Raw genomic sequence first — 56,162 nt, 5'->3', positions numbered from 1 at the left:
CCTGTGAGGGTTCGGGTGATGCGTGACGGATTGGCTTCGCCTGATCCGTTACACCTTTTTGGTCATTATTGTCTTTAGCTTGCTCTTTGGGCATGCTTCTTGCGGACCTCCTTCTCGCTGGTGCGCAGGACGGTTTTGATGAGTTCGTCGCCGTCCCAGATCTGCAGGGTTTTGCCATCGAGGTGGATATCGACATGGCGGCCGGCACGATGTTTACCGCAGCTGATCTCTTGCCAGGCAACAGAGATGATGCCGTTGCCAGCAATCTTGCGAGAAACCCAGTCGCTACCGGAGCGTTCCTGCAGCAGGGCCGAGTCATCAACTGGTCGCCCAGCATCGGCGGTGAACCGGCTTGCTGGGGTGTTCATATCCAGAGCCGAATGCGGCCGCTGCCGGTTATAGGTATCCACCCAGGCGTCCAGTTCGCGTTGAGCTGAGGCCAGGTCAGTGAACACGCGCCCGGTAAGGAACTCTTGTCGCAGCGTGCGATGGAACCGCTCAATCTTGCCCGTGGTCGTAGGGCTTCGCGGAGCAGTGAGCAAATGATCGATGCCATTCTCCCGACAGATCCGATCAAACAGCACCTCCACATCCTTGGGACCAAAGCGGCCCGTGAACACTTTGCCGTTGTCGGTCAGGATCTCTTGGGGAACACCATGGGCGCGCATCGCTTCAGCCAAATGCCCACACACCGCCCGGGACATAGCTCGCAGCATCAACCCCGCGCACACCATGAACCTGGAGTGATCATCGATCCCGGTCAACACCTTGGCCTCCCGGCCATCAGCCAACACCACCCCACCGACCACATCCATCTGCCACAACTCCATCGCCCCGCCGCGCTCCCACCGCTTGAACTTGCGATCCCGCTTACGCCGCGCATTGGGATCAATGAGATTAGCCCGCTTCAGCAACCGATACACCCCAGAGCGGCTCGGCAGCGGTTCCACCGCAGCCCGCGTGGCCTCATGGACCAGCCGGCGAGGACCCCAATCAGGGTTGCGGCGGCGAGCTTCCAACACCCACACCTCAACAGCGGGATCCATCTGATGCGCGCACCGCGGGGGTCGATGCGACCGATCCGCCAAGCCCACTAGACCCTGCGCTTCATACCAGCGCAGCCATCGATGCACTGCCTGCCGCGACACATCAAAGCGACGCGCCACCTCGACAACAGGAACACCATCACGAATGACCGCCAAAACGGCCTGATACCTCTGCTCCACAGCACTCAACTCCACCAACATCGAAGGAGTGTCACGGATCAGGCGAAACCACCGTCACCCATCAGGCGAAACCATGTCACCTGACAGCCGGAGCCAAAACGTCACGCATCAGGCGAAACCAAACATAGCTGTTGTGGCCCCGGGCAGAATCGAACTGCCGACAAATGGTTTAGGAAACCACTGCTCTATCCCCTGAGCTACGGAGCCGTACTGGTTGATGAGATTACCGACGCGCACAAAGTGGCAATCTCACAGGTGTGGGTAGACCCTAAGCGTGATCGAAAGATCCGCGGGCTGGGAACTGACTTCCATTGACCGTCATTAGGCTGTTCGAGCACTTACGAACGGGGAGTCCAAGTGTCTGCTGAAATCTGGGACCAGTGGAACGAGCATGGGGCTTCGCGGTACCCCCATGAGAAAGTCGTCCAGTTCGTGCTTGGAAATTTCACAATCCCCGTTGCTCCCGGCACGTGGGCTCTGGACCTCGGCTGTGGCAGCGGTGCGGATGTGCGCTTTCTCATTGAGTGTGGCTTCAATGTCACCGCGATCGACGGCTCGGCGATCGGCATCGCCAACACGCAGACATTAGTGGCCGATTTGCAGGGCACCTTGGATATTCAACAGGTTCGACTGTCGCAGTTTGAAGTGCCTGCCAAGAGCTATGCGTGTGCAATCTCAGTGGGTGTGTTGGATGCCGCGGGGATCGACGAAGCTCGCCATGCAGTCCCGCGCCTGGTGGACGCCTTGAAGCCGGGCGGCAAGGCGCTACTGGTATTTGCAGGCGAGGGAGACTTCCGCATTGCGGCTCTCCCAGAACTTCATCTCCACGGATACAGCCGCAGAGAGGTGGAGAGCCTGATCGTCCTTGAATACGGTGCGGGCGTGTGGATAGACAGTTACGTGACTACCTACCAGCACAATGCGATACGGCAGATCGATTGGCTCGTGACTCTTTCAAAGAGATAGTTTGGAATCTACTTCAGCCGGAGTAGCAATTCGTAGTAGTTCGTCGATTGACTCCAGCAAGCGACTGCGAAGAACCTGAGCTTCGATGCTCAATCCGCGTTGCCTTGCAACGTATTGGCTTCGTCCCGCCGGCGTCTCCATGGCGATTGGCTCGAATCCCAGACTGCGCAGGTCGTAGGGCGAGGCTTGCATGTCCAGGATCCGCGCATTGCGAGCAAGCTCGAAACATTCAGCAGCCAATTCGCTTGATAGGTACGGCCCTGCCCACATTGCGTATTTGTAGAGATCCATTGCGGCATGGACGCATCCGGGCTGTTCGAACTCTGGTTGGCTGGCACGCGTAAGTAGATGCTCGTTGAGTGGCACTGCCTCTGCGGTGAAGAAGCGGAAGGCATCCAGGTGGGTACAGCGCAGGCCAACTTCGCTCACTGCGCGCTCGATCTCAGCTGGTTCAAGTCTGAGTGGGTACTCCGTGTGCCGCACATCGGTGGCTTGGCTGCGAAACACCATGGCCCATTCGTGCATGCCGAAGCAGTTGAATTGCGGGGCGCGACCGAGTGTGTTGCGCAGAAGAGTCGCCGCGAGTTGCAGCCGACTTGCTCGCTTCTCTAGGCCCGCGATGCCAACGGTGACACCGGCATCAACCCGGACGTAGTCGACGTGTCTCTTCAAGAATTCGTCGTCACGCTCAACGATTGAGCCCCAACCGGCATGCCAAGTCGTGAGCTTGGCGATCTTTCACCCATGGCAGTGTGCGTTCGGCATGCGCCCGCTCGCGTGCGCGTGCTTCCTCGATCTCCACTGCCCTGACGCTACGCCGTACTCTTGAGGCATGAGCAACGACCCAGAGCAAGCAAAGGCCAAGCAGGCCAAGGCTCTTGAGGTTGACCTGCTGCCCGATGTGACTTCCGACGAATTGCGTGAGCCAGAGTCTCGCGATGATTGGCTACGCGGCGAGGTTCCACCGCATCACGGCGATTAGTTTTCGCCTTGCTCTTTGAGCAGTGCGCTCTGCTCCTGGAGTAGATCCCGAATCTCCTGCAAGACCTTGATGTCGTCCGGCGTCACCACTTCTTCGTCTCCTGCAGTGCGCTTTCGGAAAGTGTTCATGGGCACGACGAAGACGAAATACACCACCACCAGAGTGATGAAGAAGGTGATGAGGCTGTTGATCAGCAAGGAGAAATCGATCACTTGATCGCGGATGGTCAGGGTACCTGCGTTGAAGCCACCGCCGAGGAAAATACCGACGATCGGATTGATGAGAGCCTTCGTGAAGGCTCCAACAAGAGTGGAGAAGGCAGCACCGATGACGAATGCGACTGCCAGATCAATGACATTGCCGCGCATGATGAAGGTCTTGAATCCTTGAAGCATGAAGTTCCCTTCAGGTGATCTTGGACTGCATCACCAGCGTAAGGGAAGCGGCGGCTCCGGCTGACGCGACAGACAGCGCGTCGTTCTTCCGCACAGCGACGACCAACATCTGTGCTTCGCTCACACTGAAAGTGGAACCACCGGATCCTTTCGACAACACCCGTGCATGTTCGGCGATCACTACAGCTGGGGCGATGTCAGAAAGTTCAACGAGATCAACGACATCACCGGGATCGACACCGCCTGCGAGTTTGGCGTCGGCTAGCAGAATTGGCACCGCAACTTCGCCGCTTGCGAGTTGCTGCGAGGGCCGCGAATCGATTGCCGCGGCATCTGTTGGATCGGCCGTGTCGACCAGGACACTGAGAATCAGAAGAGTTGCCAGGCCAGCGCAGATCGCCGCGAGGAATCTGCGCCGGCGCGCAATGAACACGCGGATCTGGCTGAGCAGTGGCGGCGAAAGAAGCATCCCTCGAGGGTAGGGAGAAGGATCAGTTCAGCGGAAACGGTTGTCCACAGGTCAGTCAGATGACGAGCTGGAACTGCTTGAAGCGGCGGGCGCGCTCTTGGCGGGTGCTGATGCCGGCGTAGAAGGCGTGGATTCGCTACTTGTGGTTTTCGGAGCCGCGCTCGTGTCTGAGGAACTGCGTGAGTCATTGCGGTAGAAGCCAGAGCCCTTGAACATCACTCCAACGTTGTTGAAGAGCTTGCGAAGAGTGGCCTCGCCACAGTCCGGGCACACTGTGAGAGTCGAATCAGACATCTTCTGCACGATCTCGTGGGCTGACCCGCAAGTCGAGCACGAATATTCGTACGTTGGCACTGGTCCTCCGGCACTGCTGGCACTCGCTGAATTTGAGTGCTAATTGTGCCTCCCATGCTGAGCAGCGGCAACTTCAGGTGGCAACGCCCTCTATGGTCGCGTTGTGTTCCGAGGATTCCAAGCGCGAGTGATCCTGGTGATCTCCTTGGGCGGCGTACTTGGTTCGGTCGCGCGGTACAGCGTCGCGCAGTTGATGGATCACAGCCGACTCACTGATCTGGCGGCCACTTTGACCGTCAATGTTCTCGGAGCATTCGCCATTGGCTTGGCCTATCCGTGGATTCGCAGCCGAAGTGGCTCGCTGCTGTGGCAGCCGTTCATCATCACCGGAATCCTGGGCGGCTTCACCACCTTTTCGACTCTCGCGGCTGACGTAGTGGTGCAAGACGATGAGCCCTTGCTTGTGGTCGGCTACCTCGCCTGCACCTTGCTCATCGGGCTGCTGGCTGTGCCGCTGGGTCGGCGCCTATTCGATTTGTTGAGGCCGTTGCCATGACACTGGCGATGATCGGATGGCTTGCTCTGGGTGCTGGAGTGGGAGCCCCGGCTCGTTTTCTGACGGATCGGGCGGTTACGAGTGTTTCCTTGGAAAGCCCAATCCCACTCGGGCTGTTGGTGGTCAACGTGCTGGGCTCGGCCCTGTTGGGGGTGATTGTCGGTCTGGACAACGCCACTCTGCTCGTGCTCGCGGGCAGCGGATTCTGTGGTGCCTTCACGACTTTTTCTGGCTTCTCTTGGGAGAGCAGCGGCTTGTGGGCTGAGCATCGCGGTCTTTTCTGGGTCTTCGCCTCTTCGATGGTGATTTTGTGTGTGGGGTCCTTCTGGCTCACGTGGACTTTGACGATCCGCCTCTTGTAATCCAGCGGACCCCTTGTTCAGTGGCAACAACGTCGACCGCAACATCATGGGATTCTGCGGGCACGTTCACGCCGTCCTCATCTGCGAACATCACGGCCATGAGCAATGGAATCTCCTCGAGTGCGGCCAGTGCCCGGTCATAGAAGCCGCCACCTTGGCCAAGGCGAGCTCCCGCGGTGGAGACGGCAAGGGCTGGCATCAGCACGAGATCAACCGTTTCCAGCGAGACGACCTCACCACCGAGGACTTCGCGAATCCCAAACGAACCGGACACGTACTTGCTTGTGGCATCACTGTGAACCCACTCGAGATCGGTTCCACGCACTCGAGGAGTGAGCACTGTGATGCCGGCATTCCAAAGTTGATGCAGCAGTGGCTGGGTTGTTGGTTCGGTAGCCCAGGAGAAGTAGCAGGCAACGCTCGCTGACCCTCGTTCGCGAACGATAGGCAGGACGTGGCTCGCGATGGAATCACCGGCAACTTGCCGTTCCTGGACCGAACGCGCAGCACGGCTCGCTCGCACCTGGGCACGCAATTCTGATTTTGAATACGACTCCGGAGCCCGATTCGCCGCCACGGAACCATCGTGCCGCATGGAGTGCGGCTAGTGTCGTGGATATGGATCAGGTGGTGCGCAAGGCAGTCGTGCCCGCTGCGGGATTGGGCACGCGATTCCTGCCCGCAACCAAGGCGACCCCGAAGGAAATGTTGCCTGTCGTGGACAAGCCAGCGATCCAATATGTAGTGGAAGAAGCAGTAGCTGCCGGCCTCACGGACCTGCTGTTCATCACCGGGCGCAGCAAGCGCCCACTCGAGGATCACTTCGACCGCAATTTCGAACTCGAGGCTTCCTTGGGCCGAAAGGACGATCTTGAGCGATTGGCTCTCGTCACCGAGCCCACAGATCTTGCGCGCATTCATTACGTGCGGCAAGGCGATCCACTGGGATTGGGTCACGCCGTACTGACAGCTGAGGATCACATTGGCGATGAGCCCTTCGCGGTGATGCTGGGTGATGACCTGATTGATCCACGTGATCCCATCCTGCCGCGCATGATGGAAGCTCGAAATCGTTTCGGTGGCTCGGTTGTCTGCTTGATGGAAGTGCCCCAGCAGGCGATCTCCCTCTATGGCTGCGCTGCGGTTGAGGGTGAGCCAGTTGATGGGCTGGTGCGAGTGACGGATCTAGTTGAGAAGCCAGCGGCATCATCAGCGCCAAGTTCATATGCCGTGATCGGCCGGTACCTGCTGGATCCAGCTGTATTCGACGTCTTGAAGCAGACTGCGCCTGACCATGGTGGTGAGATCCAACTGACCGATGCCCTGCGCGTACTGGCGACACTGCCGGCAGACCAAGGCGGCGGAGTCCATGGCGTGATTTTCAGCGGGCGTCGGTACGACACCGGCGATCGCCTCTCCTACCTGCAGGCAAATGTGGTGTTGGCGTCCGAACGCGAGGATCTCGGTCCTGATTTTCGCGACTGGCTCCGCGACTTTGTCGCCTCCTGGTCGTGAACTGGGAATCGACCCTGGCTGAGGGTCGCGTGGGGCTTCGTCCGATCAAGCTTCGAGACGGGCGCGTCTGGCGGCAGGTACGCAGCCGAAATATCGACTGGCTAGAGGAGTGGGAAGCGACCGTCCCCATCGAGGGACTGGAGTCGGGCGAGATACCGGCGAGTTTTGGGATGATGGTTCGCTCCATGCACCGCAACGCCCGCGCTGGTCGCATCATCCCGTGGGTGGTCACGTACGACGGCAAGTTTGTTGGGCAATTGACCGTCGGAGGCATCGCCTACGGCTCACTTCGCTCGGCCTACATCGGATATTGGATTGACAAGGAAGTCGCCGGGAAGGGCATCATGCCAACAGCCGTAGCCATGGCCCTGGACTACTGCCTCACTGATTTGCATCTGCACAGGGTGGAAATTCACATCCGTCCGGAGAACGTCGCATCGAGACGCGTTGTGGAAAAACTTGGCATTCCAGAAGAGGGTTTGCGTCGCTCCTATTTGCATATTGCAGGTGATTGGCGCGATCACATTTGCTACGCAGTGGTCGAGGGCGATCGCCCCGAAGGCCTGCTGGCTGGCTGGCGGGCGACCAACGCGAAGTGACGTATACACCGAATTACGCGACACGCAAAATTTGTCAACCTCGCTTACGCGGCGTCAGCGACTTTGGGGTTTAGCGTTCGCAAGGTGACGGGCTTGATCTACCTGGTGATCATTGCCTTATGGGCTGCCGTACTCATCCCGATGTGGCTTAAGCGTCACGATCAGGTCAGCGAAGTTCGCTCAACTACGCGCTTCAGTACCGCGATGCGCTCGCTTGGAAATCAGCGTTCGGGAGAGAACATGCCCAACCCACAGCACATTCGTCAGCACAACGGCAATTCCGCGCATGAGCGCGCGACCCAGCGTCGAACCATGGTGCTAGGCGCTCTCACGATCGTGCTCGCAGTGACCTTGGTTGCGGCCTTCGCCTCAATCGCCCCAAAGTGGCTGCCAATAATCTCGGCCGGGCTGGTGACGGCATTCCTGGTCGCAACGCTGCTCACCGCGCCAGCACGCAAGCATTCGCAGCGCACGCTCCAGGCGCCTGTTCGGGCTCAACAGCCCCGTCGCGCAGCGGCTCCAGTCGCGGTTCCAGCTATGGCGGCCGAGGATGACTGGGAGAACTGGAACGCTTGGGACGATGAGAACTCGTGGGAGGCAGTGCCATCGACCCTGCCCACGTATGTCAATTCACCGCGCGCTTCGGTGATTCCCCGACCCATTGACCGAGCCCGTCCCGATGAGTGGAACGGCGAGGCAATGGTGGAGGCCGCTGCCACCATGCGCCGCCATCAAGAGGCCGCGGCGGCCGCACCAGCTCATGTCGATTACCACAACGAGACCGCTGAGATGCCTGCAGTTCGCACTGCAAACGCCTGAATCCTGCACTGATACTGTTCACCCCGCTTCAGGGGCTGTGGCGCAGTTGGTAGCGCGTCTCGTTCGCAATGAGAAGGCCAGGGGTTCGAATCCCCTCAGCTCCACTGGATGATCTACAACAAGGGTTGACGAAAGTGCCATTCAGAACCTGTGGGTGGCATATTTCGTGTGCTTTGGGAGCCGGCAATCAACGGGCATTGCCGTTGACTACCTTCGAGCGCCGATACCATGAACCATGGTGGCAGTGCTTGTCTGGGCGATTGTCGCGGTTGTATGCGTTGTCCTCGAAGTCCTGATCACGGACCTGTCATTTCTTATTTTGGGCGTTGCCGCCGCAGGCGCGGGGGTGTCATCCCTTGTTGGCGCACCCGTGTGGATGCAGATCATTGTCTTCGCGGTTCTTGCGTTCGTGGGTCTTTTCGGCGTACGGCCGCCAGTCCTGCGCCGTCTGGGACTGGCCAAGGAATTCAAAACCAACGTCGACGCGCTTCCTGGTTCACGCGCACGCACTCTGGACGTCATCACCGTTGAGTCTGGCTTGATACGGCTCAACGGCCAGTCATGGTCGGCACGGGTAGACCGTGACGGACCCCTCACCGACCCAATCCCCACCGATGTTGATGTGATGGTCACGCGCATCGATGGTGCCACTGCGCTTGTCCAGCCGTACCACAACTCATAGGAGAAACCCTCGTGGATTCCGTTCCCGCGTTCAGCGCTCTCTTCGGCATACTGTTCGCTCTATTCGTTCTGATCATCGTGTTTCGCTCGATCCGCATTGTTGGACAAGGCGAAACCTTCGTAGTGGAGCGCCTGGGTCGATACAACCGAACCATGACCCCAGGCCTGTCACTCTTGATTCCATTCGTGGATCGCGTGCACCAAAAGATCGACATGCGCGAGCAAGTCGTGTCCTTCCCGCCGCAGCCTGTCATTACCCAGGACAACCTCGTGGTCTCAATTGACAGTGTCATCTACTTCACCGTCACAGATTCGCAAAGGGCGGCATACGAGATGGCAAACCCGCTCATGGGAATCGAGCAACTCACCGTGACAACGCTGCGCAACGTCATCGGGTCCTTGGACTTAGAAGCCACGTTGACCTCGCGCGATGAGATCAACAGTCGGCTTCGCGCTGTGTTGGACGAGGCCACCGGGCAGTGGGGTATCCGCGTAAATCGGGTGGAACTCAAAGCGATTGACCCGCCAGCGTCTGTGCAAGAAGCCATGGAAAAGCAAATGCGCGCCGAACGTGAACGCCGGGCGGTGATCTTGACAGCCGAAGGAGAAAAGGGCTCGGCAATTCTGAGCGCTGAAGGCGCACAGCAGGCCGCAGTCTTGCGTGCAGAAGGTGACAAGCAGGCCGCGATCTTGCGAGCAGAAGGAGAAGCCCAAGCGCTCAACACGGTGGTCCAAATGATTCACGAATCCGGTGTAGATCAGACGGTGTTGGCCTACCAATATCTGAAAACACTCCCCGCGATCGCCAACGGCTCAGCCAGTAAAGTCTGGGTGATACCCGCAGAACTGTCCAAGGCGGTCGGACTGCTTGGCGAAGCGTTCGCTCCGCACAAGGATGTCCCCCCGAACCCGGCTCGCGGCTAGATCCAACTGGGCATCCACATTCGCTGCTGCCATTCGTTGTACGGCAGCAGTTCGCCCGTCCAAACTGGGTAGAGCCACCAGGCCACCACGACGACGGCTCCTACGAGCACGACGAGCGCGATCATCCCGCGCTTACGTCGCAGCGCGCTTGCTGTCTCGGGCCCGAGTAGCGCAGCCGCCGACATTGCAAGCGCAATGGCAATGAACGGAGTGAAGACCACGGTGTAGAACGTGAAAACCGTGCGATTGAGGTAGAGCATCCATGGCAGCCAACCAGCGGCGATGCCCACAAGCACTGCAGCTGAGCGCCAATCGCGTTTGCCGAGCCAACGCCAGAGTTGGTGGAACGTAGCGAGAATTGCGGCCCACCAGATCACCGGATTGCCAAGGGCCAGTACTTCGGCAGCGCAGTTGTCTGTGGGGCAGCCTTGAGTGCCGTCCGTGACGTTGTTCCAATAGAAGGAAGTGGGTCTGGCTTGCAGCAGCCATCCCCATGGGTTGCTGGCATACGCGTGTTCAGTTGTCAGTCCGACATGGAAGTTCCACATCTCGGAGTGGTAGTGCAGGAGTGAGCTCAACGCAGCGATGACGCCAGTGCCAGCTGTCCAATTGCGGTCGTAGCCGTCATCGCTGATGAACCAACCGATCCAGGAGCTCAGATAGGTCGCCACAATGATGGTGCCCGACACAATCACTGTGACGGGAAGGTCTCGGGCGAGCGTTGCGCGCCAAGGGCGCTCGACCCCGATTGCACGGCGAGCGGAGATGTCCCAAACCAGTGACATCAGGATGAATGCGAAGGCGAACCAGATGCCAGACCACTTCACACTGCAGCCGAGTCCGAGCGCAAACGCAGCTGCCCAACGCCAAGGACGTCTGCCGAGTTTTGGACCCCAAGTGCTTGCTGTCAATCCCTCCTGACTGATCATGCTTGCAAGCCGACCGCGCACATGATCGCGGTCGATTAGCAAACAGCCGAAGGCGATGAGCACAAAGAAGCCGAGCATGATGTCGAGCAGCCCGGTGCGGCTCATCACAATGTGCATACCATCGAGCGCCACAAAGAGTCCGGCCAACAAGCCAACCAGATTGGATCGGGTGAGCCTTCGCGCAATGCGTGCGGTCAGAAGGACCGAGATGATGCCAACGATGGCCACGGAAATGCGCCAACCCGTTGGCGTGGCTCCAAGGGTGAGCTCCCCCAGACCGATGATCCATTTGCCCAGTGGTGGATGGACGACGAATGCGACTGATCCATTGAAGATGTCGACCGTGTGCCAGTTGCCGTCAGAATTGAGCAGAATCTTGTCGGAGTCCGAAACCGTTGCCCGCTCCACTCCAAAGCGCAGCAGGGCGAGAGCGTCCTTGGGGTAGTAAGTCTCGTCAAAGATCACTGCGTGCGGTTGACCTAGGTTCCAGAGCCGTAGAACGGCACCGATGGCGGTGACAAGGAGCGCGCTTAGCCATCCTGAGGACTGTGGCATCGGAGGTACGAGTCGCTTCGCAATCGAGGCGGTATCCCTGGCCACAAGCACCTGGTCATCGTAGGTGGATGGGAAGATGCAGCGTGGCTGAGGCAGATGAGAGTCCAAACGATGGGCACGGGAACGCGATCGGCCGGATAGTTCTTGCGGCCACACCGCTTGGCAATGTCGGTGATGCTTCGGCTCGTCTGATTGCGCTGCTCGAAACCGCCGATGTCATTGCCGCAGAGGACACACGACGGCTCCGAAGGCTCGCTGATGGCCTGGGAGTCACACTTGGCGGTCGCGTGGTGTCCTACTACGACGCCAATGAAAAGCAGCGAGCAGTGGAGTTAGTCGATGCCGCGCTTGCGGGTGCGGTGGTGCTCGTCGTCACCGATGCCGGCATGCCCTCGGTGAGCGATCCGGGCTATCGCGTGGTTGCCGAGGCTGTTTCCAGAGGGGTGCCCATCACCGCTGCTCCTGGCCCATCGGCGGTATTGATGGCGCTGGCCGTATCGGGGCTGCCTGTGGATCGCTTCTGCTTCGAGGGCTTCCTGCCGCGCAAGTCCGGTGAGCGGCAGGCGCGCATTCATGGGCTCACTTCAGAGGCGCGAACGATGGTGTTTTTCGAAGCGCCCCATCGGCTCGAAGCGATGCTCGCAGCGCTCGCGACCGGCCTTGGCCCTGATAGATCAGCGGCCGTATGCCGGGAACTCACCAAGACCTATGAAGAGGTGATCCGCGGGAGTTTGGAATCTCTGGCTAATTGGGCAGCCGAAGGTGTGCGCGGGGAATGCACTGTGGTGGTTTCGGGCGCATCGGCCGATGAACTGCGCGCTGCCCGCGGTCTAGTCACCCCGGGAGAGTGGGTTGTCGAGGTGCACCGACGCGAGGGTCTGGGCACTGATCGCAAATCGGCCATTGCTGAGGTGGCTCGCGAGGTCGGAGTCGCACGCCGAGAGGTCTATGACGCAGTCATCCAATCGAAGGCCGCCCAACCGTAGGATCGCGCCATGGCTTCGTTGGACCCCTCGGCTCGCTTCTATGTGACTACGCCGATCTATTACGTCAACGATGCCCCGCACATCGGCCACGCCTACACGACCACAGCAGGTGATTTCCTGACTCGCTGGCATCGCCAAAGGGGCGAGGATGTCTGGTACCTCACGGGCGTCGACGAGCACGGGACCAAGGTTCAGCGGGCTGCTGATTCCGGCGGAGTCACCCCGCACCAGTGGGTGGATCGCTTGGTGGAGTCCGAATGGCTCCCAGTGTTGAAAACCGTGGACGCGGCAAACGATGACTTCATTCGTACGACTGAGCATCGGCATTTGGTCTCAGTTCAGAAGTTCTGGGAAGCGGTTCGCGACAACGGATTCGTCTACGCGGCGCCATACGAAGGTCCGTATTGCGTTGGTTGTGAAGAGTTCAAATTTGCCGCCGATCTCGTTCCTGGCACTGGAGAGTATGAAGGCGAGCAGGTCTGCCCGATTCATGGTCGCCCAGTTGAGCATGTGATCGAGGACAACTGGTTCTTCAAGTTGTCAGCATTCGGCGAGCGACTGATCGCGCATTACGAAGCGCATCCTGAAGCTGTTCAGCCGCCGAGCGCATATAACGAGGTGATGAGCTTCCTTCGCGGTGGCTTGGTCGACATCTCGATGTCTCGTTCGAGTGTGAGTTGGGGCGTTCCGTTGCCATGGGACACCAAGCAGGTGGTCTACGTCTGGTTTGACGCGCTGGTGAACTACTTGACGGCAGTGGGTTATGGCGAGGATGCAGATTCTGAGGCGGGCGAGCAGTTCGCGAGGACCTGGCCTGCCGATGTGCATCTCGTCGGCAAGGACATCCTGCGTTTTCATGCAATCTACTGGCCCGCCATGCTGATGGCCGCTGATCTTCCCTTGCCCAAGCAGGTGTTCGCCCATGGCTGGCTGCTCGTGGGTGGCGAGAAGATGTCCAAGAGCAAGCTCACTGGCATTGCACCCTCGCAGATCATTGATCACTTCGGTTCCGATGCTTTCCGGTACTACTTCATGCGTTCGATCCAGTTCGGCCAGGACGGCTCCTTCTCATGGGAGGAGATGAGCGCGCGCTACACCGCTGAATTGGCCAACGGACTGGGCAATCTCGCTTCGCGCGGGACCGCAATGGTGAATCGCTATTGCGAAGGACTGCTCCCAGCAGCGGGTGAGCAAGGCGTGGCAGAGCAGGCGTTGAGTGATCACCTTGCGCGCGTTGTCGATGAGGCCGATGCGGCCATGGATCTGCTGGATTTCTCAGCAGCCATTGTTGCGATCAAAGGCTTTGTTGATGCAGTGAACATGTACGTGACTGAGCAAGAGCCTTGGGTTCTAGCGAAGGATGAATCACAGTTGGCTCGTCTGCACACTGTGCTCTATGCCATTTGTGAATCGCTGCGGGCGATGGCTGTGCTCTATTACCCGTTGATGCCCAAGGCGATGGACGATCTGTGGTCACAAGTTGGCGCAGAGGCGACCCTCGGTGCTATTGGCGAACAACGCATTGGTGATGTCGCGCGCTGGGGTCAGCTGGTTGAGGGCACGCTGATCACCAAGGGCGCGGGCTTGTTCCCAAGGCTGGAGGAGGTTGGCGAATGACGGTCGCCCCTCCCGAACAACTCGCGGTGCCCGTCATTGATACCCACTGCCACCTTGATATTCACGATCGGCATCTGCATGGTGGCGAATTTCCAGATCCAGATTCGCTCATCGATTTGGCCACATCGGTTGGGGTGACACGAATCGTCCAGATCGGTTGCGATCTTGAATCGGCGCGACTTTCCATCGCCCTTGCGCACACTCGTCCGTCGCTTGTTGTTGGGGTTGGCCTGCACCCGAACGAAGCTCCGCGCATATTTGTTAACGAAGGGCGCGAGGCTCTTGAAGCCGCGTATGTCGCGATCGAGGAGATGGCCGCTGACGAAGTTGTGCGTGCTGTGGGTGAAACAGGGCTTGACTACTTTCGTACCGAAGAAGCACTGCGCGCAATCCAGCAAGAGTCATTCCGCAGGCACATCAGCATCGCCAAGAAACTCAACAAGACCTTGGTCATTCATGATCGCGAATCACATGAGGATGTGATCGACATTCTCATGGGTGAGGGTGCACCCGAGCGGGTTGTCTTCCATTGTTTCAGTGGTGATGCGGCTATGGCGCGCCTGTGTGCAGGGCAGGGTTGGTTCATTTCATTTGCGGGCGTTGTCACCTTCAAGCCAGCTCAGGATTTGCGCGATGCTGCTGCAATCGTGCCCAATGAATTGATTCTGGTTGAAACGGACGCTCCCTATCTGACGCCGGTTCCTCATCGTGGCAAGCCGAATGCCTCCTATCTCATGCCACACACGGTGCGCACTCTGGCTCAGGTGCGCGGAACTGACGAAGCTGCCCTTGGTGCCTTGCTGTGGGCAAACGCCCAGCGCGCATTCGGAACCTGGTGACCGAACTCCTTGGTGCCCGCGAGATCCGAGCGCTGGCGGTGAGATTGGATCTTCGTCCGACCAAGAGGCGCGGCCAGAACTTCGTCATTGATCCCAATACCGTGCAACGCATTGTGCGCTTGGCCGAGTTGGCGCAGGGCTGCTCGGTGCTTGAGATCGGACCAGGGCTCGGCAGTTTGACCCTCGCACTCCTGCAGGCGGGTCATCCTGTCGTGGCAGTCGAAATCGAATCGGTACTGGCTACGCAACTCCCACTCACAGCAGCCGAACACCTGCCTGAGCGAGCAGCGGATCTGCGCGTGATCGAAGCAGATGCTCTGCATGTCACTGAGCTCCCAGTGTCGGTGCAGGCACTTGTAGCAAATCTTCCGTACAACATCTCAGTTCCAGTCCTGTTGCACTATCTCCAGCATTTTCCTGATATCGAACGAATGTTGGTGATGGTCCAAAAGGAGGTTGCTGATCGACTCGCAGCCGGCCCGGGCTCGCGGGTGTATGGAGCTCCGAGCGTGAAGGCTCGTTGGTTTGGCTCCCTTGAACTTGTTGGAACCGTTGGTCGCACTGTGTTCTGGCCGGAGCCCAACATCGATTCAGGGCTGGTTCGGCTTGTGCGCACCGCGCCTCCGCCCTGTGCGGTATCCCGCAAGGAAGTGTTCGCAGTCGTGGATGCAGCATTTGGGCAACGTCGTAAGTCATTGCGTGGAGCGCTGGCGCAATTTGCTGGCTCGCCAGATCTCGCGGAGTCAGCGCTGCGGGCCGCTCAGATTGATCCGGCTGCGCGTGGCGAGACTCTTGATGTCGTGCAGTTCGCCCGACTTGCGGAGTGCCTACTCCGCGGGTGAGTTCAGAATGAACATCAGCAGGACTTAGCCTTCAAGGCATGGCCGGTAACAAGGTGAGCGTCAGCGTTCCCGCAAAGGTCAATCTCCAACTCTGTGTTGGTCCTCGACGAGCCGATGGCTTTCATGAGCTTGCGACGGTCTTCCATGCTGTTGGGCTGCACGATGAAGTCTCTGTTCGCTCCAGCGCTGCAGGCAGCGGTATTGCCATTTCTTGCGCGGGCGAGGGCAATGCCGAGGTTCCCCTGGATTCGAGCAACCTGGCATGGCGGGCTGCAGAACTGCTTGCAGAGTTCGCGCGGCTTGCACCCGATGTAGAGATCACAATCAACAAGAACATCCCAGTGGCTGGTGGCATGGCCGGTGGCAGTGCTGATGCGGCGGCCACGCTGTTGGCTTGCGATGCTCTCTGGAAATTGGATTCCCCGCGATCAGTGCTCGACAATCTGTGTGCCGAGCTTGGCTCAGACGTCACCTTTGCCCTGCATGGCGGCACTGCAATTGGAACTGGCAGGGGAGAGCAGCTGACCGGGGTGCTCGCGCAGGGAACCTTCCATTGGGTCTTTGCGCTGTCTGGCGAGGGGCTTTCGACTGCGGCCGTCTATGAAGAATGCGATCGGCTCCGGGTGGGCGAAGAAGTACCGTCACCATCCGTATCGGAGTCACTGATGCACGCACTTCGCGCTGGCGATCCGGTACTGCTCGGCAAATCCCTTCAGAATGATCTTCAGCCCGCTGCGTTTTCCTTGCGGCCTGCGCTAAGGCGAGTCATCGAAGCCGGGGAGGAAGCAGGGGCCCTTGGCGGCATCGTTTCGGGCAGCGGCCCAACATGCGCATTTCTGGCCCGAACCGCAGAACAAGCCCTCGACATTGCTGTCAGCCTGACCTCTACCGGCCTCGTGCGTTCAGTGAAGAGAACTTCAGGGCCGGTGCCAGGCGCGCGAATCAGTTAGCGGGACTTGCTGATCAACTTGGGCTTGGGCTCCATATTTCCCAAGCCATTCCAGGCGAGGTTGACGACATTGGCAACCATCTCGTCCTTCTTTGGCTTGCGCTCATCGAGCCACCACTGACCAGTGAGCGCAACCATGCCGACGAGCATTTGCGAATACATCGGGGCGAGTTTGGTGTTGATCTTGTGCGCCTTGAACTGCGCTGCAAGCAGATCTTGTACGTGCGCGGCGATGTCGCTGATGACACTGGCGAAGGAAGGGGAGTGCTGCAGACCGACGAGTTGGCTGTCAGGCTCGCGCATCGTGGGGGCATCGCGCACCAGAATGCGGAAGCCGTCGGGGTCGGCCTCGATGTAGTCGAACAGCGCCATTGCTGCACGCTCGAGCAGGATGCGCGCGTTCATCGGGGTGTCATCGGTGGGGTTGAGCGCTTCGCTGATGGTCAGCAGCAGGTCGTTCATCTCGCGGTCAACGATCACTGCGTAGAGGCCTTCCTTGCCACCGAAATGCTCATAGACCACTGGCTTTGAAACATCTGCCTTGGCCGCAATCTCCTCAACACTGACTGACTCGAAGCCCTTGGCCGCGAACAGCCGACGAGCAATGGCGATCAATTGTTCGCGACGTTCATTGCCCGTCATGCGCACGCGCTCGCGAGGCGCAAGTGGACGGGGCTGATGCAGTTCGGAGACGGAGTCGAGGAGGATGTCAGGTATTGCCATGCCTATGCCGGCTTCTGGTACCCGCGGATTCGGTGTGCCAAGGCCGGGTCAACCAGCTTGGCCTCGAGTCGCTCGGGCTTGGGCCAGCGGACGTCGCTGGCCAGATGGAGTCGCTCCATCGTACGGATGAAGATGGCAGCGAGATCGATCTGTCCCTTGAGCACTCCGTGACGGGCGGAGGTGGGCTCGGCGTGGTGCAGGCTGTGCCAGGACTCGCCGCAGGACGGAATCGCCAGCCACCACACGTTGGTCGAGAGGTCACGGGACTTGAAGTGGTGCTTGCCCCAGATGTGGCAGGCCGAGTTGATCCCCCATGTCACGTGATGGACGAAGGCGACGCGTACGAGCCCGGCCCAGAAGAAGGCGGTGATGGCTCCGGCCCATGACCAAGTGATCAGACCGCCGAGGACAGCGGGCAGCAACAGGGATCCGGCTACGAGCGCGGGGTACCACTTGGTGAGCAGCTCAAGGTCGGGGTCGTTCTGGATGTCGGGTGAGTATTGGGCAACAGGAGTCTGCTCCTTGTCGAACAACCAGCCGACGTGCGAGTGCCAGAAGCCCTTGAGCAGCGAGCCGCGGACGTCGCCCTCGAGCCACGGCGAGTGCGGGTCGCCCGGTATATCGGAGTACTTGTGATGCTTGCGGTGATCGGCAACCCACTGCGAGATGGAACCCTCGAGCGCGAAGGAGCCCATGATCGCAAGCATGAACTTGATGCCGCGACCGGCCTTGAACGACCCGTGGGTGAAGAAGCGGTGGTAGCCAACAGTGATGCCCAGGCCGGTGATGGCCCAGAATAGAATGAACAGCGCAATGTCGACCCACGAGAGCCAGCCGCCCCAGGCCACGGGAATGGCGGCCAGCACGGCCAGGAATGGCACGGCGAGGAAGACGCCGATGGTGATGCGCATCGAGAGGCCTTGCGACTGCATCAGTTCGTCAGGGCCCTCCAAGGGAGCGGAGTCAATTGGGTCTGCGGACGGTGAAACCATCATTTGCGAGCTCCTTAGCTCGAGGCGGGTCGCAAGTCAGAAGACCTACGGTTGCGTAAGTTACGGTAGCGTAACCACGGCGCGGCTGCAAGCCAACGACACGCCCTTATCGTGTGACGCTGATCATTCCCGGGTCGTCTAGCGGCAGGACAGCGGACTTTGAATCCGTCAACGGTGGTTCGATCCCACCCCCGGGAGCTTCAGTGCCGCTCAGCCCAGCCGGACTCGTAGATCAGTTGATGATGTCTCCATGCTCATCATCGCGGATAGCAGCCAGCCGATCGCGCCAGGCCCGGAGAGCCTGGGGACTTAGCCTCGTCCAGTCGGTCACTTCGTACAGGATTTTGATCGGTTCGGTGCTTCGGTAGGAGCGGGTTGGGTTGCCAGGGAACTTCTTGTCGGTCACGTTTGGGTCGTCTTCAAATGAGCCCGTTGGCTCAACGACGTACACACGCGGAGCCGCCTCGCCTGCCGCGAGCTCCGCGGCAAGTCCTGCCCCATCACGCAGCGCTGAGAAGTAGATGTGGTTCATCACGATTTCGGGCCGGTAGTTCGACCGGAAGCCGGCTGTGAGGAGATCGCCCTGACGCAGTTCGGCCTTCGTGCCATGGAAGAACGGGCCCTCATCCAGCACTTCACTCACAGCGAAAGCATATGAGGACAAGACTTGCAGGCCCTAAGGTCGGATGATCCCCGGGCTGGACTGAACGTTGACGCTGTCCGCAGTGATTCGATCTGCGCACCGGGGGCTCGACGCCTATGGGAGGAACGCAGTGGATCAGCTAGATCGGGTCGTAGATGTGGCTGGAGCGCCAATTCGCTACAGCGTCAGCGGCCAGGGCACAACAACGATCGCGTTGACTCATGGCTTCCGGGCCCATCATCTGTGGTGGGCGGCCGTGGAGCCCTTGCTGGCCAAGAAGTATCAGGTGGTGCAACTGGACATCAGCGGCAGCGGCGACAGCGGCCACCGTGAGCGATACAGCATCGAAACCTGGGGGCAAGAGGTCAACGCCGTTCTCGCCGACGCTGGAATTGAGCGAGCCATGCTCGTGGGCCACAGTCTGGGCGGCACTTCAGTGGTGATGGCTGCCACCCAAGAGCCAGATCGAGCTATTGGAGTCATCCTGTTCGACACCTTCATTGAGGGGGAGGGGCGATTTCGCCCGATTGGAGCTGCTGCTTCAGCCCCTGTGCGGGTCTACCCAAGCCGTGAAGACGGCGAGGCTCGTTTCCGCTTGATGCCGACCCAAGAAGACGTCGATCCTGAGATTCTGGCTCGAATTGCTGCCTATGGGGTCAAGGAGATACCTGAGGGTTGGACCTGGAAATTCGATCAGATCGTCGCTCCGGTGATCGACGAAGAGCTGTTCAACGCCAGCATTGCCGGCCTCACGGTTCCCTTTCACTATGTTCACGCCGGCCAAAGCGCCGTGGTCAAGCCTGAAGTGGTGCCCTTCCTTCTCGGCTTCGCACCTGATGGCTCGGAGTACACCTTGGTGCCGGGCGCGCATCACCATGTGCCGCTGTCGCACCCGGAGATCTGCGCCCAAATCATCGAGGAATACGCGACTTTATGGACGGCTACTGCGTGAATCGCAGGCAACCTGTTCGGACACCAATCGAGCAGATACGCTCCTGAGTCGTGACACGTCCCGCAGCAGTGGTCATCCTCGCCGCAGGCGAGGGCAAGCGCATGCGTTCGGCCACTCCCAAAGTTCTTCACCAGGTCGCCGGGCGTTCACTGCTTGGCCACGTGCTTGAAGCCGCGGCAGCTCTGGACCCTGAACATGTAGTGGTCGTCGTTGGTAATGGCCGTGAGGCTGTGGTCGCGCACGTAGAAGAAATCGCACCGTGGGCCTTGACAGTGGTGCAGGAAACTCAACAAGGCACCGGCCATGCTGTTCGCATTGCCTTGGGTGAACTCGAACAGCGCGGCATCAGTCTTGGCGATGCACCAGTGGTCGTACTCACTGGCGATACGCCATTGCTCACGGGATTGACTCTTCAGACGCTGATGGTCACGCATCTGGAGTCGGCCGCCCACGCCACGGTGCTTACCGCTCGTCTCACTGACCCTGCGGGCTATGGCCGAGTGATTCGCGATGAGGCACAGACGGTTCTGCGCATCGTTGAGCACAACGATGCCTCAGAAACTGATCTCGAAGTCGATGAAGTCAATTCCGGCATGTATTGCTTCGCAACGGCTGATCTCGTTCGCTTGCTTGCCAAGGTCACTACCAACAATACGCAAGGCGAGGAGTACCTGACGGACGTCATCGGCTTGCTGCGCGATGAAGATGCGTTTGTCGCAGCGTCCCTCTGTGCGACGCCAAGTGAGATCCTGGGCGTGAACGACCGCTATCAGTTGGCTCAGGCTGCGGCAGTCATGCGCGATCGCATCAACGAGCAGTGGATGCGTGCCGGCGTTGCGATCCTGGACAGTGCGACAACCTGGCTTGACGTCGATGTCGAGTTGGAGCCCGATGTCACGATTCTGCCGAACACCACCATGACCGGACCGACCTCGGTTGCACGTGGGGCTCGCATTGGGCCCGGCACCACTCTCGCCTCTTGCGAGATTGGCGAGAACACCTACGTCATCCACACCTGGGCGCAACTGGCCGTCATCGGCGCAGATTCGGCTGTCGGTCCGTACACCTATTTGCGTCCTGGGACCGTGATGGGCAATCACACCAAGGCTGGCGCCTTTGTCGAGATCAAGAACACCAATGTCGGCGATGACTCAAAGGTGCCGCACCTCAGTTATGTCGGCGATGGAGATATCGGTGTTGGTTCCAACATCGGCGCCTCCACCGTGTTCGTCAATTACGACGGCGTTGCAAAGCACCGCACTGTCATTGGTGATCACGTTCGCATCGGAAGCGACACCATGCTCGTTGCTCCCGTGAGTGTGGGCGACGGCGCGTACACGGCCGCTGGCTCAGTCATCACCGAGGATGTGCCACCAGGAGCAATTGCCATTGCTCGTGGGCAGCAACGCAATGTTCTGGACTGGGTCCTTCGCCGCCGCCCAGGTTCTCCCGCGGCCAAGGCAGCTGAGGCTGCGCAAAGAAATCAGGAGGAAGCGTGACCCTGCAAGTGGTTCCCAACCAAAAGCGCATGGTGCTACTCGCAGGACGTTCACACCCTGAGTTGGCCGAGGAGGTAGCCAAGAATCTCGGCATCCCATTGGGGCGCACCTTGGCCTATGACTTCGCCAACGGTGAGATCTTCGTGCGCTTCCAGGAGTCAGTGCGCGGCTGCGACGCCTTCATCATGCAGAGCCACACTGAGCCGATCAACAAGTGGATCATGGAACAACTGATCATGGTCGACGCATTGAAGCGAGCGTCGGCAAAGCGCATCACGGTCATCATGCCGTTCTACGGCTATGCCCGGCAGGACAAGAAGCATCGTGGCCGCGAGCCCATCTCTGCTCGCCTGATCGCCGATCTGTTCAAGACTGCTGGCGCCGACCGCTTGATGACCGTTGATCTGCACACCTCGCAGATTCAGGGCTTCTTCGATGGACCCGTCGACCATCTCTTCTCGTTGCCGCTGCTGGCTCGACATGTCCGTGAGCGCTTGGACAACTCAAGCATCACGGTTGTCTCGCCAGATGCCGGACGAGTTCGCGTGGCCGAGCGCTGGACCGATGTGTTGGGTGCTCCACTTGCAATCATCCACAAGCGCCGCGATCCGGATGTGCCCAACCAGGTCAAGGTCCTCGAAGTGGTCGGTGACGTTCGCGATCGCCTCTGTGTCGTGGTTGACGACATGATCGATACCGGTGGCACGATCGTGAAGGCCGCTGAAACTCTCTTCGAGTACGGAGCCAAGGAAGTCATCGTGGCCGCCACTCACGCGATTCTCAGTGACCCGGCACGCGAGCGCCTCCAGAACTCGGCGATCTCAGAGGTGGTGGTGACCAACACCCTGCCGATTGCCGAGGAGAAGATGTTCCCTAAGCTCACGGTCCTTTCGATCGCGCCGATCTTGTCTCAGGCGATTACCGAGGTGTTCACCGACGGCTCAGTCACGAGCATGTTTGAGGACAGCCCGGATTCGGAAACTGTCTCCTCGCACTGATACGATCTTGCCTCTCCTCGGCGAGGGTGCCAAACAGCACCGTGATCGACGAAGGTCAGCGCCCAATAGCGCTCTGCCGAGGCGCACTGACCACCGATCGAGGAGTTTCACGTGTTACAGGTAGACATCACCGCCCAGTCCCGTTCAGATTTCGGTAAGGGTGCTGCGCGCCGTCTGCGTCGTGAAGGCTTGGTTCCTGCCGTGCTCTACGGCCAGGGTTCAGAGCTCGTGCACATCGCACTTCCCAACCACGATCTTGATCTTGCTCTGCGCAAGTCGCACGTGGTGTTCTCGCTGCATTTTGATGGCAAGACCATCATCGCCAAGCCCCGCGATATTCAGCGCGAGCCAGTGAAGCGCTACATCGAGCATGTTGATCTCATCATCATCACCGCATCTGAGGCACAGGCTCGCAATGACGAGGCCGTGGCAGATATCGCCGCCGCTGTTGCTGCGGCACAAGCTGCCGAAGAGGCAATCAGCATCGCTGCTGCCGCTGGCGAGTTCGACGAGCCTGTAGCTGAAGAGGCGACCCCAGCGGAGTAGTCGATGACCTGGATGATTGTCGGGCTCGGCAATCCTGGTCCGGAGTATGCGAACACCCGGCATAACGCTGGCGTCTTCGTCGTTGATGAACTCGCAGTTCGAATGCGAGGCATCTTGGGTCGACATAAGCGAGCAATGGCCGCGGTTCTTGAAGCTCGAGTAGGTAGTCCCGGATCTGATGAACGGGTAGTGCTCGTCGAGCCTTGGTCGTTCATGAATGCATCAGGCGGCCCAGTGAAGGCGCTCATGAGTTTCTACGACATTGATATCGAGCACCTCGTCGTTGTACATGACGAACTTGATCTGCCGTTTGGCACTGTGCGGGTGAAACTGGGTGGCGGCGACGGCGGGCACAATGGACTCAAGAGTCTGCGCAGTTCGCTTGGATCAGGTGAGTTTGCTCGAGTTCGCTTTGGGATCGGTCGTCCTTCGGGTCGGCAGGATCCGGCTGAGTTCGTGCTCAAGCCTTTCGCGGGAACCGAGCGCGAGGAGATTCCGGAAATTGTGAGCCGTTGTGCAGATGCGGTGGAGACACTGGTGTTGCGAGGCGTGGACCACGCGCAGAATCAATTCAATGGAGGACGAGATGACCAAGCTCAGTGACGCGGAGCTCTCCTCGCTCATCGCGCAGCAAGCGGGTCAGGTGCTCCTTCAACTGCGTGACTCCTTTGGCACCCTTGATCCAAGCGACAAGGAGCAGGCCGACTCGCTGCGCAAGCAAGGCGATCGCGTCGCCCATGAGTTGCTCGCCGCCGCTCTGGGAGAGCATCGCCCGCAGGATGCCTTGCTGAGTGAAGAGGGCGCGGACAACGCCGACAGGCTCGATGCCACCAGACTCTGGATCGTTGATCCACTTGACGGTACTTGGGAGTACGGACAGGGCCGCAAGGATTTTGCGGTGCATGTTGCGCTGTGGGAGCCAGCCGAAAAGCGGCTTTCGGCGTGCACTGTTGATCTGCCGGCACAGGGAATCTGCCGTTCAATGCTGGATGTCGTGCCAACAGAACCGGTGTTCCCGACCGATCGCCCAGTTCGCGTCGTCGCCTCACGCACTCGACCGCCGGCCAATCTCGGTCTGACTCTGGCCAGCCTTGGGGGAAGGCTTGCGGCCGCCGGCTTGAACCAGCACGGAGTCGAGCTGCTCGATGTTGGCTCAGTTGGTGCGAAGGTGAACGAGCTGGTCTCTGGCCGGGCCGAGATCTACGTGCACGACACCGGTTTCTACGAGTGGGATGTTGCGGCCCCGTACGGAATCGCCAAGCACTACGGCTTCGTGCCCTCACACACCAATGGCGATGAGATCGAGTTCAATCACATGCCACCCTGGGTACCCAACCTGCTCGTGTCGCACCCAGTGATCGTTGACTACGTTCGCGATGTGCTCGCGGAGGCTGCACGCGAGTGAGCCTGAGCGGATTACTCCAGACGCTTGCGCGAGCCGATTCCTTTCGTGCCGTCCGCGAGCAGGCCTTTGCCGGCGGACGCATTGCTTCGCCACGCGCGGTCCAACCGATTCTTGCGGCACTCCTCGCCGCTCCAAGACCCGTTGGTGCACAACGTCGATTGCTCGTGGTCACGGCGACCGGTCAAGAGGCCGAAGATCTTGCGGCAACGGTGCGGGGATTGGTGCCAGGCCTGGAGATCGCTGTGCTGCCTTCGTGGGAGACCCTCCCTCATGAGCGGATGTCGCCTTCTTCGGACACCATCGGTCGTCGAGTAGCCATACTTCGCCGCCTTGCTCATCCAGATGATTCTGATCCGCTCTTGCGTTCTATCGACGTTGTGGTGGCATCAGTGCGGGCAGTTGTGCAGCCGATCGCTGGCGGCCTTGGAGATGTCGAGCCAGTGCGACTTCGAGTGGGCGACGAGTACGACCTTTTCGCACTAGTGCAGCGGCTGGTTGAACTCGGCTATGAGCGCATGGATCTCGTGGAGAGGCGTGGTCAGATCGCGGTGCGCGGAGGCATCCTCGATGTATTCCCACCGAACTCTGAACATCCACTTCGTGTTGAGTTCTGGGGGGATGCTGTTGAAGAGATCAGGTCCTTCACCGTCACTGACCAGCGCTCGCTGGACAACGCTCCCGATGGCTTGTTCGCACCGCCGGTGCGCGAACTTCTCCTCACTGATGCGGTGCGGGCGCGAGCAGCAAAACTTGCGCAGGACAATTCTTCGATCCACGACATCTGCGCACAACTGGCTGAAGGCGTGACCATGGATGGCATGGAGGCGCTGATTCCAGTGCTCACGGAAAAAGTTGAGCCGCTGATCTCCTTCCTGCCCGATTCGACCTCCGTCGTGCTCATTGATCCAGAACGAGTGCGCACCCGCGCTCACGATCTGGTGCGCACGGCTGATGAATTTCTCGCGGCGTCCTGGCATAACGCCACAGTCGGCAATAAAGCGCCGATTGATCTTTCGGGATCGAACTTCTTCTCCCTTGATGAAGTACGAGATCAGGCGCTGCGTCGCGAATTGCCCTGGTGTGAACTCACCCCCTTGTTCATGGATGAGTCCCTTGATCTTGACGCCGGCCTGTCCGTCGCGGCTTCAGGCATTGAGATCTATCGCGGCGAAGTGACCAGGGCCATTGAAGACATGCGCAAGTGGACGACTTCTGGTCAGGCAGTTGTGCTGGTGAGTGAGGGACACGGATCGGCGGAAAGGCTCGCTGAATCCCTGGCCACCGAAGGCGTCGCATGCGTGTTCGCCGAGTCACTCCTTGACAGCCCCTCACCCTTGATCGTGACGGTCACGGTCGGCTCCTTGGAGCATGGCTTTGTCGCGCCTGAGAGCTCGCTGATTGTGATCACGGAGCGCGACCTCGTGGGCCAGCGAGCCTCCACAAAGGACATGCGCAAGCTCCCATCGCGGCGACGTCGAGCAATCGATCCGCTGACTTTGGTTGCTGGCGATTTTGTGGTGCATGAACAGCATGGTGTTGGCCGCTATGTCGAAATGATGCAGCGCGAAGTTGGCGGAGCCACGCGCGAGTACCTCGTGCTGGAATACGCGGCAAGCAAGCGCGGTCAACCTGCTGATCGATTGTTCGTTCCAACAGATCAACTCGATGGCGTGACGAAATATGTTGGCGGCGAGATGCCAAGTGTCCATCGACTCGGCGGCGCTGATTGGCAGAAGACCAAAGGCCGAGCGCGCAAGGCAGTCAAAGAGATCGCTGGCGAATTGATTCGCCTCTACGCCTCACGCCAAGCCTCTGTTGGCTACGCGTATGGCCCAGATACACCTTGGCAGCGCGAGTTGGAAGATGCCTTCGCCTATGTCGAGACTCCCGATCAGTTGATGTGCATCGACGAGGTCAAGCAGGACATGGAACGAGCGGTGCCCATGGATCGTTTGATCTGTGGCGACGTTGGCTACGGCAAGACCGAGATTGCCGTTCGCGCAGCATTCAAGGCCGTGCAAGACGGCAAGCAAGTCGCCGTGCTTGTTCCCACCACCTTGCTCGTTCAACAGCATGTGTCCACCTTCGGCGAGCGCTACGGCTCCTTTCCGATCAAGGTTGGCGCACTTTCGCGCTTCAACACTGACAAGGAAGCCAAAGCGGTGCTCGCCGGAGTCGCCGATGGAACTGTTGATGTCGTGATCGGCACGCATCGCCTGCTTACTCCTGATGTGCGCTTCAAGGATCTTGGCCTAGTGATTCTCGACGAAGAACAACGATTTGGCGTCGAGCACAAAGAGCATCTCAAGGCTCTGCGTTCCAATGTCGATGTGCTCGCCATGTCGGCCACCCCAATTCCGCGAACTCTCGAGATGGCGGTGACCGGAATTCGCGAGATGTCCGTCATCCAGACCCCGCCCGAAGAGCGTCACCCGGTTCTCACCTTTGTCGGGCCCTATGACGAAAAGCAGATCTCGGCAGCAATTCGCCGTGAGCTGCTTCGCGATGGTCAGGTGTTCTTCGTGCACAACCGGGTGGATTCAATCGAACGGGTAGCCAGCCGGCTTCGCGATCTCATTCCGGAAGCGCGTATTGCCATCGCGCACGGTCAGATGGGCGAGCAGGCCTTGGAAAGCGTGATTGTTGATTTCTGGGAGCGATCGGTCGATGTGCTTGTCTGCACGACGATCGTCGAATCTGGTATTGACATCGCCAATGCCAATACCTTGATTGTGGACCGCGCCGACATGTTCGGACTTTCGCAGCTCCATCAACTTCGTGGTCGCGTTGGTCGCGGTCGCGAACGTGCGTACGCGTATTTCCTGTACAACCCGGAAAAGCCGATGACCGAAACCGCACACGAGCGACTGGCGACCATTGCCCAACACACTGATCTCGGCTCGGGCATGCAGATCGCTTTGAAGGATCTTGAGATTCGCGGGGCCGGAAACCTGCTCGGAGGTGAGCAGAGCGGGCACATCGCAGATGTCGGCTTCGATCTCTATGTACGTCTGGTCGGTGAAGCACTGGCTGAGTACAAGGGGGAGTCTGCTGTGGAGCATGCCGAGATGCGCGTCGAGCTTCCGCTTGAGGCCCACATCCCTCATGACTACATCGGGCACGAGCGCCTTCGGCTGGAGGCTTACAAGCGGCTTGCTGACGCCATGAGCAATGAGGCTGTTGACGAGGTGTTTGCCGAGCTCACTGACCGCTATGGCCCGGTGCCAGCGCCAGTTGAGACTCTGTTGGCGGTCGCCAGGCTCCGGGTGCTTGCCCGCAGAGCCGGCTTGACCGAAATCGTGGCCCAGGGCAATGGTGTCCGGTTCCAACCAGTGGAACTCCCAGAGTCCGCCCAGATGCGGCTGACCCGCCTGTACCCGAACACTCTTATCAAGGGTGCGGTCAATACGATCGTGGTGCCGAGGCCGAAGACCGCCCATGTGGGTGGACAAGCGGTGCGAGGTACCGACCTGCTTGATTGGGTGGCGGAGTTCATTCGCGCTACGTTGCCCTTGACCCTCGAATCAACGGAGATTTCCAGATGACCATCTCTCGTCGCCGAGCACTGATCCCCGCGGCAATCCTGGCTCTCGGACTCATCATCTCGGGCTGTTCGAGTACGTCGAATGGTGCCGACGCTGCAGTCGTCGGGGAAACGCACATCACCAACGAGCAATTGGATTCGATCACCACTGCTGTGCTAGTGGCCCAAGGCAAGCCGGTAAATACTTCCGATTCGCCACTTGTGACGCAAACGTTGAACTGGCTGATCGTGATGGACCTGCTCGAGCAGATTGCCGTTGACAACAGCATCGTGCTCACCCAAGGCGAGATTGATCGAGAGCGTGAGGGCGAGCTCAAGGCAGCGGGCAGCGAGGCCGAATTGACGGATGCCTACCTCAAGCAACTGGTGCCAACGCAACAGATCGATGAACGTATTCGCTTTGCATTGCTTGCTCAGAAAATCGCGGCTGCCATCGCACCCGGACAGAGCAGCGATGCAGCAACGACGGCATTGATCACCACTGTCACCGCCAAGAGCAATGCCTTGGATCCACAGGTGAATCCGCGTTATGGAACTTGGGATTCGACCAATCTGCAGATCGGCAGCTCAACCTCAGGCTTGTCGACTCCTGCGCCGACGGCGACGCCCGCGGGCGCAACCGCCCAGTAATTTCCACATTCTCGCGGACGGGGGACGGCTTGTGACGACGCAAAGTCAGTTGCTCGAGCTCGTTGCAATCATGGATCGACTGCGTTCACCGGGCGGCTGCCCGTGGGATGCCGAGCAAACCCATGAGTCGCTGTTGGAGTATCTCGTGGAGGAGACCTACGAGACCGTCGAGGCCATCGAACTGCAGGACCGCTCGGGATTGCGGGAAGAGTTGGGCGATCTCTTGCTGCAAGTGGTCTTCCACGCACGCATAGCGCAGGAACATCCCACTGATCCTTGGACCATCGAGGAAGTTGCCGGTGGCATCGTCGACAAGTTGATTCGTCGTCACCCACACGTATTTCTTGAAGGCGATCAACCGGATGCCAACCTGAATTGGCATGAGCGTAAGGCAGCTGAGAAAGGTCGCGAATCGGTGACCGATGGCATTCCCCAGCAGTTGCCAGCTCTGTTGCTGGCTGGCAAGGTCATCTCTCGAAGCAAGGGCTTGGCGTCATCCATCACCCCGACCCCACAGCGCGAGCGGGCTGAGGACCTCGCGCAGAGTCTGCATTCTGAGGAAGAGCTGGGCGATCTCTTGCTCGAACTCACGGCACTTGCGCGTGCTCGCGGTTGGGATGGTGAATCCGGATTGCGCGGCGCTGTTCGCCGCAGAGTGTCGGACGTGCGCGCCTTGGAGGGTTTAGCTACGTGAAAGATGCCCTTGATCATGTAGCCCGGGCCGCCATGGCAGCGATGCTTCGCGCAGAGCCGATTCGGGCTACGGGCATGGGCGAACACGCCCACGACGGACAGTTGCCGGACTATTCATCGGCAGCCCGCGCGGCGTTGTCTGAGTTGCTTGCTGAGTATTTGTCCGAGCTGGATGCGATTGATGACCTTGAGTTGGACCATGCCGACAACGTTGATCTGGAAATCATGCGTGCTGCGATCTTGCGCTCGATCTTCGAGGCTCGCGAGGTCAAATCCACCACCTGGAATCCGATGGTCTGGAATCCGGGCTCAGGTCTGCACTTGTTGTTGGCGCGCGAGTTCGCTCCACTCGAAGTGCGATTGACTTCGGCTCGCTCGCGGCTCGCGCAAATTCCGCGCTTCCTTGAAGATGCTCGGAGAGAACTTGGTGAAATGCCACGGATCCATGTCGAGACGGCGATTGGGCAATTTCAAGGCACATTGAATTTGGTTGAGAGCGAATTGGCAGAGCAATTGGGCAGGGATTGTGCCGAAGTCGTCGAGGCCTTGCTTGCCTTACAGGGCTTCATCGATTGGCTCACCACGCAACTGCCGATCGCCCAGCGCGATCCACGACTTGGCACACACGTCTACGCCGCTCTGCTGTGGCACAGCCTTGATGATGCAACCCAGCCCACCGCGCTTCTCGAACGAGCCAACGAGCACCTTGAGCTCGTTGAAGCGAAATTGGTAACAGCTGCGGCTGAGTATCTCGGCCAACCAGCAACCACGCCCGGGCTTGTCGCCATCGCCTTGGCCAATATCGCGGATCGATATCCCGTCACAAACGAGCAAGTGTTGACACAAGTCTCAACAGCCCTCGATCGCACTGTCGCCTTTCTTGGCGTCGTTCCGCTTGTGGATATACCTGAGACTGATGTCAAAGTCATTGAGATGCCCGAGATTCATCGTGGTGTCGCCGTGGCCTATTGCGACTCACCAGGACCACTTGAAACGACGCAGTTGCCAACATTCGTAGCAGTCGCGCCCGCGCCCTCGGATTGGACAGTTGATCGGGTCGTCTCCTTCTATCGGGAGTACAACGGAGTCCAGCTGCATGACCTCACTGTGCATGAGGCCTTTCCAGGACACGTGCTGCAACTTGCCCACTCACGCGTGGCCGAGCGCAATGCGCGCATCCGAGCATTCGGACGCAGTAGCGTGTTCATTGAAGGCTGGGCGGTGTACGCCGAGGAATTGATGATCGATTCCGGCTACAGCCCATCGGATGATCCGAAATCTGCTCAAGCATTGCGCTTGCAGCAGTTGAAGATGCAGGCCCGCATGACGATCAACGCCATTCTCGATGTGCGAGTGCATACCCGCGATATCGAAGAGCAGGAAGCGCTTGATCTCATGATGAATCGCGGCTTCCAGGAAGAAGGAGAGGCTGTCGGCAAATGGCGCCGGGCGCTCCTCACCGCCGGTCAACTGCCGACCTACTTCGTCGGCTACTTCGCGGTGCGCGAACTAGCCGCCGATCTTCGCGTGATGCATCCGGATTGGACCGATTGTCAGATTCACAATCTGTTGCTGAGCTACGGATCACCCGCACCCAGGCACGTCCGGTCCTTGCTCGGGCTTTGAGACCGACTCCGCGAGTTCTTGCGCGAGAGTGCTGCTACGCGGAATTCACTTGCTGAAGTTGAATGACCTTGTCCGAACTGCCATTCAGATTCTCGCGGGCCCACGATGCAACGAAGGATTCTTGCGCGAACAGAATCACCTGGCGACTTGAAGAGACTTTCTTCAACAGTTCGAGAATCTGAAAGGTGCGGATCTCGTCAGCTTGGACGGTGACATCGTCCAGAATGAGCGGGCAGGCTTCGTTCGTAGTAGTGAGGTGTTGAGCAAGAGCCATGCGCAGCAGGAGATACACCTGCTCAGCTGTTCCAACCGAAAGGCGGTCAGCTGTTCGCCATTGGCCTCCGCCTCCTCGAATCTGCACCTGCAGAGATGCCGGATCAACGATGGCATCGTCGTAGCGTCCACCGGTAACGGATGGGAGCCATTCCTTCAAAGTCGCCATCAGGATAGGAGCGATATTTCGATGCACTCGGTCTTGTGCCTGTTGCAGAAATCTCATGGTGGTCTCCAGCGTGGCGGAGAGTTCATTTACCCGAGATAGTTCCGATTGGGCGGACTCAATAACGTCTTCGCACTCGGCAAGGCTGCGAACGCGGACCGAGCGCTCTTGGCGCACAGCTTCTGCGCGACTGGCAGCTTCTGAAGAATCCCCTAGGTCAAGGCGTGCGGCTTCAAGTCGATTGCGAACCTCCTGAAGGTGCGATTCGGCACCTTCGAGTTCTGAACCATCGACAAGGCCCGCATTTTCCGCACGAGCCAAGTCTTCGACTTCAGCAAGCTTCTGTCCCAACTTCAGTCGAAGATGGGTGGCCTTGTGTGCCAATGCTTCGAGTTCTTCTTGCGCCGTGGAACGGGTTGATTCAAATTGCTCGAAGGTGACTCCGGCCAACATCGTTTCGAGTTCAGTCCATTCTGCTTGCGCTCGCTCGACTGACTCTGTCTCAGTAGCGCGAGATTGCATCCAATTTTGCAGATCCGGAATCGTGTTGGCTGCCACAGTCGCCGCAGGAAGCGCTTCATCTGAGATTCGCCCGAGGCCGGCCTGATCGGCCGCAGTCAGAACGGCTCTTGCTGCTTCTTCGCGCAATTGAGAAGACCTTTGGGTGTCAGCTTCGGCCAGCATTCGAGTCTGTAAGCGTTGTTCAAGAACTTCACGCTGTGCAGCCAAGCGCGCTTGTTCGTCGCGTAGGAAACAGCTGTCCTCGTACTCGCGAAAGTAAAATTCAACGTTCTGTCCGGAATCATCGGGGATTTCGAGGCCTCTCACGCGCAGAGAGTCAAGGAGCCGAGATTCAGCAACCGCCGCAGCAGTAGCCGCAAGTTCTTGCTCATGCGCCCAGTCGGCGGCAGCTTGTAACTGTGCCCTGGTCTTCTCAACTTGAGCGGCCAATTCGCGCACTCGATTCGAATCAAAGGGCAGTCGGCGAATCGAGCACTCACCATGCACATCCGAAGCCGTCGATTCTGCCCGGGCATTGGCACTGAGTGCGCTGCGATGTCTTTCTTCGGCGGCGATGGCAACTCGTTCGGCTTCAGTGGCCCGCTGCCACTCTTCTTCGGAAGACTTGCTTGAGTCGTCAGTTCGGCTTGGTGTCCCCTTGGTCAGAAACGTGCTGGTGGCAATGGCGAAAGCCAGCAGTGCCAGGACTCCGGTCGCGAGTCCGGCGATAGCTGCTCCAAGGGCAAGAGCGCCAACAGACACAAGTGTCAACGCAAGTCCTGCGAACAATGTCGGAACCGCCAGCTTGTTTCTTGATGCAGTTTGGGTGAGCGAAACTGTCGTTCTCGGTCGTGCATGAGCACTCGTGGCAATGCCTCGTAGACGAGCGGCATCTTCGGCCAAGTGGGCGAGTTCCTGATCTCCGAACACGGTCTGTGATTCAACTTGCAAGATCTCTTGAGCAAGTTGTCTCAGACTGGCCGGGGTGGACTCCATCGCGCTTGCAAGTTCACGGGAAAGCGCTTCAGGAGGGCTTGTACGTCGGCGTTCGTTCGCGCTCATATTGTCGATAGCGCGGATGTAGTCGGTGTGAGCTCGATCCACAGTTGCATGCCTTTGGGTGTCTCCGATGGGGGCTTCTGGCAATGCATCGAGTCGTCTACGGAGTTCCTCAGAGTTCTCGCCTTCAAGGGCGGCAGCCTCTGGTGCCGCTTTCCAAGCGGCCAGGGCGGAGGTGACGGTAAGAGTCGTTTCATCAGTGGTGCTCCGACTTATCGGGGGCAGTACACCCACGTTCTCGCGCAGTTGAGATATCCGGACATGGCGTTGATTGATTGAGTCAAGCTCGGTTTTCGCATCTATCGCTTTGGCATCAGCTCGAGCTGATTCGGCTCGTAGCTCGACCAAGTTTCTCGACTCGGACACCAGCCGCTCTGCTGTTGCAGAGTGAATCTGCTCAAGCTCGAAGCGCGCCCGCGAGCCTTCTGTCGCGTTCCTCAAGGACTGTGCATCTTCAACCAGAAGCAGGTATTCATCGTGTTCGCGCACGGCGACGATGCGAGCACTTTCAGCTTTTTCCAATGCTTCCTTGGCTTTCCTCAGAGGCTTAACAGCGCTGGAAATATCGCGTCCGACATTCTCTCGCTGGTAGTTCTGGATGAGCTCCAGGGCTGAGGCTGCTGTTGTCTCGATGGTTGCCGAAGCAGCAGCTCGTCCCAAGAAATCCTGAAGGCCTCCAGCTTCCTCCAAGACTTTCAGGAGCGAGGCCTGGTTGATGCATGCCGTGGCAAGAAAACTGGTCCGGTCCAGTCCCAGCCACCGTGAAGCATCAATTGAACCTTCGTGCATGATCTCGTCTGACACGTCGCGAGCCAGTGCAAGTTCCGTTGCGCGCGAGTCGACCTTTTGCGCTAGGTCCTGCGTGACCTCTATTTGGCGACCATCGTCGAGCAACACCCTGGCCGATACTGCCCAGTCATTTCGGTCCCACGGTCGATGGAGATCCGCAAACCGCCTGTCAGTCAGCGTTGAGGCACCCTTGCCTCGTCGTCTTCCGCAAAGCGCCGCGTAGATCGCCGCGTGCCAGGAGGATTTCGCTGATTCATTTGCGCCCACAATGACGGTGAATCCGGGCGCGAACTCCAGCGATTCGCCAGCCAGTGGGCCAAATGCGATCGCCGAAACGGATTCGATCCTCATTTCAACGCACCTCTAGTTCATTGGCGCGACCGTCGAGTGCCCGCAATCCAGTTATCAGGACCTTCCGACGCATGGCGTCATCAAGATCGGAGTCACGTACGTCTCGAACGAATTGGCCACGCACGGTGAGTTCACTTTCCAATGCGTCAATGTCGTAGGCGAAAGTCACATCGCCCAAGCGTGGAACGAACGCTGTCAGTTGCGAACCCAATCCATCCAGATCGCTGATGCGTATGTCAGCCTCGGGAGAGACTTCGCCTTTCAAGGTGGCTCGCACAAGGCCATGGAGTGGCGTTAGGGCCTGTTGCACACGATTGCGAATTTCTTGCGAATTTGTGCAGCCCGCGAGGTCCACTTCGATGTCGTGAACCTCTGTCGAAGAAAGGGGCAGGCTCGTACGCGCGATTGATCCGTCGGCTCCGACTTCGATCAGAACTGCCCCTCGTTCTCCTTGCTCTCCAAATGTCAGTGGTTCGGGATTTCCGGGATACGTGTGCCACGGCCCGAAGTGGGGGGTGTGGAAGTGACCAACGAATGCGTGATGGAGTCCCGCAGCCGGGATTTGCTCTGCGCTGAATGGTGCATGGGGAGTCTTGCCGGATTCCTGCCAGGCAAAGTCTCCGCGTTCGGACCCGTGGAATAGCGCGAGGTGAACTCCTCCGCGATCGACAGTAAATCCGTCGAGGAATCCGTCGGTGTTCGCAGGGACCCTATGAGCGGCCCCCCACAGGGTCAGTCCGTCGGCCAGTGTCCGGGGCGTGAGTCGATCTTCTTCGAACAGATGGACGTTCGATGACCATTCGACTTGCCGATAAAGACTCTTGGGTCCGAGCCAGTCGTGATTTCCGGGTGCCAGAAAGACTGGCACACCGACCTCGCCGAAAGCCTTGCGAAGAAACTCAGCAGTGTCGGGAGAGAACTTGTCATGTTCGTACAAATCGCCAGCGACAAGTAGGGCATCGACCTGTTGCTCTTGGACGACATCGCAGGCGCGTTGAAAGGCCGATCGGATTGCCTGGCGACGGGATCGAGCCAGTTCCGGGCCAGCCCATGCAAAGGGAGCATCAAGGTGCACATCTGAAACGAGTAGGAGTTTCATTCCTCCCCCAGCCTGGGCACATAGAGCATTACTCGTTCGGATAGATCCCGACGAGATTGGCTCACCGGATCCTAAGTGCAAGATCTGACTCTGGACTTGCAGTCACCGAAGTAGGACTCATCGACGCAGGCCAGTGGGTCGAGGCGTGCCTTGGTCCAGACCGGAAGAGCAGGCTTGAAAGCCTCCCGTAGGCTGCGCGCATGGCTTCCATCGAATCCGTAATTGCCCGCGAGATCCTCGATTCAAGAGGTAATCCCACCGTTGAAGTCGAGATGCTTCTCGATGACGACACCGTCTCCCGGGCCGCGGTGCCCTCGGGTGCTTCAACTGGTGCCTTTGAGGCCTCGGAGCGCCGTGATGGCGGCTCCCGCTACGGCGGCAAGGGAGTGCTCGAAGCCGTGGAAGCAATCGAAGTCGAGATTGCGCCGGCAGTCCTGGGTCTTGATGCCGCAGATCAGCGGATCATCGATCAGGTCATGCTCGATCTTGATGGCACGCCAAATAAATCTCGCTTAGGTGCCAACGCAATTCTCGGTGTATCGCTTGCCACCGCGAAAGCTGCAGCACTGTCGGCTGGGCTCCCCCTCTTCCGCTATGTCGGCGGACCCAACGCCTACCTGCTCCCTGTGCCGATGATGAACATCCTCAACGGCGGCGCGCACGCAGACACGGGTGTCGACATCCAGGAGTTCATGATCGCTCCCATCGGTGCTGCAACCTTCAGTGAAGCCCTGCGCCAGGGCACTGAGGTGTACCACTCACTCAAGAGTGTGTTGAAGAAGGCTGGATTCTCAACGGGCCTTGGTGACGAAGGCGGCTTCGCGCCTGATCTGCCGAACAATCGCGCAGCTCTAGAACTCATTGCACAAGCCATCGATGCCGTGGGACTCAAGCTTGGCGTCGACATCGCTCTGGCACTTGACGTTGCGTCAACGGAGTTCTACGAGAACGGTGCCTACCAATTCGAAGGCGCAGCACGCACGGCCGAGCAGATGACTGAGTACTACGCAGCGCTGCTCGACGACTTTCCACTGGTGTCCATCGAGGATCCGCTCGCTGAAGATGACTGGGCTGGCTACCGCCACATCACCGACGCGATTGGTGCTCGCGTGCAGCTCGTCGGCGACGACCTCTTCGTGACCAACCCGGAGCGACTTGCTCGTGGAATCAAGGAGAACACCGCCAACGCATTGCTGGTCAAGGTGAACCAGATCGGCACCCTCACTGAGACTCTGGATGCAGTCGCTTTGGCTCAGACGAACGGCTACCGCTGCATGATGTCGCACCGTTCAGGTGAGACCGAAGACACGACGATTGCTGATCTCGCTGTTGCCACGAATTGCGGCCAGATCAAGACTGGTGCGCCAGCCCGATCCGAACGCGTAGCTAAGTACAACCAGCTGCTGCGTATCGAAGAAGAGCTCGATGACGCAGCTCGCTACGCAGGTGCACTGGCGTTCCCGCGTTTCGCTCGCTAGTACGCCTACCTGTGCGTGCGACCATCGTCAGGTGAGTGCTCCCCTCCTCGCGCCTAAGCGGCGTGCCGCTGTCACAGGTCGCGCGGTGGTGCTCCTGCTCGTGCTCGGGGCCCTCGTGTTCACCCTCGCTGTGCCCGTTCGCTCGTGGCTAGCGCAGCGAGCCGATATCGCCTCCCTTCAGGCTCAGGTCGATGCGGCTGAGCAACGAGTTGCCGACCTCACCATTCAGGAGCAGCGTTGGGCCGATCCGGCGTTCATCGCGGCAGAGGCTCGGCGCCGATTGCATTTCGTGCTGCCCGGTGAGATCGGCTACACCACTCTCGGGGCTGATGGTCGCCCTGCCGCGGAGTCCCTTGCCGATGCAGCAGCGCATCGCACCTGGGTGGACAAGATGTGGGCAACCTTGCAGCAGGCCGATAACGGCGCACCGGAAGCCGGAGCAACAACTGTGACGCCAGGGGCCACGGGTGGCCTCTGAAGATCTGCCCCTGATTGCCCTTCAGCTCGGCCGAGAACCGCGTGGATTTACAGGTGTCGCGCATCGATGTGCCTGCGGTGCTCCAGACGTGGTGCGCACCTCGCCGCGACTTCCAGACGGCACGCCATTTCCGACCACTTTCTATCTGACGTGTCCGCGCTTGGCCTCGGCCATCGGCACCTTGGAAAGTCAGGGCCTGATGCGCGAGATGGAAACGCGCCTTCACGCCGATGCTGAGTTGGCGCAGGCGTATCGCCGGGCGCATGAGCACTATCTCTCGAGTCGCGCCGAACTCGGCGAAGTCGCCGAGATCGAAGGAATCAGCGCTGGCGGCATGCCGGACCGTGTGAAGTGCTTGCACGTGCTCGCAGCGCACGCCTTGGCGGCCGGGCCCGGAGTCAATCCCCTAGGTGACGAGGTTCTGGCAGAGGTCGGCACGTGGTGGGAGGCAAACCCGTGTGCAAGGGGAGCTGTCGCGGCAATCGACTGCGGGACGAACTCGATCAGGCTGCTTATCGCCGAAGTGCCAGAGCATGGTCCACTGATTCAGATCGTTCGAGAGATGCGCATCGTTCGCCTGGGGGAGGGGGTTGATCGCACGGGTGAGTTCGCGTCTGATGCGCTGGCTCGCACCTTCGCCGCATGCGACGAGTACCGCGAACTCATTGAGCAACACCGGGTGCGAGCCGTGCGCTTTGTTGCCACGTCAGCGAGCAGAGATGTCAGCAATCGAGCGGATTTCATTGCTGGCGTGCATGCACGGCTCGGTATCGAACCAGAGGTCATCACCGGCACTGAAGAAGCCGAACTTTCCTTCCTTGGCGCTGTACGAGGGTTACCGCCACTTGAATCGCCGATATTGGTCGTCGATATTGGGGGAGGGTCCACTGAGTTTGTGCTTGGAGAGTTCGACCACGAAGTAAAGATCCAGGCGGCGCTCAGCGTGGATATTGGTTGCGTCCGGATGACTGAACGACATCTGCAATCCGATCCGGCGACTCCATCTCAAATTGCAGCGGTTCAATCCGACGTGAGCACGGCTTTCGACGAAGCCGAGCGCACAGTCCGATTCACAGATGCGAGGACGGTCGTGGGAGTAGCGGGCACCGTCACCACGGTGTCGGCGATGGGGATGAATTTGTCCGAGTACGACCCGGCCGTCATCCACGGCTCGGTGCTGCAATCTGCCGAGATTGAGGGCATTACGGAGCAATTACTGGCGATGAGCAGCCAGGAGCGAGCAGAACTTCCGTTCATGCATCCTGGGAGAGTTGATGTCATCGGTGCAGGTGCGATGATCCTGCGCGAACTCGCGCGCCGAATCAGCCCGGCACCGGTCATCGTCTCTGAATATGACATTCTCGATGGCATCGTTTACAGGTTGGCATCTGTGAGTTCTTGACCTCAACTCCGCCATCGCGTGTAATCGCTTTAGGTGGTTGGAGAGGAGGGCCCATGGGCATCACTATTCGAGATGTCGCACAGGCCGCCGGAGTATCAACTGCCACGGTCTCCCGCGCCCTTCGAGGGCTTGCCAATGTTGACGAGCAGACTCGGGCTCGCGTAGAACGTGTCGCCGCTGAACTTGACTACGTCATTTCGCCAAGTGCTTCTCGCCTGGCTAGTGGTCGCACCGGAAGCGTCGCCGTCATCACGCCACACATTGCCCGGTGGTTCTTCTCGACCGTGCTCTCAGGAGTGGAGTCCACTCTGCAGGGTGCCGGCATCGATCTCCTGCTGATGACGGTGAGTGCTCCTGATGCCCAACACCGCTTGGCTCCAGCATCGCGCTTGCGCCGAAGAGTCGATGGTGTGCTCGTCATTGCAATGCCACCGGAAGACCAGCAATTGGCGGAAATCATCAAGCTTGATCTGCCGACGAGTCTGATCGGTGTCTCAGTTGAGGACGTTCCGAGCGTGATCATCGACGACGTCTATGCGGCGCGGATGGCAACGCAGCACCTGATCAATCTTGGACATCGACGCATTGGATTGATTGCCGGTTCGGCAAGCCGAGCACGCTTCACCGCTGAGTTCGATCGACACCGTGGTTTTGTCGATGCCATGGCGGAAGCGAAGTTGCCAATTGATTCAAGCGTGGAAGCTCTGGGCTATTTCACTTCCACTGGTGGCGAGCAGGCCATGACCACGATCCTGGCTCAACGCGAACGCCCCACTGCCGTGTTCTGCATGTCCGATGAGATGGCGTTCGGCGCCATGCGTGCTTTGCGAAGCCACGGACTTCAGCCCGGACGCGACATCTCGCTCATCGGGGTCGACGGGCATGACATGTCAGAGTTGCTTGAACTCACGACAGTGGAACAACCCGTGCATGACATGGGTCGAATAGCCGCAGAAGCCTTGCTGGTGGAACTCAATTCAGAGTTCCCCAGGCGTGCTGATTCGATTGTCTTACCTACGCGCCTGGTGGTGCGCGCATCGACTTCGCCATTGGCCACCGGCGCGAATTTATGAGCGTCGTTCCAACTGAACGACCCCATACGCTCTTCCCCACGCCCCTGTAGTCCAACTGGCAGAGACACCCGGCTTAAACCCGGCACAGTATGGGTTCAAATCCCATCGGGGGCACATCAAACAATCGAAGAAACCTATCCTGCCGGGATGGTCGCGATCGCTTCAATCTCCACGAGCGCACCTTGCCGAGCAGGATTCACCGCTAGGACGCTGACCGCCGTACGACGAGTGCCCCACACCTTGGCGCTGGCAGCGAAAGCCTCCATCGGGTCGATGCCAACTGCCAGATAGATCGTCATCTTGACGACGTGCTCTGCGTCCGTGCCGGCGGCTTCCAGCACGGCAAGGACATTGCGCAGGGCTTGCTCGGTCTGCGCTCCTAGGCCCTCGAGCAAGGTCCCGCTTTCGTCGACACCGTTCTGGCCGCCTATGTAGAGAGTCGGTCCGGCGGGCGCGATCATGCCCTGCGCGAAGGCGGGACTCTGCTGCATCTGGGGCGGATCAACTGGTGTGGGTTGTGCGCTCATGTCGAAATCCTCTCGCCTCAACCTGATTGGCGCTGTCGATGCGAACGATTGACATGCAACTGCGACCTCGCAGTATTTGCAAAGCGGAAATTGCCGACATACCGTCTAGGCATGGCCACCAACAGCAGGTTCAATGAGTCGAACAACCCTGTCCTTTCGCGATACGAAAAGGCAGACCAGCCTGGCTTTGCGTATGAGGAAGGTCGTTCAGCTCTGAACCATGCTGCTGGTGGTGGAGGAGCAACAACAGATCAGTCCTTCGATGTCATTACCGCAGGTGGTGGCCTGCGTCTGACGCTGAATGACGTCATCATCAAGTCCACCGGGATCTTCGCGCTCACCGTCCTGATGGCCGTCGTGGGTTGGAATACCTACGAGGCAGCTCCATACCTCATGTGGATCGCATTGATCCTTGGGTTGGGCCTGGGTTTCGCAAACGCGCTCAAGCGCGAGGTCTCGCCGATTCTGGTGATTCTCTACGCGGGTGTGCAAGGCATCTTCCTTGGCGGCATCAGCACTTGGTACAACTCCTACGCAGAGTCAGTCAACTATCAAGGCCTTGTGCAGCAAGCAGTTTTGGGCACTATGACAGCCTTCGCGGTGATGCTCTTGCTCTACGGCACGGGCATCATCAAGGTCACCGGCAAGTTCAAGCGCATGATGATGATCTCCCTTGTCAGCTACGCATTCATCGGCCTTGCGTCACTCATCAGTGCGCTCTTCGGGGTGGGCGGGGGCTGGGGCTTCTACGGAGTCAGCGGCTGGGGCCTGCTGCTCTGCTTGGTGGGTGTCGCACTGGCTTCGCTGACCTTGGTGCTCGACTTTGATGCGATCAAGCAGGGCATCGTCAACGGAGTTCCCGAGCGAGAATCCTGGCGAATGGCCTTTGGTCTGCTGGTCACTTTGATCTGGCTGTACCTGGAGATCCTGCGCTTCCTGGCAATCTTCGCCGGCGGTCGCGACTAAGGCAGTTGCTGCCGTGCCGCGGTGAGCGCTGCTAGTCCATCGGCAAGTGCTTCCGGTTGACCCGCGAGTTCGCGCAGATCTGTTCCCAGCACCATGATCATGTCTCCGTAAGCCCACGGGCTGAGTTCTGGGAGAGTTGCCGGAGCTGGGCTGCCGAGTGCGCGTGAAGAGTCGAGCAAGTGCTTTGCGAGTTGCGTGACGATGCTTTCAGCAGTTTCGAGTCGGCTGATCGGCATTGATCTGAGTCGATCAACAACCCTGCGCAATTCGGTGTCGTACGAATCAGCGATTGATGCGGTTTCCACGCTAGACCAGCGCAGGAAGTGGCACACCGGTCATTGAGTGACAGCGGTAACCGTTGGGATTCACCTCGAGGTAGCGCTGGTGGTACGGCTCGGCGAGGTAGTAAGTGAAGTCAGAGGCCGGCGCGATCTCAGTGGTGATCTCGCCATAGCCGCGCGTGAGAAGTTCGGCGTTGTAGATGTTGCGGGTGCGCTTGGCAAGTTCAAGTTGCTCGTCTGTAGTGGTGAAGATCGCGCTTCTATATTGCGATCCGACGTCATTGCCTTGGCGCATTCCCTGAGTTGGGTCATGGCGCTCCCAGAACTGCTGCAGAATTTCCAGAGTGCTCACTTTGCTGAGGTCGTGTGTCACGCAGACAGTCTCGGTATGACCGGTGCGACCAGTGCAGACATCTTGGTAACTCGGGCTGACTCGATCGCCACCCATATAGCCGACGCTGGTGTCCACGACGCCGTCCTGAAGCCAGAAGATCTCTTCGGCTCCCCAGAAGCAACCCATGGCGAGATATATCTGAGCGGTGTCCACTGCTGGAATCGTCATAATCCAAGCCTATGCCTGGCTAGGCGTTGACTGATGCTGCTGTGCGAACGCGACCGAGGGTCTCGGGCATCAGCCAGATGACGACGACGGCAACGAGCGAGAGTGCAGCGCCCACACCGAAGGCCCAGTCGTAGTCGAGGCTGTCGACGAGGAATCCAGCTGCCAGCGGACCGAGGATCATGCCGAGGTCTGAGGTCATCTGGAAGGTGGCAACGACGATGCCGCCACGCCTGCCGCCGACGATGTCACCGACCACTGCAGCGGGTGCTGAACCAAGGAAGGCCGCGCTGACTCCTTGCACTGCCATCGACAGGAAGAACAGCGCAGGGCCGATCAGACTGCTCGTGCCGAATCCATTTGCGAGGATGTCGGCCGCGGTCAGGATCACCATGCCGATGAACAAGGTGACGGTGCCGATCCGCATCGCCTTTCGGCGGCCGACAGTGTCGGCCATTCGTCCCGCAGGCATCAACAGGATTGCTTGCACCACCGCAGCGAGCAGGAAGCCGAAGCCTGCCATTGATGCGCCTCGATCTAGTGCTTCGGTGATGAACAAAGGAACGATGGAGATGCGCAGCCCGAATGAGACGAAGCCACCGACGAGGCTGACCATCAACGCCGCCCGGTATGCGCCGTCACCGAGAGCATCACGCAGGGATTCCTTTACCTCGGCCTCGCCGCCAGAGACCTCTTCTTCAAGCTGAAGCAGCTTTGCCTTCGTGAGGAACACCATGCTCACTACGGAAGCAAACGCGAGGCTTCCGGCGTAAATGAAGAACGGTGCGCGGATCGAAATCGCTACGACGAGTCCGCCGACGGCGGGGCCCGCGACTCCGCCGAGCAGGAAACCGCCTTGGAATGCGCTGGCTGCACGACCGCGCTGATCGGGCTGGGCCACGCGCAGTAGAAGTGAGAGTGCGGAGACTGTGAACATCGATGAGCCGATGCCCGAGACGCCGCGCCAGAGCAGTAATTGCCAGTAGCTCGCGCTCATTCCGGCCATCAGGCTCGTCGCCGACACCATGATCAAGCCGCTCGACAAGATAATGCGCTCGCCGAATTTGTTCGCCAAGATCCCTGAGAACGGCGACATTGTGAAACGCGCCAGCGCCATGACTGAGATGACGGCACTGGCCTCAAGGGCATTGACCCCGAAAGATCGGGCAAAGACTGGGATGGCTGGTGCCAGGATCCCGAAGCCGATTGCCACAAAGAAGGCGATGGCTGAGAGCACGACCACCTCTGTTGGGAGGTCGCGCAGCCAGGGGGAGCGCTGCAACGCGTGGTGCGGGCGCCAGGAACTCATCGTCGGTGACTCTATCCTCGACGAGTGACGCTGAGAGGGCTTTCGACGGTGATCGACAGCGACCGGCAGCGCGTCTATTCAGTCGAAGATGCTTGGGCGCATGCCTTGGATCGAGGCGGCTCAGTGAACTTCTTTGGATCCAGTTTCACGCTGCCCAGCCAACGAATTCTTGGGGATCTCAATGCCCTTCAGCTGACGGCGGAAGCCTGGCTGGCCAGCGATCTTTGCCGTGCTTGGTATCCGGGGCTTGGCGACCTCGCGGTGCGAGCACGCAAGGGCCAGGCGAGGGCGCACTACGAATCCACCGGCGTGATCGCGATTCCGCTGCAATCTGACTGGGCTTGTCGGGAAACTGTTTTGGCCCATGAGGTCGCGCACCACCTGTCTTGGCATTCGCAGCTGGCACCGCATGACGCGCAGTTTCGCCTAGCGATGACGCGAATGGCCGAGATCGCCTTTGGGCCGCAGGCCGCACTATTGCTGCGCGCCGGCTACGACGGCGCTGGATTGGCAGTTGCTCATGTCTATTGAGCGCATCAGTGCACTGCTCGCCAAGGCTGAGCGCACTGACAATGAGCATGAGGCCGAGGCATATCTGATGAAGGCTCAAGCTTTGGCCACGGCGGCCAGCATCAGCCTCGCAGTTGCTCAGGCGCACCTGGGCAAGCGCCAAGAACGAACGCGACCAGAAACGCGCACGATCACCATTGGCGAAAAGGGAAAGCGGGCCAATCAGCATCTGATCTCGATGTTCATCGCGACGGCGCACGCCAACGACATCAAAGTCGACATCGCTTCGAACTCGACCTTCGTTATCGCCTATGGCATGCCGACTGATCTTGATGTTGTTGAAGCACTGTTCGCTTCACTGGCTGTGCAGATGATCAACTCTGGGCATCGGTGGGTTTCACTGGGTAGCTGGCACGGTGACACGTACGTATCGGTGACGCGAGTGCGAGGGCGATCGGTGCGCAAAGTTCGCGAGCACACCGCGCATACCGTGCGCGTGGCGTTCTATCGGGCATACATCGAACGCATCGCAGAACGCCTGCAGCAGGTACGCAAAGAGGTATTCACTGCGGCGCGGGTCGAATCCTCGGGAACCACGTTGGTCCTGCGCGATAAAGAATCCGAGATCACGGCCTTTCATCAGCAGACTAGTTCGGCGCGGGGAAGTTGGCAGGGCTATTCGGGACAGATGCGGGGCGATCTTGGAACGGCGACGAAGGCAGGTCGTCGTGCCGCTGATTCAGCGCGCTTGTCCCAGCAAGCAGAACTCGGCGAGAGGTCGATGCTTCCGCGTTAGTGAATGTAGGCCTCGACCTTGCGGATTTCGACGGTGATCTCCTTGCCATTGGCAAGGGTGTACGAAGCTGAATCGCCAACCCGCTTGCCGACCAACGAGGCGCCAAGCGGTGACGTTGGCGAGTACACATCGATCGAGGCGTGGGCAGATTCTTCGCGGGATCCAAGCAGGAAGGTCTCTTCGTCGCCGGCGGCGGTGAACACGATCGTGACAACCTTGCCGGGGGCAACCTCGTCAGCTTCGGACTCCGGAACACCGATCTTGGCGTGCTCGAGCAGTTGCTTGAGCTGACGAACGCGTGCCTCGTTCTTGCCCTGCTCCTCGCGAGCTGCGTGGTAGCCGCCGTTCTCCTTGAGGTCGCCTTCCTCGCGTGCAAGTTCGATGCGCTTGGTGATCAAAACGCGGGTGGGGCCGGTGCGCTCCGCCAACTCGCCCGCTAAGCGGTCATGTGCCTCTTGGGTCAGCCAGGTCACAGAGTCGTCAGTCATAGCGGTCAAGGTTAGTGCTTTGGGCGCTGGGCCAGTAGTGCCTAGGTCGTGCCTAGGTCGTGCCTGGCCGTTCCTGCATGCGGTCGGCGGAGCACCCCCGCTCTCACGGGGGGGGGGGGGGGGGACGGCGAAGGCGCTGTCCAAGAGCAGGGCGATCTCGCTGGCTGGCACAGCTCGCGAGTACAGGAATCCTTGTCCGCTCCGGCAGCCCATGCTTCGCAGCAGCGCTGCCTGATCGTCCCGCTCGACACCCTCGGCTACCACTTCGATTCCCAGCGTCAGGCCGATGGCCAAGACGCTGGCAACAAGCAGTTTGTCGTGGGCATCAACAGTCATCGACCCAATGAAGCTGGGGCTGATCTTGAGGACATCGATGTGGTTGTCCCTTAGGTACGCAAGTGGTGCGTACGCAGTGCCGAAGTCGTCGATAGAGATGCGGAAGCCGCGATCATAGATTCCAGCCATGTTCTTGCGCACTGTCGATGAGCCCGCCCGCAGTGAGGACTCAGTTATCTCGAAGCACAGGTCAGTGGGGTCTGGTCGCTCCGAGGCCAACAGTCCATCGAGCACAGCCAGCAAGGTCGACTCCGCAAGTTGCAGTGCTGACAGATTGATGCGCGTGGTCAGTTGCTGATCCGGGCGTTCCCGGGCCCAGGTGGCGGCTTGCGCAAAGGCGGACTGGATCACCCAATCGCCAATGCTGAGGATGAGTCCAGTCTCCTCAGCGACATGGATGAAGTCAGACGCAGTGCGGACTGCACCATCGGGGTGATGCCAGCGCAGGAGCGCTTCGACGGCGAGCACTACCCCCGTCTGCAGATCGACCTCGGGCTGGTACCAGATCTCGAATTCGCCCCTTTCCAAGGCATGCCGCAGATCGACCTCGGCGAGCAAGCGGTTCCTGACGAGCGATCGCATGTCCTCGCTGAACTCCGCGGTTCGATCACGGCCACTCTCCTTGGCGGCGTACATGGCCGTGTCGGCCTCGCGCACCAGATCGTCGGCCACGCTGGTGTCGCTCGCGAAGGCGATGCCAATGCTGGCAGTAGTCACGAGCTCGGTGTCGTGATACTCGAAGGGCACTCGGAGTGCGTCCAGGATGCGCCAAGCGATGGTGTGCGCGGCCTGGCGATCTTCGAGGTCTCGCAAGACGATCACGAACTCATCGCCGCCGGGTCGGGCGACGAGGTCTCCGCCTCGGACGCTGTTCGTGATGCGTTGTGCGGCGGATTGCAGAAGCTCGTCGCCGGCACTGTGGCCGAGTGTGTCATTGATGTTCTTGAACCGATCCAGGTCGAGCATGAGTACGGCCGTCAACGTCTTCTCTCGACGGCTTACGTGCAGTGCTCGCTTGACCTCGTTCAGGAGTTCTAGCCGATTGGGCAGCCCGGTTAGCGCGTCGTGCGTCGCCATAACGCGCAGCGTTGCCTCGTCACGCTTGCGCTCAGTGATGTCCTGGGCTACTCCTTGCAATGAGACGATGGCCCCGCTGGGATCGCGGACTGCTTCACCGCGCGCGAGCATCCAGCCGCGTGTGCCGTCCGGCTTCACCATCTCAAGTTCCAACTCGTATGGTTCACCGGTCTCCTGCGTATACGCGAGCGTAGTGCTCAACTTTGTCCAGCTGTCGGGAGTAAAGAGTTTGCTGTGCTCGGCGTAGTTCGGTGCTGGTTGGCCGGGATCCAATCCGAGCATGTAATACAGCTCCACGGTCCAGGTAACGCGACCACTGCCGACCTCCAATTGCCAACTGCCCAAGTGGGCTATGCGCTGAGCTTCCAGCAATAACGCTTGGGTGTGCCGCTCTACGGTGACGTCGCGGGCCGCAGCGAACACGCCGGCGACCTTGCCGTCTGTGTCTAGGTAGACCGCAGCGTTGTAGCGCACTTCGGTGAGGGTGCCCGAGACATGCCTGAGGGTCAGCGGGTAGTCGGTGACCTGACCTTGGTCAAAGACCTGCATGTAGCCGGCTTTAGCCATTTCTGGGTCGGTGAAATAGTCACTGAAGTCACTGCCGATCAGCGTCTCGCGAGGCTGCCCCGTGACCTTGATCGTGGCGGCATTGACATCCATGATCTTGCCGTCAACCCCAATCGTGACCAGCGGATCCAAACTGGCCTCGATGAGACTGCGCGCATAGCCCGGATCGTCATGGACGGTGGACTCGTCACGTGAATACTGGTGGCCTGTCATCGTGCCTCCACCTCAAGTGTCCCGATGTCCATCGTTCGGCTTCGCGACAAGAGGCGCGTTGTGGGTTCGCGATCGTTCAGAAAGCACCGCGCTGACGACGATCCCACTTCGAGTAGGAAACGCATGCCAGGAGGGAGGGTAGCCGGGTGGTTGCGGAAATTGCAAGTGAACCCTGCGAGCATCATCATTGTGAGAGGTAGTGGGCTGCGGGCTGTGCCTTTCCGTAGAGCCACCCTTGGGCATATTTCCAGCCGAGTTCCTTCAGGACTGTCGCTACTTCCGTGGTCTCTACTCCCTCGGCGATCGTGTCGAGCTGAAGTCCGGTGGCTAGCCCCGAAAGGGCTGCTGCGAGTCTTTCAGATTTCGTGTCATGCGCACCGATCCCGACACTGAACGACACATCCAGCTTCAACCCTGATACAGGTAGATCTCTGATGTGTGCAATGGAAGAGAATCCGGTACCGAAGTCGTCGACGTACCAGCCGATCCCTGCCTCGGCCAAGGTGCGCATGCTCTCTAGGGCTTGGGGGGCGTCGGTGAGCAGGGCAGTCTCGGTGAACTCAATGCGCAGGCGTCGCGGGTCTACACGGAATTGTCCTAGGGCATCCATGACCGCTTGCGCGTAGTCGATCGTGTTCAGGGTTCGAGCCGAGACATTGACGGAAATGAACAGCGGTGCAGGAAGGTGAGTCAGGAGTTCGACGCCTTGCGTCAATACGGCCAGATCCAGATCGATGATGAGGGCACTCTTTTCCGCTGTGGGCAGGAATCCGTCAGGGGGCACAATGGTTCCATCTGCTCGGATCCAGCGCACCAACGCTTCAAAGCCAACAGTTGCGCCATCCTCAAGTTGTACGACTGGCTGGAGCCAGGGGACAAATTCCCGCGCTTGGAGTCCTTTGCGGATCCCTTCCTCGACAACGATTCGCAGTTGCGCCTCCATCGCGAGGTGTGCGTTGAGGAATGCACATCGGTCCCGCCCGAGGTCCTTGGCCTGGCGCAGTGCAAGACCAGCATCGCGCAGGAGATTGTCCGCGTCAGTATCGGCTGCACCGGAGGCGACGCCGATACTGACCGTCGGCTCGATGTGAATGCCGCCAATGGTGACCGTTCTATGGGCTGCCTTGCGGAGGCGCTCAGCCGTAACGCTGGCGTCGGCGCCACTGGCCAGGTTGGGCAGGACAATCAAGAATTCGTCTCCGGAACCGCGTGCGAGTTTATCGGGATCGTCGATGACTTCGGCCAGCCTCGTGGCGACCTCCATGATGACGCGGTCACCAGCGGCATGCGTGAGCGCCGCGTTGACTGACGCCAATGCGTCGATTCCTACACAGAGGACCGCGAGAGTTTGCGTCGGAGTCTCCGCAGCGTTTTGCGCCAATAGCCGCTCCACACGGGCCTGGAACACTTGCAGGGTGGCCAGGCCCGTCAGTGGGTCGTGAGCAAGGGCGTCCGCCAGTGCCGTGCGTGCACGTACTTCTTCACCGATGTCACGCATGCTGGCAATCAAGTTGGCGACTGGCGCACCTTCAGAACTGGCGAGGGGCTGTCCACGCACTGACATCCAGCGGTAACTGCGGTCATCTGCCAAGTATCGGGACTCCAGATCAGGCATGGTGACTCCTGCCAGCACTGCGGCCTTCCAGGCAGCCATCGCATCCTGATCGTCGGGGTGGGTGAGCTCACGCACATTGCGACCCAGCAGTTCATGCGGGTCCCATCCCAGGACTCGCGCGATGGAGGGTGATATCCACAGCAGCACGCCATCGACATCCAATTGCCACACAATGTCCGTGGCATTCTCGGCCAGCATCCGGTAGCGGCGCTCACTTCGCAGAAGTTCGGCGCTGTTCGCCTGGCGTTGTGTGTCAGTTCGATCCTGGGCCAGGCTTGCCCAATAGAGCAGGCCGATGCTCGCGGTGGCCATGGCGAGGTAACCCAGTTGCGACAGGGCAATCCCGAGCGCAGACGCCCCGCCAAACGCATGGTGTTGCAGGTAATCCGACGTGATCGAGACTACAAAGATCAGGATCACGATGGGGCCGAAGAACCTGCGGAACAACTGACCGCCGAGCATGGGGGAGGCGATGATGCGGCCCCAACCCTGGGTTGGCTCCGCCATGATCACCGCAGATGCGGACCCCATCGTCAGGATCGCTGTATTCAGGGCCATGGGGGAGAACCGGCCTCCCCATGTTGCCAAATCCGTGTTGCCAAGGATGTAGGACAAGAAGACAACAGAGGCAATGAGTATGGCGGCGACAGCGAGACCCTGCCGCAAGCCTGGAGCACGCCGCAGGATCAACAAGACCAGTGCCACTCCCAGCAGGACGAAACACGTTGCAGCCACAAGTGCCGGCCGGCCGGGACTGGACGTGAACACATCTGGGGAGTCAGCAAACAGGCTTTCGTCAAACCACGTCGACTTCGCATTGGCGGCGTATTCAGCCAAAGTAACCACGCCAATGACAATGGGCGCACTTGCGGCAATAAGTGTCACAGGCCTGAGCCATCCACGTACATACAGGACCAGCGCAGCCCCAATGCATATGAATGCCAGCGCGACATTCGCCTTCATTTTGACGGCGCCCAGGAAGAAAGTGCGACCGCTCTCAAGGCCCGCTCGGTAGCCCAGGAGCAGGACCAAGAGACCCGCGATCAGCGTGATCCAGCCAAGAATTTCTGTCGCCGTGCGATAGTGACGTAGCACGCTTGCTTCGGGTGCCGCAAAGTCGAACCCTTGCCGCACTTGCGCAGCGGCAGCGGACTGGGCTTCCAGTGTCAAGGCAGTCCCCTCCAACCATGGCTGGCGCAGTGGCGATTGTCACTGCCCGGAGCAGGTGCCGTGAAGAGCACCAACTACACGTGCAATCTAGAGCGCGCAGCAGTCTTTTGCTCTGCAATGCGCTCGTTGCCCTACTTTGCATCGCCACCCATTCCGACAAGCACGCCCGCAACTACCGAGCCGGACTGGTCCTGTCCGCCATCATCCTGTTCAGGCCATGAACCACCAGACACGCCCTAGGAGTGCCAGGGTTGGCTTGGGGGCACGACTCCTTGCGGAAATTGGGGAGCCTGCACCGCTTGGTCTCCGCAGCCGAGCACTTCAACTGTGAATGCCGCAATCGCCGTGCGCAGGGGGTACGTCACTGTCGCGGAACCGTCTGTGGGCTTCACCTGGACTTTCGCGTAGCCCACGTCCGCTCGTGATTCGTCCTGGGCGCGCAGGGTGCAAACGATGGGCTCGTCGTTGACAGCATCTACCCGGAAGGTCATGTCAACGTGGTCCGCGGCGAGCACTTTCCAGGTCAGCAGGCTGAAATCCACTTGAGGTCGAGAGATCTCATAGGCGACGAATCCCAGTGTCACCGCGAATGCAATGGCCACGGTGTAGGTCACGATCCTGCCGGTGAGCGACTTGTGATCGAGCCCGTATCGCTCGACCATCTCGGGTGAGAGTTGTTCCTTGCGGAAGGGGCTGGTCATGATGCCCCCATTCTCGCCAGTGGGGTGGCCGCGCGCAGCGCCCGGTACCTGACTTGCGAGACTAGCCCGGTGACATCCCCGCTTCGCCTGATGGCAATTCACGCGCATCCTGACGATGAAGCCAGCAAGGGTGCGGCGACCATGGCCAAATATGTCGCGGAGGGAATCGGCGTGATGGTCGTGACTTGCACGGGTGGAGAGCGTGGCGATGTCCTCCACAGCGCAGCAGAAGATGAGGTCAAAGAGCACGGCATTGCCGAGGTGCGCCGTCGCGAGATGGCTAATGCAGTGGAGATCCTGGGAATTCGTCACGCTTGGCTGGGCTATGAGGATTCGGGATATCCCGACCCTGAAGTCAAGCCGCCTCTGCCGCTACCCGAAGGTTGTTTTGCCGATCTGCCTATCGAGGTTGAGCTCGTGCCAATGGTGCGCCTGCTCCGCCAATTTCGCCCACAAGTGGTCACGACCTATGACGAGAATGGCGGCTATCCGCACCCGGATCATCTGCGTGTGCACTCGCTGAGCTTGGCTGCAATTGACGCGGCAGCGGATCCGTCCTATGACTGCGATCTTGAGCCATGGACGATTTCCAAGCTCTACTACAACATGCAATTTGCGCGCGGGCGTGTGTACGCGATGCACGAGGCGATGATTGAAGCCGGAGTCGAATCGCAGTACACCGCTTGGATCGAACGCATGGAATCGCGACCAGACGAGTCACATCGCGTCACGACGAGTGTCAATGTCGCTGCGTTCTTCCCTCAACGCGACGCTGCCTTGCTCGCGCATCGCACGCAGGTTGACCCGTCTAGTCAATGGTTTGCTGTGCCCATTGATGTTCAGGCCCGCATCTGGCCGACAGAGGAGTTTCAACTCGCAAAGTCACTCGTGCCAACTGAACTGCCTGAAACTGATCTCTTCGCCGGATTGAGGACCGATGTATCTGCTAGCTGACGTTCCAGACGATGCCATGAAGTCTGTCATCGACAAGGCCGGACCTATCGCGATGATCTTTGTCGTGCTCCTCGGGGTCGCACTGTTCTTTCTCTTTAGATCGATGAAGCGTCAACTCAAGCGAGTCGACGAGCATTTTCCCAGTGATCCACCAAGTGTCGATGGCATCGCCGGCTCCGAGTGACTTGCTGCGCCTGGCGCTAACCCCGCGATTTCTTGTTCGAGCCGGGTTGGCGCTGTTGCTGATCGTCGCCTTCAGCATGCTTGGCAGGTGGCAGTGGGAGCGAACTCAGGACGTACTGACTTCTGAGCGGGTAGCGCTTGCTCAAGCCGTGGCAGTCGACGAGCTCAATCCCGTTGGCGCAGCAATGACCAGCGAGACGGTCGGACGTTCGGTTACAGCAGTGGGCACTTATCAACCAGCTGAGCAGCGGATCGTGTTGCACCGTGGACTGAGTGGTGTCACTGGCGTGTGGGTCGTAACGCCGCTCGAACTGGCTGACGGCAGTCTCATTGCCGTAATGCGCGGCTGGCTTCCGGCCGCAGATTCGCCCGGTTTGAAACCAGATCCGGGACAAGTGCACATTGCTGGAGTTCTGCAGGCCGATGAGTCCTTCTATCAAGGTGCTGCAACAACGCCCGGAGAAGTCGCGGCCATCTCACAGCGGAGCTTGAATTGGGGACCGCAGGCGCGGGCTGGCTTCATTGTTCTTGCATCGCAGCATCCGCTCACGCAGCCTGCTCCCAGTCCGGTGCCGATGGAACAGCAATCCACTGATGTGGCCTTCCCATTCCAGAACTTCCTCTACGCATTCCAATGGTGGGTCTTTGGACTGTTCGTGGTGGCGGTGTATCTGCGTTGGCTGTGGTTGGACGCGCAGTTGTTGAACGATGAGGAACTGGCCCCTCCACCTGAGCCCTCCGAACCATCGCTTGACTAGCCTGAGTTCTATGAAGGGCATTCCCGGGGCCGCGCTGCGCTACCGCATCATGGCTTGGATCACTGGTGTCGTGCTCGCAACTGCCTTCACCTGGATGGTCCTACTGATCATCAAGTGGATGGCCGATGGCAATGCGCTCTCGGATTTCTTTGGTTCAAGCAATCAGAAGCCGGCGGCATACGGCATATTGTGGATTGCACACGGATGGGCGTATTTCCTCTACCTGATCGTTGGCGTCGATCTTGCCTTCCGACTGCGATACAGCATCGTGCGTACCGTGCTGATCTTGCTAGCTGGCACGATCCCGTTCATGTCCTTTGTGGCGGAGCGCTTCGTGCATAAGGATCTTGAACGCCGTGCACAGCCCTCATCTGTCAGCTAGGCAGCGCCCAATCGATCGGATCACCGCTGGCTTGCTCGAGCAGATGGTTGGCGCGGCTGAAAGGTCGAGAACCAAAGAATCCGCGCTCTGCTGAGAGCGGGCTTGGGTGCGCACTTGCGATTGTCGGGACATCGGGCATGAGTGGCACCAATGCCTGCGCATCGCGACCCCAAAGGATGGCGACCAGAGGCTGGTCGCGTGCCACCAAGCCTCGAATGGCGGCTTCTGTAATGCGTTCCCAGCCCTTTCCACGATGGCTGCCGGCTAAGCCTGATTGAACAGTGAGAACCCGGTTCAGCAGGAGCACGCCTTGTGCACTCCACGGGCTTAAATCTCCATTTCGAGGTCGGGGCAGATCAAGATCTGTGGAGAGTTCTTTGAAGATATTGGAAAGGCTGCGCGGGAGGGGTTGAACTTCCGGAGCAACGCTGAACGACAAGCCAACAGGATGCCCAGGAGTTGGGTAAGGGTCTTGGCCCATGATCAGAACGCGCACTTCATACAGGGGCTGCTGAAAAGCCCGCAGAATCTGCGAACCGGCGGGCAGCCACGCACGTCCAGCAACGCTCTCTTCACGGAGGAATTCACCGAGTGCGGTAAGCGTTGCTTGCTCGTCCTTGAGCGCTGGCACCCAACTTGGATGCACCAACTCCTCAAGTGGCAGCGGCATAGCGCGACTCTAAGGCCTTGATTCTTTGGAGAGGCGTGATGTGACATTGCGTCATTGGCTAACGTGCGCCTGTGACCACCGAGACCAAACTGACCAGTCAGTATCAGGCCTACGTCGATGCCGATGCCGTGCTCGCCTACGCATTGGCAACCAACGACCCGAATCCTCTGTGCAATACCGGAGAGGTGGTTTCACCGCTCTACACCGCGACTCTGGTAGTCAATGGATTTCGTTCAACGATGTCCGGTGCAGTTCCGAGCGGAGCGATCACGGGTACGCGAGCGTCGGTCCACGGAATGCACGACGTCCACTACTTCGCGCCAGTCATCCCGGGAACGCGGGTGCTCTGCACCGGTCGCCACTTCGCTGTGCGTCAAACAGGTGCTGGCGTTGCGATCACGACCGAACTCGATGTGCTGGATCTGGATCATCAATTACTCGTGCGCCACTACTGGACCGGCATGGATGTCGGAGCCACTGTTGACGGCGAATTCGGCGAAGCGCCTCCCGAGCATCTCTTCCCAGACTCCGCTCGCGCCAAGCCGATTGATTCCTTCATCATGGATGTCACTGCTGATCAAGGCTTCCGCTACGGCGGTGCCTCAGGGGATCGCAATGATCACGCGATCAACGACGAGGCTGCACAGGCCGAAGGATTCCCGAGCAAGATCGTTCAAGGCTTGTGCACCTTTGCGATGTGCAGTGGTGCGGTGCTGAAACTTGTCGGCGAGGGTGACCCAGCGCGCCTCACTCGCCTTGCCGGCCGCTTCTCCTCGCCAGTGTTTCCACGGCAGCAGCTGAAGGTCGATCTGTTCGACGCTGGGGTTTCGGCAGCGGGCAAGCAGTTGGTTGCTTTCGAGGCGGCATCCAACGGCACGACCGTTGTTAAGCACGGTCGCGCCGAACTCACCATCTAGCATGATGACCACATCTTCGAGGAGGAACAGTTGAGCCAAACCAAACTCCTGCTTCAGGCAGCCATGCTGTCGATGGCTGTTGTAGTGCTCATTGGTCAGGTGATCTTGCCCTTCACCGACGCTGGTCGCATCGGTGGTCTGGGAGCGGCAGGGATTGGCTCGGTCTCAGTATTCCTGTTTGCCATTGCGGCGGGCGCGCCTCGGCGGTGGGAGTTCCTTGCTCTGGCTGGCGCACTCTTCGCCTTGGCGTACATCACAACCCAAGGACCTGATCTGCGGGGTGGGCCGTACTTCATCATCCAAATTCTGTTGCCGCTCGTTGCTGCTCTGACCGGTATTGCGGCCGCAGTAATCGGCTGGCGAAGGCCGCGCACCTAGACATTGGAGAAGTCACCGCAAAGAAGCGTGCGGCTGCCAATGACTGGATGACTCGGGGATGATTGGGCTGTGCCGAATCGACTCGCGAACTCGACCAGCCCTTATCTGCTTCAGCACTCCGAGAATCCAGTCGACTGGCAGGAGTGGTCACCTGAAGCGTTCGAAGAAGCCCGGCGTCGCGATGTGCCGGTGTTTCTCTCCGTCGGATATTCAGCTTGCCATTGGTGTCATGTCATGGCGCACGAATCCTTTGAGGACCCTGACGTCGCGAAGGTCATCAACGAGAAATTTGTGGCGATCAAGGTTGATCGTGAAGAACGCCCTGATGTCGATGCGGTCTACATGCAGGCGACCCTTGCTCTGACGGGCAGCGGCGGTTGGCCGATGACTGTCTTCCTTGACCATGACCAACAGCCATTCTTTGCCGGAACCTACTTTCCGCGGCAGGCCCGCAGTGGAATGCCTGGGTTCGTTGATGTGCTGACGGCCCTGGACGAGGCATGGACTCAACGTCGCGGTGATGTTCTGGGGGTCGCGGGTCGCGTCGTGACTGCGCTGCAACAACGGATGGCGCCATCGGGTCAGGCCTTCCCGGCGTCCGAGGTCCTTACTGATGCGGTAACGCATTTGCGCGGAGACTTTGACCTTGCCTACGGCGGATTTGGTGGTGCACCGAAGTTCCCGCCGTCCATGGTCTTGGAGTTTCTCTTGCGCGAGTCAGTGCGAACTGACAACGCCGAGGCCTTGTTGATGGCCGAACGCACGCTTGATGCAATGGCCCGCGGCGGGATGTACGACCAACTTGCCGGTGGCTTCGCGAGGTATTCAGTTGATGAAGCTTGGGTTGTCCCGCACTTTGAGAAGATGTTGTACGACAACGCACTTCTTCTGCGGGTGTACCTGCATTGGTACCGGCTGACTGGCTCGAGTTTCGCCAAACGTGTCGTGCATGAGACTGCAAGCTTCATGATCGAAGAATTGTCCACTCCCGAAGGCGGATTCGCATCTGCCCTCGATGCTGACACCGAAGGCGAGGAAGGCCGCTTCTACGTCTGGACTCCCGCAGAGTTGAGCAGCGTTCTTGGAGAAGTCGACGGGGACTGGGTTGCGCAGCTCATGCACGCCACCGTGGCGGGCACCTTCGAGCACGGCTCCTCGACATTGCAATTGTTGGCGGATCCAGAGGATTCAGAACGCTGGTCGGGACTTCGTGATCAATTGCGCTTGCATCGCCAATTCCGAGTTCGCCCGGGTCGAGATGACAAGGTTGTTGCCTCCTGGAATGGCCTGGCCATTGCGGCGTTGGCCGAATCGGGTGCACTGCTCGACGAGCCAGCGTGGGTCGAAGCGGCTTTCGGTGCCGCTGATTTGTTGCTCGCA

Annotated in this window: 58 protein-coding genes and 4 tRNA genes (1 of these 62 cut by a window edge); 41 read left to right on the top strand and 21 right to left on the bottom strand. The window is 59.4% G+C overall.

What is annotated here, in order from left to right; all coding sequences use genetic code 11:
* Nucleotides 1–74: 74 nt before the first annotated feature.
* A complete protein-coding gene (locus Q7L55_07380; GenBank protein ID MDO8732375.1) occupies nucleotides 75–1,244 on the bottom strand; it encodes an IS481 family transposase in 1,170 nt (389 codons plus the stop codon).
* Nucleotides 1,245–1,360: 116 nt separating this feature from the next.
* A tRNA-Arg gene (locus Q7L55_07375) sits at nucleotides 1,361–1,433 on the bottom strand.
* Nucleotides 1,434–1,583: 150 nt separating this feature from the next.
* Between Q7L55_07375 and Q7L55_07370 the strand changes: the two genes are divergently transcribed.
* Nucleotides 1,584–2,192, top strand: coding sequence for a class I SAM-dependent methyltransferase (locus Q7L55_07370; GenBank protein ID MDO8732374.1), 609 nt, complete (start codon nucleotides 1,584–1,586; stop codon nucleotides 2,190–2,192).
* Here the strand turns inward: Q7L55_07370 and Q7L55_07365 are convergent.
* On the bottom strand, nucleotides 2,181–2,864 hold the full coding sequence (locus Q7L55_07365; protein ID MDO8732373.1) for a 3-methyladenine DNA glycosylase: 684 nt from the start codon (nucleotides 2,862–2,864) through the stop codon (nucleotides 2,181–2,183). The two genes, Q7L55_07370 and Q7L55_07365, sit on opposite strands and share 12 nt — an antisense overlap.
* A gap of 160 nt (nucleotides 2,865–3,024) precedes the next feature.
* Between Q7L55_07365 and Q7L55_07360 the strand changes: the two genes are divergently transcribed.
* On the top strand, nucleotides 3,025–3,174 hold the full coding sequence (locus Q7L55_07360; protein ID MDO8732372.1) for a hypothetical protein: 150 nt from the start codon (nucleotides 3,025–3,027) through the stop codon (nucleotides 3,172–3,174).
* Here the strand turns inward: Q7L55_07360 and mscL are convergent.
* Genes mscL through Q7L55_07345 form a run of 3 tightly spaced genes read right to left on the bottom strand, consistent with a single transcriptional unit; the run spans nucleotide 3,171 to nucleotide 4,392 of the window.
* Nucleotides 3,171–3,569, bottom strand: a complete 399-nt coding sequence (gene mscL, locus Q7L55_07355) for a large conductance mechanosensitive channel protein MscL (protein ID MDO8732371.1) — start codon at nucleotides 3,567–3,569, stop codon at nucleotides 3,171–3,173. The two genes, Q7L55_07360 and mscL, sit on opposite strands and share 4 nt — an antisense overlap.
* A 10-nt stretch (nucleotides 3,570–3,579) precedes the next feature.
* Nucleotides 3,580–4,038, bottom strand: a complete 459-nt coding sequence (locus tag Q7L55_07350; protein MDO8732370.1) for a hypothetical protein — start codon at nucleotides 4,036–4,038, stop codon at nucleotides 3,580–3,582.
* Between the two features lie 51 nt (nucleotides 4,039–4,089).
* Entirely contained in the window at nucleotides 4,090–4,392 is a 303-nt protein-coding gene (locus Q7L55_07345) for a zinc ribbon domain-containing protein (GenBank protein ID MDO8732369.1), read from the bottom strand.
* Between the two features lie 103 nt (nucleotides 4,393–4,495).
* On the opposite strand from Q7L55_07345, the gene Q7L55_07340 reads away from it, so the two are divergent.
* Both Q7L55_07340 and Q7L55_07335 read left to right on the top strand, forming a co-directional pair.
* Nucleotides 4,496–4,888: a CrcB family protein gene (locus Q7L55_07340; protein MDO8732368.1), complete on the top strand. Its 393-nt coding sequence runs from the start codon at nucleotides 4,496–4,498 to the stop codon at nucleotides 4,886–4,888.
* Nucleotides 4,885–5,250, top strand: coding sequence for a CrcB family protein (locus Q7L55_07335; GenBank protein MDO8732367.1), 366 nt, complete (start codon nucleotides 4,885–4,887; stop codon nucleotides 5,248–5,250). The genes Q7L55_07340 and Q7L55_07335 overlap by 4 nt, the downstream gene beginning before the upstream one ends.
* On the opposite strand, the gene Q7L55_07330 is transcribed toward Q7L55_07335, so the two are convergent.
* Complete coding sequence (locus tag Q7L55_07330) at nucleotides 5,219–5,827, bottom strand: 5-formyltetrahydrofolate cyclo-ligase (GenBank protein MDO8732366.1); 609 nt, start codon at nucleotides 5,825–5,827, stop codon at nucleotides 5,219–5,221. The genes Q7L55_07335 and Q7L55_07330 overlap by 32 nt on opposite strands.
* Nucleotides 5,828–5,868: 41 nt before the next feature.
* On the opposite strand from Q7L55_07330, the gene Q7L55_07325 reads away from it, so the two are divergent.
* The 6 genes from Q7L55_07325 (at nucleotide 5,869) to Q7L55_07300 (ending at nucleotide 9,788) form a co-directional block, all read left to right on the top strand.
* Entirely contained in the window at nucleotides 5,869–6,765 is an 897-nt protein-coding gene (locus Q7L55_07325; protein ID MDO8732365.1) for a UTP--glucose-1-phosphate uridylyltransferase, read from the top strand.
* Entirely contained in the window at nucleotides 6,762–7,364 is a 603-nt protein-coding gene (locus Q7L55_07320) for a GNAT family protein (protein MDO8732364.1), read from the top strand. The genes Q7L55_07325 and Q7L55_07320 overlap by 4 nt, the downstream gene beginning before the upstream one ends.
* An 84-nt stretch (nucleotides 7,365–7,448) precedes the next feature.
* Nucleotides 7,449–8,183, top strand: coding sequence for a hypothetical protein (locus Q7L55_07315; protein MDO8732363.1), 735 nt, complete (start codon nucleotides 7,449–7,451; stop codon nucleotides 8,181–8,183).
* Between the two features lie 31 nt (nucleotides 8,184–8,214).
* Nucleotides 8,215–8,287 (top strand) — tRNA-Ala (locus Q7L55_07310).
* Between the two features lie 131 nt (nucleotides 8,288–8,418).
* Entirely contained in the window at nucleotides 8,419–8,865 is a 447-nt protein-coding gene (locus tag Q7L55_07305; protein ID MDO8732362.1) for an NfeD family protein, read from the top strand.
* Between the two features lie 11 nt (nucleotides 8,866–8,876).
* A complete protein-coding gene (locus tag Q7L55_07300; protein ID MDO8732361.1) occupies nucleotides 8,877–9,788 on the top strand; it encodes an SPFH domain-containing protein in 912 nt (303 codons plus the stop codon).
* On the opposite strand, the gene Q7L55_07295 is transcribed toward Q7L55_07300, so the two are convergent.
* Nucleotides 9,785–11,323 (bottom strand): phospholipid carrier-dependent glycosyltransferase, encoded by a 1,539-nt coding sequence (locus Q7L55_07295; GenBank protein ID MDO8732360.1) that lies wholly within the window; start codon nucleotides 11,321–11,323, stop codon nucleotides 9,785–9,787. The two genes, Q7L55_07300 and Q7L55_07295, sit on opposite strands and share 4 nt — an antisense overlap.
* 32 nt (nucleotides 11,324–11,355) lie before the next feature.
* On the opposite strand from Q7L55_07295, the gene rsmI reads away from it, so the two are divergent.
* The 5 genes from rsmI to Q7L55_07270 are packed head-to-tail and all read left to right on the top strand — an operon-like array spanning nucleotide 11,356 to nucleotide 16,506.
* On the top strand, nucleotides 11,356–12,258 hold the full coding sequence (gene rsmI / locus Q7L55_07290; GenBank protein MDO8732359.1) for a 16S rRNA (cytidine(1402)-2'-O)-methyltransferase: 903 nt from the start codon (nucleotides 11,356–11,358) through the stop codon (nucleotides 12,256–12,258).
* Nucleotides 12,259–12,267: 9 nt separating this feature from the next.
* Nucleotides 12,268–13,875: a methionine--tRNA ligase gene (gene metG, locus Q7L55_07285; protein MDO8732358.1), complete on the top strand. Its 1,608-nt coding sequence runs from the start codon at nucleotides 12,268–12,270 to the stop codon at nucleotides 13,873–13,875.
* Nucleotides 13,872–14,714, top strand: a complete 843-nt coding sequence (locus tag Q7L55_07280; GenBank protein MDO8732357.1) for a TatD family hydrolase — start codon at nucleotides 13,872–13,874, stop codon at nucleotides 14,712–14,714. The genes metG and Q7L55_07280 overlap by 4 nt, the downstream gene beginning before the upstream one ends.
* On the top strand, nucleotides 14,711–15,556 hold the full coding sequence (gene rsmA / locus Q7L55_07275; protein MDO8732356.1) for a 16S rRNA (adenine(1518)-N(6)/adenine(1519)-N(6))-dimethyltransferase RsmA: 846 nt from the start codon (nucleotides 14,711–14,713) through the stop codon (nucleotides 15,554–15,556). Before Q7L55_07280 ends, rsmA begins: the two co-directional genes overlap by 4 nt.
* Nucleotides 15,557–15,594: 38 nt before the next feature.
* Nucleotides 15,595–16,506: a 4-(cytidine 5'-diphospho)-2-C-methyl-D-erythritol kinase gene (locus Q7L55_07270; protein MDO8732355.1), complete on the top strand. Its 912-nt coding sequence runs from the start codon at nucleotides 15,595–15,597 to the stop codon at nucleotides 16,504–16,506.
* Here the strand turns inward: Q7L55_07270 and Q7L55_07265 are convergent.
* Both Q7L55_07265 and Q7L55_07260 read right to left on the bottom strand, forming a co-directional pair.
* Entirely contained in the window at nucleotides 16,503–17,228 is a 726-nt protein-coding gene (locus Q7L55_07265) for a TetR/AcrR family transcriptional regulator (GenBank protein ID MDO8732354.1), read from the bottom strand. The genes Q7L55_07270 and Q7L55_07265 overlap by 4 nt on opposite strands.
* Before the next feature lie 2 nt (nucleotides 17,229–17,230).
* On the bottom strand, nucleotides 17,231–18,223 hold the full coding sequence (locus Q7L55_07260) for an acyl-CoA desaturase (protein MDO8732353.1): 993 nt from the start codon (nucleotides 18,221–18,223) through the stop codon (nucleotides 17,231–17,233).
* Nucleotides 18,224–18,347: 124 nt separating this feature from the next.
* Between Q7L55_07260 and Q7L55_07255 the strand changes: the two genes are divergently transcribed.
* Nucleotides 18,348–18,418, top strand: a tRNA-Gln gene (locus Q7L55_07255).
* A 34-nt stretch (nucleotides 18,419–18,452) separates the two neighbouring features.
* On the opposite strand, the gene arr is transcribed toward Q7L55_07255, so the two are convergent.
* On the bottom strand, nucleotides 18,453–18,863 hold the full coding sequence (gene arr / locus Q7L55_07250; GenBank protein MDO8732352.1) for an NAD(+)--rifampin ADP-ribosyltransferase: 411 nt from the start codon (nucleotides 18,861–18,863) through the stop codon (nucleotides 18,453–18,455).
* A gap of 130 nt (nucleotides 18,864–18,993) precedes the next feature.
* On the opposite strand from arr, the gene Q7L55_07245 reads away from it, so the two are divergent.
* The 10 genes from Q7L55_07245 to Q7L55_07200 all read left to right on the top strand — a co-directional run bounded on the left by Q7L55_07245 (nucleotide 18,994) and on the right by Q7L55_07200 (nucleotide 30,756).
* The gene (locus Q7L55_07245; protein MDO8732351.1) at nucleotides 18,994–19,815 is read left to right on the top strand and encodes an alpha/beta hydrolase; all 822 of its coding nucleotides are present in this window, start codon (nucleotides 18,994–18,996) and stop codon (nucleotides 19,813–19,815) included.
* Nucleotides 19,816–19,865: 50 nt separating this feature from the next.
* The gene (gene glmU, locus Q7L55_07240; GenBank protein MDO8732350.1) at nucleotides 19,866–21,314 is read left to right on the top strand and encodes a bifunctional UDP-N-acetylglucosamine diphosphorylase/glucosamine-1-phosphate N-acetyltransferase GlmU; all 1,449 of its coding nucleotides are present in this window, start codon (nucleotides 19,866–19,868) and stop codon (nucleotides 21,312–21,314) included.
* On the top strand, nucleotides 21,311–22,312 hold the full coding sequence (locus Q7L55_07235; protein ID MDO8732349.1) for a ribose-phosphate diphosphokinase: 1,002 nt from the start codon (nucleotides 21,311–21,313) through the stop codon (nucleotides 22,310–22,312). The genes glmU and Q7L55_07235 overlap by 4 nt, the downstream gene beginning before the upstream one ends.
* Nucleotides 22,313–22,423: 111 nt before the next feature.
* Nucleotides 22,424–22,858 carry a 50S ribosomal protein L25 gene (locus Q7L55_07230; protein ID MDO8732348.1) on the top strand — a complete coding sequence of 145 codons (435 nt, stop codon included), beginning with the start codon at nucleotides 22,424–22,426 and terminating at the stop codon, nucleotides 22,856–22,858.
* Between the two features lie 3 nt (nucleotides 22,859–22,861).
* Nucleotides 22,862–23,461, top strand: coding sequence for an aminoacyl-tRNA hydrolase (gene pth / locus Q7L55_07225; protein ID MDO8732347.1), 600 nt, complete (start codon nucleotides 22,862–22,864; stop codon nucleotides 23,459–23,461).
* Complete coding sequence (locus tag Q7L55_07220) at nucleotides 23,445–24,263, top strand: inositol monophosphatase family protein (protein ID MDO8732346.1); 819 nt, start codon at nucleotides 23,445–23,447, stop codon at nucleotides 24,261–24,263. The genes pth and Q7L55_07220 overlap by 17 nt, the downstream gene beginning before the upstream one ends.
* The gene (mfd, locus tag Q7L55_07215) at nucleotides 24,260–27,808 is read left to right on the top strand and encodes a transcription-repair coupling factor (GenBank protein MDO8732345.1); all 3,549 of its coding nucleotides are present in this window, start codon (nucleotides 24,260–24,262) and stop codon (nucleotides 27,806–27,808) included. Before Q7L55_07220 ends, mfd begins: the two co-directional genes overlap by 4 nt.
* Nucleotides 27,805–28,437, top strand: a complete 633-nt coding sequence (locus Q7L55_07210; GenBank protein ID MDO8732344.1) for a hypothetical protein — start codon at nucleotides 27,805–27,807, stop codon at nucleotides 28,435–28,437. The genes mfd and Q7L55_07210 overlap by 4 nt, the downstream gene beginning before the upstream one ends.
* Before the next feature lie 31 nt (nucleotides 28,438–28,468).
* Nucleotides 28,469–29,131, top strand: a complete 663-nt coding sequence (locus Q7L55_07205) for a MazG family protein (GenBank protein MDO8732343.1) — start codon at nucleotides 28,469–28,471, stop codon at nucleotides 29,129–29,131.
* On the top strand, nucleotides 29,128–30,756 hold the full coding sequence (locus Q7L55_07200; GenBank protein ID MDO8732342.1) for a DUF885 domain-containing protein: 1,629 nt from the start codon (nucleotides 29,128–29,130) through the stop codon (nucleotides 30,754–30,756). Before Q7L55_07205 ends, Q7L55_07200 begins: the two co-directional genes overlap by 4 nt.
* Nucleotides 30,757–30,790: 34 nt before the next feature.
* On the opposite strand, the gene Q7L55_07195 is transcribed toward Q7L55_07200, so the two are convergent.
* Nucleotides 30,791–33,895 (bottom strand): AAA family ATPase, encoded by a 3,105-nt coding sequence (locus tag Q7L55_07195; GenBank protein ID MDO8732341.1) that lies wholly within the window; start codon nucleotides 33,893–33,895, stop codon nucleotides 30,791–30,793.
* 1 nt (nucleotide 33,896) lies between these two features.
* Nucleotides 33,897–34,994, bottom strand: a complete 1,098-nt coding sequence (locus Q7L55_07190) for a metallophosphoesterase (GenBank protein ID MDO8732340.1) — start codon at nucleotides 34,992–34,994, stop codon at nucleotides 33,897–33,899.
* 200 nt (nucleotides 34,995–35,194) lie between these two features.
* Here Q7L55_07190 and eno point away from each other — a divergent pair, with 200 nt between their 5' ends.
* From eno to Q7L55_07165, 5 genes are all read left to right on the top strand, one after another.
* Nucleotides 35,195–36,472, top strand: a complete 1,278-nt coding sequence (eno, locus tag Q7L55_07185) for a phosphopyruvate hydratase (GenBank protein MDO8732339.1) — start codon at nucleotides 35,195–35,197, stop codon at nucleotides 36,470–36,472.
* 31 nt (nucleotides 36,473–36,503) lie between these two features.
* Nucleotides 36,504–36,950, top strand: coding sequence for a septum formation initiator family protein (locus tag Q7L55_07180; protein MDO8732338.1), 447 nt, complete (start codon nucleotides 36,504–36,506; stop codon nucleotides 36,948–36,950).
* Complete coding sequence (locus Q7L55_07175) at nucleotides 36,940–38,352, top strand: DUF501 domain-containing protein (protein ID MDO8732337.1); 1,413 nt, start codon at nucleotides 36,940–36,942, stop codon at nucleotides 38,350–38,352. Before Q7L55_07180 ends, Q7L55_07175 begins: the two co-directional genes overlap by 11 nt.
* 53 nt (nucleotides 38,353–38,405) lie before the next feature.
* The gene (locus tag Q7L55_07170) at nucleotides 38,406–39,425 is read left to right on the top strand and encodes a LacI family DNA-binding transcriptional regulator (protein MDO8732336.1); all 1,020 of its coding nucleotides are present in this window, start codon (nucleotides 38,406–38,408) and stop codon (nucleotides 39,423–39,425) included.
* Between the two features lie 40 nt (nucleotides 39,426–39,465).
* Nucleotides 39,466–39,539: transfer RNA gene (locus Q7L55_07165), tRNA-Leu, on the top strand.
* A gap of 20 nt (nucleotides 39,540–39,559) precedes the next feature.
* On the opposite strand, the gene Q7L55_07160 is transcribed toward Q7L55_07165, so the two are convergent.
* Nucleotides 39,560–39,952, bottom strand: coding sequence for a RidA family protein (locus Q7L55_07160; GenBank protein ID MDO8732335.1), 393 nt, complete (start codon nucleotides 39,950–39,952; stop codon nucleotides 39,560–39,562).
* Between the two features lie 111 nt (nucleotides 39,953–40,063).
* On the opposite strand from Q7L55_07160, the gene Q7L55_07155 reads away from it, so the two are divergent.
* On the top strand, nucleotides 40,064–40,918 hold the full coding sequence (locus tag Q7L55_07155) for a Bax inhibitor-1/YccA family protein (GenBank protein ID MDO8732334.1): 855 nt from the start codon (nucleotides 40,064–40,066) through the stop codon (nucleotides 40,916–40,918).
* Here the strand turns inward: Q7L55_07155 and Q7L55_07150 are convergent.
* From Q7L55_07150 to Q7L55_07140, 3 genes are read right to left on the bottom strand one after another with little or no spacing between them, the layout of a single operon-like run.
* On the bottom strand, nucleotides 40,915–41,223 hold the full coding sequence (locus tag Q7L55_07150) for a hypothetical protein (protein ID MDO8732333.1): 309 nt from the start codon (nucleotides 41,221–41,223) through the stop codon (nucleotides 40,915–40,917). The genes Q7L55_07155 and Q7L55_07150 overlap by 4 nt on opposite strands.
* A gap of 1 nt (nucleotide 41,224) precedes the next feature.
* Entirely contained in the window at nucleotides 41,225–41,761 is a 537-nt protein-coding gene (gene msrA, locus Q7L55_07145; GenBank protein ID MDO8732332.1) for a peptide-methionine (S)-S-oxide reductase MsrA, read from the bottom strand.
* Between the two features lie 19 nt (nucleotides 41,762–41,780).
* Nucleotides 41,781–43,067 (bottom strand): MFS transporter, encoded by a 1,287-nt coding sequence (locus tag Q7L55_07140; GenBank protein MDO8732331.1) that lies wholly within the window; start codon nucleotides 43,065–43,067, stop codon nucleotides 41,781–41,783.
* A gap of 24 nt (nucleotides 43,068–43,091) precedes the next feature.
* Between Q7L55_07140 and Q7L55_07135 the strand changes: the two genes are divergently transcribed.
* Both Q7L55_07135 and Q7L55_07130 read left to right on the top strand, forming a co-directional pair.
* On the top strand, nucleotides 43,092–43,598 hold the full coding sequence (locus Q7L55_07135; GenBank protein ID MDO8732330.1) for a TIGR04338 family metallohydrolase: 507 nt from the start codon (nucleotides 43,092–43,094) through the stop codon (nucleotides 43,596–43,598).
* A complete protein-coding gene (locus Q7L55_07130) occupies nucleotides 43,588–44,373 on the top strand; it encodes a DUF2786 domain-containing protein (GenBank protein ID MDO8732329.1) in 786 nt (261 codons plus the stop codon). The genes Q7L55_07135 and Q7L55_07130 overlap by 11 nt, the downstream gene beginning before the upstream one ends.
* Here Q7L55_07130 and greA read toward each other — a convergent pair.
* The 3 genes from greA to Q7L55_07115 all read right to left on the bottom strand — a co-directional run bounded on the left by greA (nucleotide 44,370) and on the right by Q7L55_07115 (nucleotide 50,540).
* Entirely contained in the window at nucleotides 44,370–47,054 is a 2,685-nt protein-coding gene (greA, locus tag Q7L55_07125) for a transcription elongation factor GreA (GenBank protein MDO8732328.1), read from the bottom strand. The two genes, Q7L55_07130 and greA, sit on opposite strands and share 4 nt — an antisense overlap.
* A gap of 184 nt (nucleotides 47,055–47,238) precedes the next feature.
* Nucleotides 47,239–49,839 carry an EAL domain-containing protein gene (locus Q7L55_07120; GenBank protein ID MDO8732327.1) on the bottom strand — a complete coding sequence of 867 codons (2,601 nt, stop codon included), beginning with the start codon at nucleotides 49,837–49,839 and terminating at the stop codon, nucleotides 47,239–47,241.
* 236 nt (nucleotides 49,840–50,075) lie between these two features.
* Entirely contained in the window at nucleotides 50,076–50,540 is a 465-nt protein-coding gene (locus Q7L55_07115; protein MDO8732326.1) for a DUF4307 domain-containing protein, read from the bottom strand.
* A 69-nt stretch (nucleotides 50,541–50,609) separates the two neighbouring features.
* Between Q7L55_07115 and mca the strand changes: the two genes are divergently transcribed.
* Genes mca through Q7L55_07095 form a run of 4 tightly spaced genes read left to right on the top strand, consistent with a single transcriptional unit; the run spans nucleotide 50,610 to nucleotide 52,817 of the window.
* Nucleotides 50,610–51,494 (top strand): mycothiol conjugate amidase Mca, encoded by an 885-nt coding sequence (mca, locus tag Q7L55_07110; protein MDO8732325.1) that lies wholly within the window; start codon nucleotides 50,610–50,612, stop codon nucleotides 51,492–51,494.
* Nucleotides 51,478–51,678, top strand: a complete 201-nt coding sequence (locus tag Q7L55_07105; GenBank protein ID MDO8732324.1) for a hypothetical protein — start codon at nucleotides 51,478–51,480, stop codon at nucleotides 51,676–51,678. The genes mca and Q7L55_07105 overlap by 17 nt, the downstream gene beginning before the upstream one ends.
* Nucleotides 51,656–52,435 (top strand): SURF1 family protein, encoded by a 780-nt coding sequence (locus Q7L55_07100; protein MDO8732323.1) that lies wholly within the window; start codon nucleotides 51,656–51,658, stop codon nucleotides 52,433–52,435. The genes Q7L55_07105 and Q7L55_07100 overlap by 23 nt, the downstream gene beginning before the upstream one ends.
* Nucleotides 52,436–52,445: 10 nt before the next feature.
* Nucleotides 52,446–52,817: a DUF3817 domain-containing protein gene (locus tag Q7L55_07095; GenBank protein MDO8732322.1), complete on the top strand. Its 372-nt coding sequence runs from the start codon at nucleotides 52,446–52,448 to the stop codon at nucleotides 52,815–52,817.
* Here Q7L55_07095 and Q7L55_07090 read toward each other — a convergent pair.
* Nucleotides 52,810–53,487: a uracil-DNA glycosylase gene (locus Q7L55_07090; GenBank protein ID MDO8732321.1), complete on the bottom strand. Its 678-nt coding sequence runs from the start codon at nucleotides 53,485–53,487 to the stop codon at nucleotides 52,810–52,812. The genes Q7L55_07095 and Q7L55_07090 overlap by 8 nt on opposite strands.
* 71 nt (nucleotides 53,488–53,558) lie before the next feature.
* Here Q7L55_07090 and Q7L55_07085 point away from each other — a divergent pair, with 71 nt between their 5' ends.
* The 3 genes from Q7L55_07085 to Q7L55_07075 all read left to right on the top strand — a co-directional run.
* The gene (locus tag Q7L55_07085; protein ID MDO8732320.1) at nucleotides 53,559–54,404 is read left to right on the top strand and encodes a MaoC/PaaZ C-terminal domain-containing protein; all 846 of its coding nucleotides are present in this window, start codon (nucleotides 53,559–53,561) and stop codon (nucleotides 54,402–54,404) included.
* 30 nt (nucleotides 54,405–54,434) lie between these two features.
* Entirely contained in the window at nucleotides 54,435–54,782 is a 348-nt protein-coding gene (locus Q7L55_07080; GenBank protein MDO8732319.1) for a hypothetical protein, read from the top strand.
* A 69-nt stretch (nucleotides 54,783–54,851) separates the two neighbouring features.
* Nucleotides 54,852–56,162: the 5' portion of a thioredoxin domain-containing protein gene (locus Q7L55_07075; protein ID MDO8732318.1), read on the top strand. It continues 708 nt past the right edge of the window; the window shows 1,311 of its 2,019 coding nt (coding positions 1–1,311); the start codon lies at nucleotides 54,852–54,854; its stop codon lies beyond the right edge, outside the window.

It is taken from the genome of Actinomycetota bacterium (assembly GCA_030650795.1).
Taxonomy (GTDB): Bacteria; Actinomycetota; Actinomycetes; order S36-B12; family S36-B12; genus UBA11398.
The sequence above is the reverse complement of the archived record's forward strand: the minus strand, read 5'-3'. Positions and strand labels throughout refer to the sequence as shown.

Coding starts and splice junctions, on each gene's coding strand:
- Q7L55_07140 (MDO8732331.1), bottom strand. CDS start 43,067: ATGAGTTCCTGGCGCCCGCACCACGCGTTGCAGCGCTCCCCCTGGCTG.
- Q7L55_07170 (MDO8732336.1), top strand. CDS start 38,406: ATGGGCATCACTATTCGAGATGTCGCACAGGCCGCCGGAGTATCAACT.
- eno (MDO8732339.1), top strand. CDS start 35,195: ATGGCTTCCATCGAATCCGTAATTGCCCGCGAGATCCTCGATTCAAGA.
- Q7L55_07220 (MDO8732346.1), top strand. CDS start 23,445: ATGACCAAGCTCAGTGACGCGGAGCTCTCCTCGCTCATCGCGCAGCAA.
- Q7L55_07095 (MDO8732322.1), top strand. CDS start 52,446: ATGAAGGGCATTCCCGGGGCCGCGCTGCGCTACCGCATCATGGCTTGG.
- Q7L55_07195 (MDO8732341.1), bottom strand. CDS start 33,895: ATGAGGATCGAATCCGTTTCGGCGATCGCATTTGGCCCACTGGCTGGC.
- Q7L55_07155 (MDO8732334.1), top strand. CDS start 40,064: ATGGCCACCAACAGCAGGTTCAATGAGTCGAACAACCCTGTCCTTTCG.
- Q7L55_07335 (MDO8732367.1), top strand. CDS start 4,885: ATGACACTGGCGATGATCGGATGGCTTGCTCTGGGTGCTGGAGTGGGA.
- Q7L55_07325 (MDO8732365.1), top strand. CDS start 5,869: ATGGATCAGGTGGTGCGCAAGGCAGTCGTGCCCGCTGCGGGATTGGGC.
- greA (MDO8732328.1), bottom strand. CDS start 47,054: ATGACAGGCCACCAGTATTCACGTGACGAGTCCACCGTCCATGACGAT.
- Q7L55_07270 (MDO8732355.1), top strand. CDS start 15,595: ATGGCCGGTAACAAGGTGAGCGTCAGCGTTCCCGCAAAGGTCAATCTC.
- Q7L55_07265 (MDO8732354.1), bottom strand. CDS start 17,228: ATGGCAATACCTGACATCCTCCTCGACTCCGTCTCCGAACTGCATCAG.
- Q7L55_07090 (MDO8732321.1), bottom strand. CDS start 53,487: ATGCCGCTGCCACTTGAGGAGTTGGTGCATCCAAGTTGGGTGCCAGCG.
- Q7L55_07115 (MDO8732326.1), bottom strand. CDS start 50,540: ATGACCAGCCCCTTCCGCAAGGAACAACTCTCACCCGAGATGGTCGAG.
- Q7L55_07360 (MDO8732372.1), top strand. CDS start 3,025: ATGAGCAACGACCCAGAGCAAGCAAAGGCCAAGCAGGCCAAGGCTCTT.
- Q7L55_07280 (MDO8732357.1), top strand. CDS start 13,872: ATGACGGTCGCCCCTCCCGAACAACTCGCGGTGCCCGTCATTGATACC.
- msrA (MDO8732332.1), bottom strand. CDS start 41,761: ATGACGATTCCAGCAGTGGACACCGCTCAGATATATCTCGCCATGGGT.
- Q7L55_07100 (MDO8732323.1), top strand. CDS start 51,656: ATGGCATCGCCGGCTCCGAGTGACTTGCTGCGCCTGGCGCTAACCCCG.
- Q7L55_07210 (MDO8732344.1), top strand. CDS start 27,805: ATGACCATCTCTCGTCGCCGAGCACTGATCCCCGCGGCAATCCTGGCT.
- Q7L55_07260 (MDO8732353.1), bottom strand. CDS start 18,223: ATGATGGTTTCACCGTCCGCAGACCCAATTGACTCCGCTCCCTTGGAG.
- Q7L55_07305 (MDO8732362.1), top strand. CDS start 8,419: ATGGTGGCAGTGCTTGTCTGGGCGATTGTCGCGGTTGTATGCGTTGTC.
- Q7L55_07190 (MDO8732340.1), bottom strand. CDS start 34,994: ATGAAACTCCTACTCGTTTCAGATGTGCACCTTGATGCTCCCTTTGCA.
- Q7L55_07350 (MDO8732370.1), bottom strand. CDS start 4,038: ATGCTTCTTTCGCCGCCACTGCTCAGCCAGATCCGCGTGTTCATTGCG.
- metG (MDO8732358.1), top strand. CDS start 12,268: ATGGCTTCGTTGGACCCCTCGGCTCGCTTCTATGTGACTACGCCGATC.
- Q7L55_07130 (MDO8732329.1), top strand. CDS start 43,588: ATGTCTATTGAGCGCATCAGTGCACTGCTCGCCAAGGCTGAGCGCACT.
- mscL (MDO8732371.1), bottom strand. CDS start 3,569: ATGCTTCAAGGATTCAAGACCTTCATCATGCGCGGCAATGTCATTGAT.
- pth (MDO8732347.1), top strand. CDS start 22,862: ATGACCTGGATGATTGTCGGGCTCGGCAATCCTGGTCCGGAGTATGCG.
- Q7L55_07160 (MDO8732335.1), bottom strand. CDS start 39,952: ATGAGCGCACAACCCACACCAGTTGATCCGCCCCAGATGCAGCAGAGT.
- Q7L55_07105 (MDO8732324.1), top strand. CDS start 51,478: ATGTATCTGCTAGCTGACGTTCCAGACGATGCCATGAAGTCTGTCATC.